Source organism: Streptomyces sp. NPDC003038, assembly GCF_040611115.1.
In the GTDB taxonomy this organism is placed as follows: domain Bacteria; phylum Actinomycetota; class Actinomycetes; order Streptomycetales; family Streptomycetaceae; genus Streptomyces.
Map to the genome: position 1 here is coordinate 57,359 of NZ_JBEXNN010000015.1, position 54,264 is coordinate 111,622.

General features: G+C 71.5%; 53 protein-coding genes, 1 tRNA gene, 1 pseudogene and 1 riboswitch (2 of these 56 only partly in view). Of the genes and pseudogenes, 29 read left to right on the forward strand and 26 right to left on the reverse strand.

What is annotated here, in order from left to right:
* A protein-coding gene (locus tag ABZX75_RS20010) for a tetratricopeptide repeat protein (RefSeq protein WP_355412245.1) crosses the window boundary here: on the forward strand, positions 1 to 1,051 show its 3' portion. The gene continues 806 nt to the left of window position 1, outside the view; the window shows 1,051 of its 1,857 coding nt (coding positions 807–1,857); its start codon lies beyond the left edge, outside the window; its stop codon occupies positions 1,049 to 1,051.
* Between the two features lie 79 nt (positions 1,052 to 1,130).
* Positions 1,131 to 1,204 (forward strand) — tRNA-Met (locus ABZX75_RS20015).
* 230 nt (positions 1,205 to 1,434) lie between these two features.
* Here ABZX75_RS20015 and ABZX75_RS20020 read toward each other — a convergent pair.
* Positions 1,435 to 1,851, reverse strand: coding sequence for a Fur family transcriptional regulator (locus ABZX75_RS20020; RefSeq protein ID WP_355412247.1), 417 nt, complete (start codon positions 1,849 to 1,851; stop codon positions 1,435 to 1,437).
* A gap of 130 nt (positions 1,852 to 1,981) precedes the next feature.
* On the opposite strand from ABZX75_RS20020, the gene ABZX75_RS20025 reads away from it, so the two are divergent.
* Complete coding sequence (locus ABZX75_RS20025; protein ID WP_355412249.1) at positions 1,982 to 3,451, forward strand: catalase; 1,470 nt, start codon at positions 1,982 to 1,984, stop codon at positions 3,449 to 3,451.
* Positions 3,452 to 3,754: 303 nt separating this feature from the next.
* On the opposite strand, the gene ABZX75_RS20030 is transcribed toward ABZX75_RS20025, so the two are convergent.
* Positions 3,755 to 4,150, reverse strand: coding sequence for a CBS domain-containing protein (locus ABZX75_RS20030; RefSeq protein ID WP_355412251.1), 396 nt, complete (start codon positions 4,148 to 4,150; stop codon positions 3,755 to 3,757).
* Positions 4,151 to 4,336: 186 nt separating this feature from the next.
* The gene (gene hisN, locus ABZX75_RS20035) at positions 4,337 to 5,140 is read right to left on the reverse strand and encodes a histidinol-phosphatase (RefSeq protein ID WP_355412253.1); all 804 of its coding nucleotides are present in this window, start codon (positions 5,138 to 5,140) and stop codon (positions 4,337 to 4,339) included.
* A 152-nt stretch (positions 5,141 to 5,292) separates the two neighbouring features.
* Here hisN and ABZX75_RS20040 point away from each other — a divergent pair, with 152 nt between their 5' ends.
* Positions 5,293 to 5,862, forward strand: a complete 570-nt coding sequence (locus tag ABZX75_RS20040) for a TetR/AcrR family transcriptional regulator (RefSeq protein ID WP_355412451.1) — start codon at positions 5,293 to 5,295, stop codon at positions 5,860 to 5,862.
* On the opposite strand, the gene ABZX75_RS20045 is transcribed toward ABZX75_RS20040, so the two are convergent.
* From ABZX75_RS20045 to ABZX75_RS20060, 4 genes are all read right to left on the reverse strand, one after another.
* Positions 5,828 to 6,151 carry a multidrug efflux SMR transporter gene (locus ABZX75_RS20045; protein ID WP_355412255.1) on the reverse strand — a complete coding sequence of 108 codons (324 nt, stop codon included), beginning with the start codon at positions 6,149 to 6,151 and terminating at the stop codon, positions 5,828 to 5,830. The genes ABZX75_RS20040 and ABZX75_RS20045 overlap by 35 nt on opposite strands.
* 132 nt (positions 6,152 to 6,283) lie before the next feature.
* Positions 6,284 to 7,294 carry a ribosome small subunit-dependent GTPase A gene (rsgA, locus tag ABZX75_RS20050; RefSeq protein ID WP_355412453.1) on the reverse strand — a complete coding sequence of 337 codons (1,011 nt, stop codon included), beginning with the start codon at positions 7,292 to 7,294 and terminating at the stop codon, positions 6,284 to 6,286.
* A 7-nt stretch (positions 7,295 to 7,301) separates the two neighbouring features.
* Entirely contained in the window at positions 7,302 to 8,690 is a 1,389-nt protein-coding gene (gene aroA, locus ABZX75_RS20055; RefSeq protein ID WP_355412257.1) for a 3-phosphoshikimate 1-carboxyvinyltransferase, read from the reverse strand.
* Positions 8,691 to 8,744: 54 nt separating this feature from the next.
* Entirely contained in the window at positions 8,745 to 9,458 is a 714-nt protein-coding gene (locus ABZX75_RS20060) for a M50 family metallopeptidase (protein WP_355412259.1), read from the reverse strand.
* Positions 9,459 to 9,538: 80 nt separating this feature from the next.
* On the opposite strand from ABZX75_RS20060, the gene ABZX75_RS20065 reads away from it, so the two are divergent.
* From ABZX75_RS20065 to def, 8 genes are all read left to right on the forward strand, one after another.
* A complete protein-coding gene (locus tag ABZX75_RS20065) occupies positions 9,539 to 10,357 on the forward strand; it encodes an SOS response-associated peptidase (RefSeq protein ID WP_355412455.1) in 819 nt (272 codons plus the stop codon).
* A 76-nt stretch (positions 10,358 to 10,433) separates the two neighbouring features.
* The gene (locus tag ABZX75_RS20070) at positions 10,434 to 11,084 is read left to right on the forward strand and encodes an alpha/beta family hydrolase (RefSeq protein ID WP_355412261.1); all 651 of its coding nucleotides are present in this window, start codon (positions 10,434 to 10,436) and stop codon (positions 11,082 to 11,084) included.
* A 423-nt stretch (positions 11,085 to 11,507) separates the two neighbouring features.
* Positions 11,508 to 12,152, forward strand: a complete 645-nt coding sequence (locus tag ABZX75_RS20075) for a sigma-70 family RNA polymerase sigma factor (RefSeq protein ID WP_030709911.1) — start codon at positions 11,508 to 11,510, stop codon at positions 12,150 to 12,152.
* The gene (gene rsrA, locus ABZX75_RS20080; protein WP_355412263.1) at positions 12,149 to 12,454 is read left to right on the forward strand and encodes a mycothiol system anti-sigma-R factor; all 306 of its coding nucleotides are present in this window, start codon (positions 12,149 to 12,151) and stop codon (positions 12,452 to 12,454) included. The genes ABZX75_RS20075 and rsrA overlap by 4 nt, the downstream gene beginning before the upstream one ends.
* 191 nt (positions 12,455 to 12,645) lie before the next feature.
* Positions 12,646 to 14,175, forward strand: a complete 1,530-nt coding sequence (locus ABZX75_RS20085; RefSeq protein ID WP_355412265.1) for an HD-GYP domain-containing protein — start codon at positions 12,646 to 12,648, stop codon at positions 14,173 to 14,175.
* The gene (locus ABZX75_RS20090) at positions 14,172 to 15,449 is read left to right on the forward strand and encodes an HD domain-containing protein (RefSeq protein ID WP_355412266.1); all 1,278 of its coding nucleotides are present in this window, start codon (positions 14,172 to 14,174) and stop codon (positions 15,447 to 15,449) included. Before ABZX75_RS20085 ends, ABZX75_RS20090 begins: the two co-directional genes overlap by 4 nt.
* A 119-nt stretch (positions 15,450 to 15,568) precedes the next feature.
* Positions 15,569 to 16,576 (forward strand): hypothetical protein, encoded by a 1,008-nt coding sequence (locus ABZX75_RS20095; RefSeq protein ID WP_355412268.1) that lies wholly within the window; start codon positions 15,569 to 15,571, stop codon positions 16,574 to 16,576.
* An 83-nt stretch (positions 16,577 to 16,659) separates the two neighbouring features.
* Positions 16,660 to 17,316 carry a peptide deformylase gene (gene def / locus ABZX75_RS20100; protein WP_355412458.1) on the forward strand — a complete coding sequence of 219 codons (657 nt, stop codon included), beginning with the start codon at positions 16,660 to 16,662 and terminating at the stop codon, positions 17,314 to 17,316.
* A 101-nt stretch (positions 17,317 to 17,417) separates the two neighbouring features.
* Here the strand turns inward: def and ABZX75_RS20105 are convergent, their stop codons facing one another.
* The 5 genes from ABZX75_RS20105 to ABZX75_RS20125 all read right to left on the reverse strand — a co-directional run bounded on the left by ABZX75_RS20105 (position 17,418) and on the right by ABZX75_RS20125 (position 22,633).
* Entirely contained in the window at positions 17,418 to 17,612 is a 195-nt protein-coding gene (locus ABZX75_RS20105; protein ID WP_355412270.1) for a hypothetical protein, read from the reverse strand.
* Positions 17,613 to 17,785: 173 nt separating this feature from the next.
* Entirely contained in the window at positions 17,786 to 18,769 is a 984-nt protein-coding gene (locus tag ABZX75_RS20110) for a helix-turn-helix domain-containing protein (protein WP_355412272.1), read from the reverse strand.
* 189 nt (positions 18,770 to 18,958) lie between these two features.
* A complete protein-coding gene (locus ABZX75_RS20115) occupies positions 18,959 to 19,081 on the reverse strand; it encodes a DUF3703 domain-containing protein (protein WP_355412274.1) in 123 nt (40 codons plus the stop codon).
* Positions 19,082 to 19,193: 112 nt separating this feature from the next.
* Positions 19,194 to 20,225, reverse strand: coding sequence for a ribonucleotide-diphosphate reductase subunit beta (locus tag ABZX75_RS20120; RefSeq protein WP_355412276.1), 1,032 nt, complete (start codon positions 20,223 to 20,225; stop codon positions 19,194 to 19,196).
* Complete coding sequence (locus ABZX75_RS20125) at positions 20,225 to 22,633, reverse strand: ribonucleoside-diphosphate reductase subunit alpha (RefSeq protein ID WP_355412278.1); 2,409 nt, start codon at positions 22,631 to 22,633, stop codon at positions 20,225 to 20,227. The genes ABZX75_RS20120 and ABZX75_RS20125 overlap by 1 nt, the downstream gene beginning before the upstream one ends.
* 142 nt (positions 22,634 to 22,775) lie before the next feature.
* Positions 22,776 to 22,910: riboswitch (cobalamin riboswitch) on the reverse strand.
* A 110-nt stretch (positions 22,911 to 23,020) separates the two neighbouring features.
* Here ABZX75_RS20125 and ABZX75_RS20130 point away from each other — a divergent pair.
* A pseudogene (locus tag ABZX75_RS20130) lies at positions 23,021 to 23,641 on the forward strand (Uma2 family endonuclease).
* A 55-nt stretch (positions 23,642 to 23,696) separates the two neighbouring features.
* Here the strand turns inward: ABZX75_RS20130 and ABZX75_RS20135 are convergent.
* The 3 genes from ABZX75_RS20135 to ABZX75_RS20145 all read right to left on the reverse strand — a co-directional run bounded on the left by ABZX75_RS20135 (position 23,697) and on the right by ABZX75_RS20145 (position 27,097).
* Complete coding sequence (locus tag ABZX75_RS20135) at positions 23,697 to 23,891, reverse strand: YbdD/YjiX family protein (protein WP_355412280.1); 195 nt, start codon at positions 23,889 to 23,891, stop codon at positions 23,697 to 23,699.
* On the reverse strand, positions 23,888 to 26,134 hold the full coding sequence (locus ABZX75_RS20140) for a carbon starvation CstA family protein (protein WP_355412460.1): 2,247 nt from the start codon (positions 26,132 to 26,134) through the stop codon (positions 23,888 to 23,890). The genes ABZX75_RS20135 and ABZX75_RS20140 overlap by 4 nt, the downstream gene beginning before the upstream one ends.
* A gap of 198 nt (positions 26,135 to 26,332) precedes the next feature.
* Positions 26,333 to 27,097, reverse strand: coding sequence for a GntR family transcriptional regulator (locus tag ABZX75_RS20145; RefSeq protein WP_355412462.1), 765 nt, complete (start codon positions 27,095 to 27,097; stop codon positions 26,333 to 26,335).
* A gap of 291 nt (positions 27,098 to 27,388) precedes the next feature.
* Here ABZX75_RS20145 and ABZX75_RS20150 point away from each other — a divergent pair, with 291 nt between their 5' ends.
* From ABZX75_RS20150 to ABZX75_RS20165, 4 genes are all read left to right on the forward strand, one after another.
* Positions 27,389 to 28,672 (forward strand): extracellular solute-binding protein, encoded by a 1,284-nt coding sequence (locus ABZX75_RS20150; protein ID WP_355412282.1) that lies wholly within the window; start codon positions 27,389 to 27,391, stop codon positions 28,670 to 28,672.
* A gap of 127 nt (positions 28,673 to 28,799) precedes the next feature.
* Positions 28,800 to 29,828 (forward strand): sugar ABC transporter permease, encoded by a 1,029-nt coding sequence (locus tag ABZX75_RS20155; protein ID WP_355412284.1) that lies wholly within the window; start codon positions 28,800 to 28,802, stop codon positions 29,826 to 29,828.
* Positions 29,829 to 29,953: 125 nt separating this feature from the next.
* Complete coding sequence (locus ABZX75_RS20160; RefSeq protein ID WP_355412464.1) at positions 29,954 to 30,733, forward strand: carbohydrate ABC transporter permease; 780 nt, start codon at positions 29,954 to 29,956, stop codon at positions 30,731 to 30,733.
* Positions 30,734 to 30,740: 7 nt separating this feature from the next.
* On the forward strand, positions 30,741 to 32,240 hold the full coding sequence (locus ABZX75_RS20165) for a glycoside hydrolase family 3 protein (protein ID WP_355412286.1): 1,500 nt from the start codon (positions 30,741 to 30,743) through the stop codon (positions 32,238 to 32,240).
* A gap of 131 nt (positions 32,241 to 32,371) precedes the next feature.
* Here the strand turns inward: ABZX75_RS20165 and nagB are convergent, their stop codons facing one another.
* On the reverse strand, positions 32,372 to 33,157 hold the full coding sequence (nagB, locus tag ABZX75_RS20170; protein WP_355412288.1) for a glucosamine-6-phosphate deaminase: 786 nt from the start codon (positions 33,155 to 33,157) through the stop codon (positions 32,372 to 32,374).
* 345 nt (positions 33,158 to 33,502) lie between these two features.
* Here nagB and ABZX75_RS20175 point away from each other — a divergent pair, with 345 nt between their 5' ends.
* The gene (locus ABZX75_RS20175; RefSeq protein ID WP_355412290.1) at positions 33,503 to 34,564 is read left to right on the forward strand and encodes an SIS domain-containing protein; all 1,062 of its coding nucleotides are present in this window, start codon (positions 33,503 to 33,505) and stop codon (positions 34,562 to 34,564) included.
* Between the two features lie 25 nt (positions 34,565 to 34,589).
* Here the strand turns inward: ABZX75_RS20175 and ABZX75_RS20180 are convergent, their stop codons facing one another.
* The gene (locus tag ABZX75_RS20180) at positions 34,590 to 35,351 is read right to left on the reverse strand and encodes an SDR family oxidoreductase (protein WP_355412292.1); all 762 of its coding nucleotides are present in this window, start codon (positions 35,349 to 35,351) and stop codon (positions 34,590 to 34,592) included.
* A gap of 84 nt (positions 35,352 to 35,435) precedes the next feature.
* Between ABZX75_RS20180 and ABZX75_RS20185 the strand changes: the two genes are divergently transcribed.
* Together ABZX75_RS20185 and ABZX75_RS20190 are read left to right on the forward strand one after the other, a co-directional pair.
* Complete coding sequence (locus tag ABZX75_RS20185) at positions 35,436 to 36,029, forward strand: TetR/AcrR family transcriptional regulator (protein ID WP_355412294.1); 594 nt, start codon at positions 35,436 to 35,438, stop codon at positions 36,027 to 36,029.
* A 445-nt stretch (positions 36,030 to 36,474) separates the two neighbouring features.
* The gene (locus tag ABZX75_RS20190) at positions 36,475 to 37,944 is read left to right on the forward strand and encodes a PAS domain-containing sensor histidine kinase (protein ID WP_355412466.1); all 1,470 of its coding nucleotides are present in this window, start codon (positions 36,475 to 36,477) and stop codon (positions 37,942 to 37,944) included.
* 186 nt (positions 37,945 to 38,130) lie between these two features.
* On the opposite strand, the gene ABZX75_RS20195 is transcribed toward ABZX75_RS20190, so the two are convergent.
* Positions 38,131 to 38,388, reverse strand: a complete 258-nt coding sequence (locus tag ABZX75_RS20195) for a WhiB family transcriptional regulator (RefSeq protein WP_003953983.1) — start codon at positions 38,386 to 38,388, stop codon at positions 38,131 to 38,133.
* A 320-nt stretch (positions 38,389 to 38,708) separates the two neighbouring features.
* Complete coding sequence (locus ABZX75_RS20200; RefSeq protein ID WP_355412296.1) at positions 38,709 to 39,674, reverse strand: diacylglycerol kinase family protein; 966 nt, start codon at positions 39,672 to 39,674, stop codon at positions 38,709 to 38,711.
* An 84-nt stretch (positions 39,675 to 39,758) separates the two neighbouring features.
* On the opposite strand from ABZX75_RS20200, the gene ABZX75_RS20205 reads away from it, so the two are divergent.
* On the forward strand, positions 39,759 to 40,208 hold the full coding sequence (locus ABZX75_RS20205; RefSeq protein ID WP_355412298.1) for a hypothetical protein: 450 nt from the start codon (positions 39,759 to 39,761) through the stop codon (positions 40,206 to 40,208).
* A 52-nt stretch (positions 40,209 to 40,260) separates the two neighbouring features.
* Here the strand turns inward: ABZX75_RS20205 and ABZX75_RS20210 are convergent, their stop codons facing one another.
* The 3 genes from ABZX75_RS20210 to ABZX75_RS20220 form a co-directional block, all read right to left on the reverse strand.
* Complete coding sequence (locus ABZX75_RS20210; protein WP_355412300.1) at positions 40,261 to 41,289, reverse strand: RNA polymerase sigma factor SigF; 1,029 nt, start codon at positions 41,287 to 41,289, stop codon at positions 40,261 to 40,263.
* Positions 41,286 to 41,699 carry an anti-sigma regulatory factor gene (locus ABZX75_RS20215; protein WP_355412302.1) on the reverse strand — a complete coding sequence of 138 codons (414 nt, stop codon included), beginning with the start codon at positions 41,697 to 41,699 and terminating at the stop codon, positions 41,286 to 41,288. The genes ABZX75_RS20210 and ABZX75_RS20215 overlap by 4 nt, the downstream gene beginning before the upstream one ends.
* Positions 41,700 to 41,911: 212 nt before the next feature.
* Positions 41,912 to 42,172 (reverse strand): UBP-type zinc finger domain-containing protein, encoded by a 261-nt coding sequence (locus ABZX75_RS20220; protein ID WP_355412304.1) that lies wholly within the window; start codon positions 42,170 to 42,172, stop codon positions 41,912 to 41,914.
* A 55-nt stretch (positions 42,173 to 42,227) separates the two neighbouring features.
* Here ABZX75_RS20220 and ABZX75_RS20225 point away from each other — a divergent pair, with 55 nt between their 5' ends.
* The gene (locus ABZX75_RS20225) at positions 42,228 to 43,808 is read left to right on the forward strand and encodes a Na+/H+ antiporter (RefSeq protein WP_355412306.1); all 1,581 of its coding nucleotides are present in this window, start codon (positions 42,228 to 42,230) and stop codon (positions 43,806 to 43,808) included.
* 62 nt (positions 43,809 to 43,870) lie between these two features.
* Here ABZX75_RS20225 and ABZX75_RS20230 read toward each other — a convergent pair whose 3' ends face one another.
* The 3 genes from ABZX75_RS20230 to ABZX75_RS20240 form a co-directional block, all read right to left on the reverse strand.
* Positions 43,871 to 44,779: a pyridoxal-phosphate dependent enzyme gene (locus ABZX75_RS20230; RefSeq protein WP_355412308.1), complete on the reverse strand. Its 909-nt coding sequence runs from the start codon at positions 44,777 to 44,779 to the stop codon at positions 43,871 to 43,873.
* Positions 44,780 to 44,885: 106 nt separating this feature from the next.
* Positions 44,886 to 45,476 carry an N-acetylmuramoyl-L-alanine amidase gene (locus tag ABZX75_RS20235; RefSeq protein ID WP_355412310.1) on the reverse strand — a complete coding sequence of 197 codons (591 nt, stop codon included), beginning with the start codon at positions 45,474 to 45,476 and terminating at the stop codon, positions 44,886 to 44,888.
* Between the two features lie 176 nt (positions 45,477 to 45,652).
* The gene (locus ABZX75_RS20240) at positions 45,653 to 46,849 is read right to left on the reverse strand and encodes a globin domain-containing protein (protein ID WP_355412312.1); all 1,197 of its coding nucleotides are present in this window, start codon (positions 46,847 to 46,849) and stop codon (positions 45,653 to 45,655) included.
* 548 nt (positions 46,850 to 47,397) lie between these two features.
* Here ABZX75_RS20240 and ABZX75_RS20245 point away from each other — a divergent pair.
* The 5 genes from ABZX75_RS20245 (at position 47,398) to ABZX75_RS20265 (ending at position 51,670) form a co-directional block, all read left to right on the forward strand.
* Positions 47,398 to 48,804 carry a family 2B encapsulin nanocompartment shell protein gene (locus tag ABZX75_RS20245; RefSeq protein WP_355412314.1) on the forward strand — a complete coding sequence of 469 codons (1,407 nt, stop codon included), beginning with the start codon at positions 47,398 to 47,400 and terminating at the stop codon, positions 48,802 to 48,804.
* Between the two features lie 51 nt (positions 48,805 to 48,855).
* Positions 48,856 to 49,896, forward strand: coding sequence for a family 2 encapsulin nanocompartment cargo protein polyprenyl transferase (locus tag ABZX75_RS20250; RefSeq protein WP_355412316.1), 1,041 nt, complete (start codon positions 48,856 to 48,858; stop codon positions 49,894 to 49,896).
* Between the two features lie 150 nt (positions 49,897 to 50,046).
* Positions 50,047 to 50,640 carry a GNAT family N-acetyltransferase gene (locus tag ABZX75_RS20255; RefSeq protein WP_355412318.1) on the forward strand — a complete coding sequence of 198 codons (594 nt, stop codon included), beginning with the start codon at positions 50,047 to 50,049 and terminating at the stop codon, positions 50,638 to 50,640.
* An 87-nt stretch (positions 50,641 to 50,727) separates the two neighbouring features.
* Positions 50,728 to 51,309, forward strand: a complete 582-nt coding sequence (locus ABZX75_RS20260; protein WP_355412320.1) for a dihydrofolate reductase family protein — start codon at positions 50,728 to 50,730, stop codon at positions 51,307 to 51,309.
* A 145-nt stretch (positions 51,310 to 51,454) separates the two neighbouring features.
* Positions 51,455 to 51,670 carry a hypothetical protein gene (locus ABZX75_RS20265; RefSeq protein ID WP_355412321.1) on the forward strand — a complete coding sequence of 72 codons (216 nt, stop codon included), beginning with the start codon at positions 51,455 to 51,457 and terminating at the stop codon, positions 51,668 to 51,670.
* Between the two features lie 6 nt (positions 51,671 to 51,676).
* Here the strand turns inward: ABZX75_RS20265 and snpA are convergent, their stop codons facing one another.
* The gene (gene snpA, locus ABZX75_RS20270; RefSeq protein ID WP_355412323.1) at positions 51,677 to 52,327 is read right to left on the reverse strand and encodes a snapalysin; all 651 of its coding nucleotides are present in this window, start codon (positions 52,325 to 52,327) and stop codon (positions 51,677 to 51,679) included.
* 207 nt (positions 52,328 to 52,534) lie between these two features.
* On the opposite strand from snpA, the gene ABZX75_RS20275 reads away from it, so the two are divergent.
* Together ABZX75_RS20275 and ABZX75_RS20280 are read left to right on the forward strand one after the other, a co-directional pair.
* The gene (locus ABZX75_RS20275) at positions 52,535 to 53,482 is read left to right on the forward strand and encodes a LysR family transcriptional regulator (RefSeq protein WP_355412325.1); all 948 of its coding nucleotides are present in this window, start codon (positions 52,535 to 52,537) and stop codon (positions 53,480 to 53,482) included.
* A 342-nt stretch (positions 53,483 to 53,824) separates the two neighbouring features.
* Positions 53,825 to 54,264: the start of a hypothetical protein gene (locus ABZX75_RS20280; RefSeq protein WP_355412327.1), read on the forward strand. The gene runs 586 nt beyond the window's last position; the window shows 440 of its 1,026 coding nt (coding positions 1–440); the start codon lies at positions 53,825 to 53,827; its stop codon lies off the right edge, out of view.

The window sequence follows — 54,264 nt, forward strand, 5'->3', positions numbered from 1 at the left end:
GCTGGGCTTCCTGCTGCGCGACGCCGGGGACGAGGACAGCGCGGCCGCGTGGTGGCACCGGGCCGCGCAGGACGGCGACGGCAACGCCGCGAACGCGCTGGGTGCGCTGCACGCCGCGCGGGGCGAGACCCAGACCGCGGAGCGCTGGTACCGGGCCGCCATGGACGCGGGCGATCAGAACGGGGCGTACAACCTCGCCCTGCTGTGCGTCGCACAGGACCGGACCGCGCAGGCCGAGCAGTGGTACCGCCGGGCGGCCTACGCCGGGCACCGCGAGGCGGCCAACGCCCTCGCCATCCTGCTGCTGCAGGGCGGCGACGCGGAGGGCGCCGAGCCGTGGTTCTCGAAGGCGGCGGAAGCGGGGAGCGTGGACGCCGCCTTCAACCTCGGGATCCTCTTCGCAAGCCGCGACGAGGACCGCACCGCACTGAAGTGGTACGAGCGGGCGGCCGCGGCCGGGCACACGGACGCGGCGCTCCAGGTCGGCATCGCCCTGGTGCGGGACGGCGAGGAGCGGGCAGCCGAGCGTCACCTGCGCTGCGCGGCAGGAGGCGGCAGCGCGGAGGCGGCGTTCCGGCTGGCCTCGCTGCTGGAGTCGCTGGCTCCGCCGCCGGAGCCGGTGGCGCTGGGCGAGCCGCTGGGCGGCGCCGAGCGGACCGAGAGCGAGGAGTGGTACGAACGGGCCGCCGAGCTGGGTCACCGGCGGGCGCAGGTGCGGGTCGGCATGCTGGCCGCGGCCCGCGGTGACATGGAGGTCGCCGCGCGGTGGTACCGGGAGGCGGCGGAGGCCGGGTCCCGCAACGGGGCCTTCAACCTCGGGCTGCTGCTGGCCCGCGAGGGCAGCGAGCCCGAGGCGGCGCTGTGGTGGACGCGGGCGGCGGTGGCCGGCCACGGTCGTGCGGCGCTGCGGCTGGGGCTGCTGGCGGCGCGCCACGGTGATCTCGCGGAGGGCCAGAAGTGGTGCGTGCGGGCCATGGAGCTGGGCCCGGCGGAGGTCTCCGAGCGGGCGGCCCGCCTGCGTGAGGCCCTGGCCGAGGAACTCTCGGCCTGAGGCCTCGGCGGGGCGGGCACCGGGTCGGTTAACGGATTTGCATCTGCCGGGCGCCTTCACGTAAAGTCAGGTTTACCGACGCGGGGTGGAGCAGCTCGGTAGCTCGCTGGGCTCATAACCCAGAGGTCGCAGGTTCAAATCCTGTCCCCGCTACTGAAGCCTCAGGGCCCGGATCTGATGGATTATCCATCGGTTCCGGGCCCTGAGTCGTTTCCAGCTGCCAAGCTGGCGCAATGGCACGAGCGGCGGACATGGCAGAAGGCCCGGGAGCGGGGCTCCCGGGCCTTCAAGCTGTCCGTATTCGTATTCGTATTCGTGTCCGTGTCCGTGTCCGCGGTATCCGGGTCCGCGCGCGTCTCCGCGTCCCCTTTCACCTCCGCCCGTCAGGCGCCGGCGCAGTTGGGGCACACGCCGCGGTACGTCACCTCGACCGCCGACACCTCGAAGCCGAAGCGCTCCGTGTCCGGCAGGTCGGCCAGCGGGTTGCCCGCCGGGTGGACGTCGCGGATCGCGCCGCACTGGGCGCAGACCAGGTGGTGGTGGGGACGGTGGGCGTTCGGGTCGTACCGCTTGGCGCGGCGGTCCGTCGAGACTTCCAGGATTTCGCCGAGCGTGACGAGCTCGCCCAGCGTGTTGTAGACGGTCGCCCGGGAAATCTCCGGCAGCTTGGCCACAGCACGCGCGTGCACCTCGTCGGCCGTCAGGTGAACGTGGTCACCGTCGAGCACCTCGGCCACGACACGCCGCTGCGCCGTCATGCGCCAGCCGCGTCCGCGAAGTCGTTCCAGCAGGTCACTCATAGACGCCAGCCTAACAGCGAGGGGATTCGGTGTAACTCCCGAATCAGTGTCGACTTGGATGCTTACTTGACTTAGACAAAGTCCATTGTAGGATCGAGTACGGCAAACGCCAAGGACAGGACATGCAGGAATGACGCAGGAGGCGCACGTGACGCAGGGACCGCTCACCACGGAGGCCGGGGCTCCGGTCGCCGACAACCAGAACAGCGAGACCGCTGGCGCCGGCGGTCCCGTGCTGGTCCAGGACCAGCTGCTCCTGGAGAAGCTCGCGCACTTCAACCGCGAGCGCATCCCGGAGCGCGTGGTCCACGCCCGCGGCGCCGGCGCGTACGGCACCTTCACGCTCACCCGTGACGTCTCTCAGTGGACCCGGGCCAAGTTCCTGTCCGAGGTCGGCAAGCAGACCGAGACCTTCCTGCGCTTCTCCACCGTGGCCGGCAACCTCGGCTCGGCGGACGCGGTCCGAGACCCCCGTGGCTGGGCGCTGAAGTTCTACACCGAAGAGGGCAACTACGACCTCGTCGGCAACAACACCCCGGTGTTCTTCATCAAGGACGCCATCAAGTTCCCCGACTTCATCCACACCCAGAAGCGCGACCCGTACACGGGCTCGCAGGAGGCGGACAACGTCTGGGACTTCTGGGGTCTGTCGCCCGAGTCGACCCACCAGGTGACCTGGCTGTTCGGTGACCGCGGTATCCCGGCGTCCTACCGCCACATGAACGGATACGGCTCCCACACGTTCCAGTGGAACAACGAGGCCGGCGAGGTCTTCTGGGTCAAGTACCACTTCAAGACCGACCAGGGGATCAAGAACCTCACCCAGGCCGAGGCCAACAAGCTCGCCGGTGAGGACCCCGACTCCCACCAGCGCGACCTGCGCGAGGCCATCGAGCGCGGCGACTTCCCGAGCTGGACCGTCCAGGTCCAGATCATGCCGGCGGCCGAGGCGGCCGAGTACCGCTTCAACCCGTTCGACCTCACCAAGGTGTGGCCGCACGACGACTACCCGCCGATCGAGATCGGCAAGCTGGAGCTCAACCGGAACCCGGAGAACGTCTTCGCGGAGGTTGAGCAGAGCATCTTCAGCCCGGCCCATTTCGTCCCCGGTATCGGTCCGTCCCCGGACAAGATGCTCCAGGGCCGTCTCTTCGGCTACGGCGACGCCCACCGCTACCGCGTCGGCATCAACGCCGACCACCTGCCGGTGAACCGCCCGCGCGCCACCGAGGCACGCACCAACTCCCGTGACGGCTACCTGTACGACGGCCGCCACAAGGGCGCGAAGAACTACGAGCCGAACAGCTTCGGCGGCCCGCACCAGACGGACCGCCCGCTGTGGCAGTCCACCCCGGTGACCGGGGGCACGGGCAACCACGCCGCGCCGATCCACCGCGAGGACAACGACTTCGTCCAGGCGGGCAACCTCTACCGCCTGTACTCCGAGGACGAGAAGGCCCGTCTGATCGAGAACCTGTCCGGCTTCATCGCCAAGGTCTCCCGTGACGACATCGTCGAGCGGGCGATCAACAACTTCCGCCAGGCGGACGGCGACTTCGGCAAGCGGCTGGAAGCCGCGGTCCAGGCCCTTCGCGGCTGACGGATCGCTTGTCGTGGCAAGACGACGGGCCGGCACCCCCACGGGGGCGCCGGCCCGTCGGCGTCGCGTGCCGCCGCGGGTGTTAGGCCCTGTCGTCAAAGTCCCGCCTGGCCCGCGCCGTCTGGCACCGCACCTCGCCGCACTGCGTTCGCTGCGCTCACTGCGTCTCGGCTCCTCTTCGAGGACCTTGGCGGCCGAGCTGTCGGAGCGCCCAAGTACGTCCAGTACTCGTGCGCTCCTCCGCCTTGCGATGCACGGCGCCAGACGACGCGGGCCTTACCGGCGCTACTTTGACGACAGGACCTAGGCCGGAACGGCGCTGCGCCGCGCCGGCACCCAGCAGCGGATGATGTCGCGTACGGAGACGATGCCCACCGGGCCGCCGTGCTCCAGCACGATCAGATGCCGGAACCCGCCGTTGGCCATGGCCTCGGCGGCTTCCTGCAAGGTGGCGTCCGGGGTGCAGAACACCACGTTGTTCGTGGTGTGCGCGCCCACGGACTCGCGGTCGGGATCCTGGCCCGCGCCGATCGCGTTGAGGATGTCGCGCTCGGTCAGGATGCCGATTCCGCTGTGGTCGGGGTCGAGGACGACGGCCGCGCCGATGCGCCGGGCGGACATCAGGCAGGCCGCCTGCCGCAAGGTGTGCGCGGGTCCGAGGGTGAGGATCACGGTGCTCATGGCGTCACGGACGAGCATGAAGAGAGCCACCTCCTGGGTGAGTCCCTCCGCTGGGCGGGTGCGCGCGCGGCCGGGCATTAGAGAACGGCTTCACAAGCGCACAAGCGGAGGAGTCTCAGATTCCCACGGGCACCCCGGGTGAGCAAGAGGGTACGCAGCGGCGCGATCCGCACGCGCCGCGCCGGGACGCGCCCGGGCCGGGCGTCAGGCGCGCGGGCGCAACCGGCCCAGCATCTCCTCGTGCAGCAGCCCGTTCGACGCCGCCGCGTTCCCGCCGTGCACCCCGTCGACCCCGTCCAGGCTGGTGAAGCGGCCGCCCGCCTCCTCGACCACGACGGCGATCGCCGCCATGTCCCAGAGGTTCAGCTCCGGCTCGGCGCACAGGTCCAGCGAGCCCTCCGCGACCATCATGTACGGCCAGAAGTCGCCGTAGCCCCGGGTACGCCAGCACGCGCGGGTCAGGTCCAGGAACCCGGGCAGGCGGCCCTGCTCCTCCCAGCCGCTCAGTGAGGAGTACGCGAAGGAGGCGTCGCCCAGCGCGCTCACCTTCGACACGCCGATCCGGGTGGTCTCGCCCAGCGCGCCGCCCGCGTACGCGCCACCGCCGCGCACCGCCCACCAGCGCCGGCCCAGCGCCGGCGCGGAGACCACGCCCACCACGGGCCGGAAGACGCCGTCCGCGTCCTGCGCCATCAGCGAGATCAGCGTCGCCCAGACGGGAACGCCGCGTACGTAGTTCTTCGTGCCGTCGATCGGGTCCACGACCCAGCGGCGCGGCCCGCTGCCCTTGAGCCCGTACTCCTCGCCCAGGATGGCGTCATCGGGCCGGGCGGCCTCGATGCCCGCCCGGATGATCTCCTCGGCGGCCTTGTCCGCCTCGCTCACCGGCGTCATGTCCGGCTTGGTCTCGACCACCAGGTCGAGGGCGCGGAACCGCTGCATGGTGGCGGCGTCCGCGGCGTCGGCGAGTTCGAGGGCAAGGCGCAGGTCATCGTCATACTCGGGCATGGCCGAACAGTATCGAGACTCCCGCACCCCGGCCAACGAGGTCCACAGTGCGGCCGGACGTGCCCTTGACCGAAGACGTGCCCTTGACAGGACCTGTCGGCCCGTCAACTCTGGCGGGGAAGCCCAGCCGGGACCCACAGGGGGAGGCGATGATGCCGGCAGCCCGGGAATCATTGCTGGAAGCGGCGGGAGCGGCGCTCGCGACGCGCCCCTGGCCCGCCGTGCGGATGGTCGAGGTGGCGGCCACCGCCGGAGTGTCCCGCCAGACCCTCTACAACGAGTTCGGCGGCAAGGAGGGGCTGGGCCACGCCCTGGTCCGGCGCGAGGCCGACTGGTACCTCGACGGCGTGGACCGGGCTCTGGGTCATCCGGCCGCGAGTGCCGAGCGCCTCGCCGCGGTCGCCGAGTGGACCGTACGGGCGGCCCGCGCGCACCCCCTCGTACGCGCCCTGCTCACCGGGTGCTGGGACGCGGCCCTGCCCGCTCCGGGGCCCACGCGGGGGCCGGGTTCCGGGCCGCCCGGGCCCGGCGCGCTGGCCCGAGCCGTCAGCGAGCGGGCGGCCGCCGCGCTCGCGCCGGACGAGGGCGCGCAACGGTGCGAGCTCGCCGTACGGCTCGCGCTCTCCTACGTGATCGCCCCGGCGGAAGGTCCGGCGCAGCCCGCACTCGCCGAGCTGCTGCGGCTGCTCAGTGCGCCGATCCGGACAGCTGCAGCCCGATGACCCCCAGGATCACCAGCGAGATCGAGACCAATTTGAGGGTGGAGACCAGGTCGCCGAGGAAGAGCATGCCGTAGATCGCCGTCCCGGCCGCCCCGATCCCCGTCCACACCGCATACGCCGGGCCCACGTCCAGCTTCTTGAGCGCCAGCGTCAGCAGACCGAAGCTGCCGAGCGCGAAGCACGCGAAGGCGACCGTCGGCCACAGCCGGGTGAACCCGTGGGACAGCTTCAGACAGACCGCGAAACCGGTCTCCAGTAGTCCCGCGACCACGACCAGCAGCCACGCCATCTCGAATGCCTCCCCGCGTCACGTGACACGGTCTGGGCCTGAGTCCCGGCCTGAACCTGCGCGCCACTCGGTGCGAGTATGCATTTATCCAGACAGGTCCCGCGGCAAACGCGGCCCGACGCGGCCGGACGATCAGTCTCCTTCGCGGCGCTCCCGCGTTTCCAGCAGGCGCCGCAGCGAATACAGGCGCGCCGGGTCCGCGTGACCGTCCTCCACCCACTTGTCGAGCGCGCAGTCCGGCTCGTCGTGGCTGCACGCGCGCGGGCACCCCTCGGTCCCGGGCACCAGGTCCGGGAAGGCCAGGATCACCCGGGACGGGTCCACGTGGTGCAGACCGAAGGAGCGCACGCCCGGGGTGTCGATGACCCAGCCGTCGCCCGAGGGCAGCGGTAGCGCGAGCGCCGAGGTGGTGGTGTGGCGGCCGCGGCCGGTGACCGCGTTGACATGCCCCACCGCACGCTGGCGGCCCTCCGCCACCAGCGAGTTCACCAGAGTGGTCTTGCCGACGCCGGAGTGGCCGACGAACGCGGTGATCCGGCCGTTCAGCCGCTCGCGCACCCGGTCGGCGGCGTCGCCCGTCGCCAGTTCCTCGCGGTTGGTCACGACGTAGTTCACGCCGAGCGTGGAGTAGATCTCCAGGATCTGGTCGGGCGAGGTGAGGTCGGACTTGGTGAGCACCAGCAGCGGCTCCAGCCCCGCGTCGTACGCGGCCACCAGGCAGCGGTCGATCATCCGGGGGCGGGGCTCCGGGTCGGCCAGGGCCGTGACGATGGCCAGTTGGTCGGCATTGGCGACGACCACGCGCTCGTACGGATCGTCGTCGTCGGCGGTGCGCCGCAGGACGGACTTGCGCTCCTCGATCCGCACGATCCGGGCGAGGGTGTCCTTCTTGCCGGACAGGTCGCCCACGATCCAGACCCGGTCGCCGACCACCGCCGCCTTGCGGCCCAGCTCCCTGGACTTCATGGCGTGCACCGAGCGGTCCCCGACCAGGCAGGTCAGCCGGCCGCGGTCGACCGTGAGGACGAAGCCCTCGGAGGCGTCCTCGTGCTTGGGCCGGATGTTCGTCCGCGGCCGGTTGCCCTTGGGGTTGGGGCGGGAGCGGATGTCGTCCTCATCGGTGTGCTTGCCGTACCTGCGCATGACGGCCCTACGCTCCCGCACCCGCTTCGGCTCCCGGAGTTCCGGAGCCCCCGGAGCCGCCCGATGCCCCGGAGAGCATGTCCGCCCACATCTTGGGGAAGTCCGGCAGGGTCTTCGCGGTCGTCGCCACGTTCTCGATCCGCACGCCCTCGACCGCCAGGCCGATCACCGCGCCCGCGGTGGCCATCCGGTGGTCGTCGTACGTGTGGAACACACCGCCGTGCAGCGGGCGCGGCCGGATGTGCAGGCCGTCCGCGGTCTCGGTGACGTCGCCGCCGAGGGCGTTGATCTCCGTGGTCAGCGCGGCCAGCCGGTCCGTCTCGTGCATCCGCAGGTGCTGGACGCCGCGCAGCACCGACTCGGAATCGGCCAGGGCCGCCACCGCGGCGATGCCCGGGGTCAGTTCGCCGACCTCGCCCAGGTCCACGTCGATGCCGTGGATCTTGCCGGTGCCGGTGAAGACCAGCCCCGCGTCGGTCAGTTCGCAGGAACCGCCCATCTCGGTGAAGATCCGCCGCAGCGCGTCACCGGGCTGCGTGGTGCGGCGCGGCCAGTCCGGGATGGTGACCGTGCCGCCGGTGATCAGGGCCGCGGCCAGGAAGGGCTGGGCGTTGGAGAGGTCCGGCTCCACGACCATGTCGCGGCCGAGCAGCGCGCCGGGGGAGACCCGCCACACGTTCTTCTCGCCGCCCGCCTCGGGGGTGTCGACCTGGGCGCCCGCCGCGCGCAGCATCTCCACGGTCATCCGGATGTGCGGCATCGACGGCAGGTTCGTGCCCACGTGCCGCACCTCGACACCCTGGTTGAAGCGGGGGGCGGAGAGCAGCAGCGCGGAGACGAACTGCGAGGAGTTCGTGGCGTCGATCTCGACGACGCCGCCCTCCAGCGCCCCGCCGCCCTGAACGGTCATGGGCAGCGCGCCCCGGCCGTCGTCGTCGATGCGGGCGCCGAGGGTGCGCAGGGCGCTGATGACCTGGCCGAGCGGGCGCTCGTAGGAGCGCGGATCGCCGTCGAAGCGGATGTCGCCGTCGGCGAGGGTCGCGACGGGCGGCAGGAAGCGCATGACCGTGCCCGCGTTGCCGACGTCGACGGTGGCCGGGCCGTGCAGGGCGGCCGGGATGATCCGCCAGGCCTCTCCGCTCTCGCCCTGCCCGGCGGAGCTGGAGGAGACGGTCTCCTCGATGCCCACGCCCAGTGCGCGCAGGGCGTCGGACATCAGCTGGGAGTCGCGCGAGCGCAGGGGGCGGCGTACCCAGCCCGGCTCGGCGGCGATCGCGGCGAGCACGAGGGCACGGTTGGTGACCGACTTGGACCCCGGCACGGTGACGGTGGCGTGGACGGTGCCGTCGGCGATCGGGGCGGGCCAGAGGGCGGGGAGCGCGGGGGTCTCGGTCATGGCCCCCACTTTAATGGCTTCCACCGGCCTCAGATCTTGATCGCGGCCCCAGTCTCAGAGGTCGAGCAGCCAGCGCGCGCCACCGGTGAGGGAGCACAGCGCGACCACGTGGAAGAGGACCAGCCACACCACCGGATGGACGTGGGTCAGCCGGCCCAGCTGGTCCGCGTCGGAATCCGGCGCCGCTCCGTGCCTGCGCTTGGCCCCCAGCTCGAAGACGGGCCGGACCCCGCCGAGGAGGAGGAACCACACCACGCCGTACGCGAAGACCGCCTGCACGTCGGCCGGGGACAGCCACGACACCAGCACGAACGTTCCGCCGGTCAGCACGACCGTCAGGGCCCCGTACGCGTTCCGGATCATCACCAGCATCGCCAGCAGCAGGGCGGTGGCCACCCACAGCAGGAGGGTGATCCGGTGCGCCGACAGCAGCACCGCCCCGCCGAGCCCGAGCAGCGAGGGCGCCGTGTATCCGGCGGCGGCGGTCAGGATCATCCCGAGGCCGGTCGGCCGGCCCCGGCTGACGGTCACGCCGCTGGTGTCGGAGTGCAGTCGTATCCCGTCGAGGCGCCGGCCGGTGAGCAGCGCCAGCAGGCCGTGACCGCCCTCGTGCGCGATGGTGACGGCGTTGCGCGACAGCCGCCACAGCGGGCGGGGCCCGACGGCGGCCAGCGCGACCAGGCCGGTCGCGATCACCAGCCACCGCTCGGGCGCGGTCTGTATGCCGGTGAGCCGGTCCCACAGGTCGGCCGTGGTGCTGCTGTCCATGAAGTGACGAACTCCTTGCGGTGATGGTCCGGGGGTACCTCCCAGCGGCAGCCGGGGGGAGCCATGGCAGTGTGGCAGCCATGTGCGGAAGGTATGCAGCGAGCCGTAGACCAGAGGACCTGGTGGAGGCGTTCGGGATCGAGAAGTGGGAGCCGGAGGAGTCCCTGGCACCCGACTGGAACGTCGCACCGACGAAGGAGGTCCACGTCGTCCTCGACCGTCCTCTGAAAGACGCCGCCCACCCGCGTCCGGTTCGCCAGCTGCGCGTCCTGAAGTGGGGCCTCGTCCCGTCCTGGGCCCAGAACCCCGACGGCGCCGCCCGGATGATCAACGCCCGGTCCGAGACCCTGCACGAGAAGCCGTCCTTCCGGCGGCCCTTCGCGCAGCGCCGCTGCATCATCCCCGCCGACGGCTACTACGAGTGGGTCACCGCCCACGACGAGCGGCAGCTGGAGGTCGAGGGGAAGAAGAAGCGGGCACGCAAGCAGCCGTACTTCGTTCTCCCCGCCGACGGCTCCTTCATGGCCATGGCCGGGATCTACGAGTTCTGGCGCGACCGGACGCTGCCCGACGGGCACCCGCTCGCCTGGTGGGCCACCTGCTCGGTGATCACCACGGAGGCCGAGGCCGGGCCGCTGGGCGTGGCTCCGGACGAGGGCCCGCGCTCGCTCGCCGACATCCATCCCCGGATGCCGCTCATGCTCACCCCGGACCGCTGGGACGCCTGGCTCGACCCGGCCCAGACCGATACCGAGGGCTCGCTGAGGGACCTGCTGGCGCCGCCGCCGGGCGGGCTGATGCGCGCCTACGCCGTGTCCACCGCGGTGAGCAGCGTGCGCAACAACGGGCCGGAGCTGCTGGAGGAGCTCGCCGCGCCGGAGGAGGCGACCCTCTTCTAGGCCGCGCCGGTCCTCCCCGGGCGCCCGGCCCGCCGCGCCCCGCGTGCGCTGCGTGCCCCGCGTGCACGATGGGGTCATGACCACGCGTACCGAGAGTGTCGACACCCCGGCGGGCGAGGCCCGCATCACCTGGCACCCCGCCCGCAAGGCGAAGCTCGTGCTGGCCCTCGGCCACGGCGCGGGCGGCGGCATCGAGGCCCGGGACCTCCAGGCGCTGGCCGCCGCCCTGCCCGCCCGCGGGACCACCGTGGCGCTGGTCGAACAGCCCTGGCGGGTCGCCGGGAAGAAGGTCGCCGCCGCGCCGAAGGTGCTGGACGAGGGCTGGCGCGGGCTCTGGCCGGCGCTCGCGAAGCCCGGGCTGCCGGTGGTCGCCGGCGGGCGCAGCGCCGGGGCCCGCGTGGCCTGCCGGACCGCGGCCGGGCTGGACGCCGCCGGGGTGCTCGCGCTGGCGTTCCCGCTGCACCCGCCGGGCCGACCGGAGAAGTCCCGCGCCGAGGAGCTCACCGGGGCCGGGCGGCCCACCCTGGTGGTGCAGGGCGCCCGGGACCCCTTCGGGCGTCCGGAGGAGTTCCCGCCGCCGGGCGCGGGGGACCCGTACGAGCTCGTGGAGGTCGCGTACGGGGATCACGGCTTCGCGGTGCCGAAGAAGGCGGGGCCGAGTCAGGACGAGACCCTCGTGCTGATCACGCGGGCGGTGGAGGAGTGGCTGGCGCGGCTCGCCGTATGACGGGCCGTACGGCATGACGGGCCGTACGGGTCCCCCCGTACGGCTCCCCGTACAGAGCTGCACGCGAGCGCGACCTGACAGAGTCCGCACGTGTTCCGGGGCCGGTCGCGAGCCCTGCTCCGCGGGAGCCGGGCCGCCGGGGGCCGCGCCCGGCCGGCCGGAGCCGAAAACCCCTCCCCGCCGGGGAATGTGCCGCACGGCCCTTCTGTTGTCCCGGATGTCGGAACGCACGGAACTTCGTCGGAGGAGAGGGAGCGCATGACCCAGGTCATCAGCCAGAACCGCCCGCAGGCCGCTGACCTGGAGTGGACGGTGCTGCCCGGGCCCAAGCGCGGCTCGCTTCGGGCGGCGGAGGGCCGGGAGGGTCGACTATTCTCCGATTCGAGCGGGTCCGCTTTCGGAGTCGCCACGCAGTCGGAGGAGGTGGGTCCTGTCGCTGGGACCGACGAAGGCCACGCGGAAGAGACGACCCCGGAGCGCAACGCGCGCTTCGAGAGGGACGCCCTCGGCTACCTCGACCAGATGTACTCGGCCGCGCTGCGCATGACGCGCAACCCGGCCGATGCCGAGGACCTGGTCCAGGAGACGTACGCGAAGGCATACGCGTCCTTCCACCAGTTCCGCGAGGGCACCAACCTGAAGGCGTGGCTGTACCGCATCCTGACCAACACCTTCATCAACTCCTACCGCAAGAAGCAGCGCGAGCCCCAGCGCAGCGCCGCGGAGGAGATCGAGGACTGGCAGCTGGCGCGCGCCGAGTCGCACATGTCGACCGGACTGCGGTCGGCCGAGTCGCAGGCGCTCGACCACCTGCCCGACTCGGATGTGAAGGAAGCGCTGCAGGCCATTCCGGAGGAGTTCCGCATCGCGGTCTACCTTGCCGACGTAGAGGGCTTTGCGTACAAGGAGATCGCGGACATCATGGGTACACCCATCGGTACGGTCATGTCGCGACTGCACCGTGGCCGCCGTCAACTCCGCGGAATGCTGGAGGACTATGCCCGTGAGCGCGGGCTGGTTCCCGCCGGCGCGGGAGAGTCGAACGACCGGAAAGGCTCGGGCTCATGAGTTGCGGAGAGCCGCACGAGACGGAGTGCTCTGAGGTCCTGGACCACCTTTACGAGTTCCTCGACCATGAGATGCCCGACAGTGACTGCACGAAGTTCGAGACCCACTTCGGCGAGTGCAGCCCCTGTCTGGAGAAGTACGGTCTGGAGCAGGCCGTGAAGAAGCTGGTGAAGCGGTGCTGCGGGTCGGACGACGTGCCGAGCGACCTGCGGTCGAAGGTGATGGGGCGGATCGAGCTGATCCGGTCGGGTCAGGCCGTGCCCGACCACGACGTCACCGCCGACAACCCGGCCCCCGGCTGACTCCCGGCGGAAACCGTTTGAACAGCCGCCCCCGGAAGGGCACTTCGTTCACCCGAAGGTGCTAATCCGGGGGCGTCGGCATGCCGCGATGTGAAAATGCGGCCCGCGTCGCCCGGGACCCCACTTATTCTCCCCCTTCGGTACTGGTTTCATTTGGTACCCGGCTTGCACAGCACAGGGAGGAGAGCGCCATGCGGGCACTTCCGCCGGTGGCGCGCGGATACATCCTGTGCGCCGTCCTCGCGGCCTTCGCGTGCGCCGCTCCGGCCTTCCGGGACCCGCACACGCCCTGGGCGGCCGTGGCGGTGCTCGCCCTCCTCTACCTCGGCTGCGAACTCCTGAAGACGTGCCCGCTGCTGGGCAGCCGGGTGCCCGAGGGCATCGGATCCTTCTTCCCCGTGCTGCTCGCCGCCGTGTTCCTGCTGCCTCCCGCCGCCGCCGCGCTCGTGGCGGTGCCCGGGGGGCTCGCCGGCACCGTGGTGCAGCGGCCCGCCGGGGTCCGCCGGGTCTGGCACGGCGCGCAGCAGGCGATAGCCGCCTGGGCCGCCGGGCAGGCGTACGCGGCTCTGCGCGGCCCGGCCGCCCTCGGCGGAGGAACCTCCGCGGGATCCGGGCCCCCCGGATGGGTGGCCGACTTCCCGTACGCACTGCTCCCCGCGGCCGTCGCGGCCACCGTCTTCTGCCTGGTGCTCACCGCCCTCGACGGGGGCGTCCTGGCCGCCGCCGAACGCCGGCCCGCCGCCACCGCCTGGCGCGGCCTGCTCACCCGGTCCCTCGCCCCGCACTGCCTGCACGGCCTCGCAGGCCTGATGATGGCCGTCATGTGGCGCAGCCCCTACGGGCTCCCGGCCGCAACTCTCGTCCTGCTGCCGATGTACATCTCCTGCTGGGTCTTCGCCCAGTACCACCGCGAGCGCGCCGCCCACCGGGCCACCATCCGCGCCCTCGTCCAGGCCGTCGACATCAAGGACCGCTACACGCGCGGCCACAGCGAACGCGTCGGACAGGCCTCCGCGATGATCGCCCGCGAGCTCGGCATGGCCGAGGACCGGCTGGAAGTCGTCCGCATCGCCGGGATCCTCCACGACGTGGGCAAACTCGGCGTCCCCACCCGGCTGCTGCGCAAGGACGGGCCGCTCACCCCCGAGGAGCGCCGGATCATCGAACTGCACCCCGAGTACGGGCACGAGATGGTCCGCGGCATCGGCTTCCTCGGGGAGGCCCGCTCCGCGATCCTGCACCACCACGAGCGGGTCGACGGCTTGGGCTACCCGTACGGGCTGACCGGCGAGCAGATCCCGGTACTGGCCCGGGTGGTGGCGGTGGCCGACGCCTTCGACGCGATGACCTCGACCCGCTCGTACAGCCGGGCGCGGCCGGTGGGGACGGCTCTCGCCGAGCTGGAGCGCTGCGCCGGGGCCCAGTTCGACCCGGGCATGGTCGACGCGCTGGTCCGGGCCATCGGACGGCACGGCTGGCACCCCGTGGTCACCTCCGACGAGGACCTCCAGGTGATCAGCGGTTCCGCTCCCGCCGGGGACGGGCCGAGGCCGCCCTCCCCGGCCGCGCTGCCGACGCAGGGCTCACGCCCGGCGGGGGCCGGCGCGGGTCCGCCGGCCGGGACGGCCGTACCGGCGCCCGGGCAGGCCCGGCCCGGCGGGGGCGCCACGGCATCGCCCGGCAACAGGGCGCCGAAGACCAGGGCGGAGGGAGGCGCGTGAGGGGCTGGGCCGTGTGGACGGTGCGGGGGGCCGCCGGGGTGATCACCGCGGCCGGGCTCGGGCACACCCTGTGGAACGGCCTCGTCGCGCCCGGCACCGCCCTGGTCTTCGGCGCCCTGATCGCCATCGGCGAGCTCGCCCGCCGCGACCACCGGGACGCCGCCGGCCACCTCCCGGCCGAGGACCGCCAGCCCGCGCCGCTGGGCTCCGCCGGAGCCCTCGCCTACGCCCTCCTCGGCCAGGACGCCGGACAGCCCACCCAGCACGGGGTGCTCCAGATCGTCGCCGTCGTCGTCGCGGCCGCCCTCGCCGGGATCGTCCCGCACATCGCTCGCGGCCGCGGGCCCGCCCTGGACCACCTCGCCCGCCGGGTCCTCACCGTCGCCTTCGCCGCCGTCTGCTTCCAGCCGCTCTACAACTCCGGCCGCCTGGAGCACTGGGTCGGCCAGGGCCCGTACCTCGTGCTCTTCCTGCTCTTCCTGCTCGGCCTGACCGCCCTGTGCGACGCCGTGCTCGCGGCCGCGCTCGCCGGGGCCCGGACCGGCTGGCCGTACGGTCCCCTGCTGCGCGACGAGCTGCGCGCCCAGGCCGGGATCGGCTCGGCGATCTGCGCCACCGGCGTCGTGATGGCCCTGGGCGTGGCCGTCGCCGGCCTGTGGGCCCTGCCCGTCTTCAGCGTGCCCCTGCTGCTGACCCAGATGTCCTTCCACCGGATCACCGCGATCCGCACCACCTACCGCCAGACCATCACCTCACTGGCCCGGGCCACGGAGATCGCCGGCTACACCCCGCCGGGCCACTCCCGCCGGGTGGCCGCCCTCAGCTGTTCGGTGGGGCGGGAGCTGGGTCTGTCGGAGCGGGAGCTCGCGGTGCTGGAGTACGCCGCCCTGATGCACGACATCGGCCAGCTCTCCCTGGTCGACCCGGTCCCGGCCGGGGCCACCGCCGAGCTGCCCGCCGCCGAAGCCCGCCGGATCGCCGAGCTGGGCGGGGAGGTGGCCCGGCAGACGGGGGTGCCCGCCGAGGTCGCCGTGGTGGTGGAGCGGCAGGCGGACCCGTACCGGGAGCAGCCCGTCGCCGCCCGCATCGTGCGCGCGGTGAACGCGTACGAGGACCTCGTCGGCGGGAGCCGTCACCCGGGCGGCTCACTGGCCGCTCTGGAACAGCTGCGCCTGGGAACCGGGCACGACTACCAGCCGGAGGTGGTGGAGTGCCTCGCGAGGGTTCTGGCCAGGGGCGGACGTGACAGAGTTGTTACCGCCCCACGTGGGTAACCCATGGGTAATGAGCGGCCGTCCGAGTGGACATGGTTGGATGCCAGTAAGAGTGTCCGCAAGGCTGCACCGTTGTCCCCCAGCTACCGCTGGGAGGTGCCCCCAGGCAGGCGGGAATCGTGAGGATCTTCGGGAAGGTACGGCATCGGCCCTCCGCCTCGTGGCGGCAGGCCACCGACCGCGCGTTCACGCTGATCGGCGACGGTCGGTACGAGGACGCGGGCGCGCTCCTGACCAGAGCCGCGGACCTGGAGCCATGGCTGTCCGAGTCCTGGTTCAACCTGGCCCTGCTGCACAAGTTCCGGCACGACTGGGAGCAGGCACGGGCCGCCGGGCTGCGTGCGGTGGCCCTGCTGGACCGGGAGACCGGCGCCCCGGACTGGTGGAACGTCGGGATCGCCGCCACCGCGCTGCAGGACTGGCCGCTGGCCCGGCGCGCCTGGCAGGCGTACGGGCTGAAGGTGCCCGGAGACCCCCACGGCGCGGGCGCCAACGGGAAGTCCAGCGGCGAGCCGGTCGGTATGGAACTCGGCAGCGCCGCCGTCCGGCTGTCGCCCGAGGGCGAGGCCGAGGTGGTCTGGGGCCGCCGGCTCGACCCGGCCCGCATGGAGGTCCTGTCCATCCCGCTGCCCTCCTCGGGGCGGCGCTGGGGCGAGGTCGTCCTGCACGACGGGGTTCCGCACGGCGAGCGGGTCACCGCGGCCGGGCCCTCGTACCCCGTCTTCGACGAGATCGAGCTGTGGGCGCCGTCGCCGGTGCCGACCTGGGTGGTGCTGCTGGAAGCGGCCACCGAGGCGGACCGCAACGCGCTGGAGCAGCTGGCCTCGGACGCGGGCTTCGCCGCCGAGGACTGGTCCTCTTCCGTGCGGCTGCTGTGCCGGACCTGCTCGGAGAGCGAAATGCCGAGCGACGAGGGCGACGGGGAGCACCTGGATCCGCACGACCACAGCGAACCGGGCCACCCGGGCCCGCTGGGGCACCGTACGGCCGGTTCCGGTTCCCTGTGGGTGCCCGAGCGTGAATGCGGCATCGCGGCGCCGGCGGGACTGGTGCGCGGGCTGCTCGACGGCTGGGTCGCCGACAGTCCGGACAGCCGCGAGTGGCGGGATCTCGAAGAAGTCTGCTGAGCCCGGGCCGTAGGCTGTACGGGCACATCGGTGGCCGTCGGCAGTCATCGGTGACCAGGACTTACGGAAGGCGTACGGCGGACATGGCGCAGCAGGAGAACGAGGTGGTCGAGGTCGAGGCCCGGACCGGGGTGACCGACGACGACGGGTACGTCGTGGACACCGAGGACTGTGCGGAGCGCGAGCTCGCCCACCGCGAGCGCGGCACCGCCCGCCCCATCACGGTGGTCGGCAACCCGGTCCTGCACCGGGAGTGCAAGGACGTCACCGAGTTCGGCGAAGAGCTGGCGCAGCTGATCGACGACATGTTCGCCAGCCAGAAGGCCGCCGAGGGCGTGGGCCTGGCCGCGAACCAGATCGGCGTGGACGCCAAGGTCTTCGTCTACGACTGCCCGGACGACGACGGCAAGCGGCACACGGGTGTCGTGGTCAATCCGAAGCTCGTGGAGCTGCCGGCGGCCGCGCGGGTGCTGGACGACTCGAACGAGGGCTGCCTGTCGGTCCCGACGGCGTACGCGTCACTCGCCCGCCCGGACTACGCCGAGGTCGAGGGCCAGGACGCGCAGGGCAACCCGATCAAGGTGCGCGGCACCGGCTACTTCGCGCGTTGCCTCCAGCACGAGACGGACCACCTGTACGGATACCTGTACATCGACCGGCTCTCGAAGCGGGACCGCAAGGACGCCCTGCGCCAGATGGAAGAGGGCACCCCGCGCTACGAGACGGTCCCGAACGCCTGACCCGGCCGGCCCCGCTCGACGCGGCGGCCCGGCCGGTCTCGCGCACCACGCGCACAGGCCCCGCTCCGGAACCGGAGCGGGGCCTGTCGTGTGCGCGGACGCTACGCCCGGCTGCCGTCGGCGTCGGCCGTAGCGGTGTCCCACTCGTTGCCGTCGATGGTGGCAGGAGCGGTGTTCCAGCCGTTGTCGGCCGGAGGGGCACCCCATCCGCTGTCCGCGGAAGCGGTGGCGGAGGCGCCGCCGACGAGCAGCGCGGCGAACGCGGCGGCGGTGATGATGCGGACGGTACGGGACATACAGGCTCCCCTGGGCTGGTGAGAGGTGCGCGGCCCGAGCGCTGTGCGGTGCGGCCGGGTCGGGCCCCATCACGGTACGACACCATCCGGTTACGCAGGTGGTTGGTTTGGGACAAGAGTTCTATGGTTCTCGGCCAACGACGGCACGGCCGGCCCGCGGGCCGGCTCACAGGTCAGGCCGCTGCCCGCGGCCCCCGGAACGCACGCCGGAACGCATTCGGCGTGGTGCCGAGCGTCCGCAGGAAGTGGTGGCGCAGGGCGGCCGCGTTGCCGAAGCCGCAGCGGCCCGCGATCGCGTCGACCGTGTCGTCGGTGCTCTCCAGTAGCTCCTGCGCCAGCAGGACCCGCTGGCGCAGCACCCACTGGTACGGGGTGGTGCCGGTCTCCTGGAGGAAGCGGCGGGCGAAGGTGCGCGGTGACATGTGCGCGCGCTCGGCCAGCTGCTCGACGGTGATCTCGTCCTCCAGATGGCGGGCCATCCACCCGATCACCTCGCCCACCGTGTCGCAGGCCGTGCGGGGCAGCGGCCGCCGGATGAACTGGGCCTGCCCGCCGTCCCGGTGCGGCGGTACGACCATCCGGCGCGCGATGATGTTGGCCACCTCCGCGCCCTGCTCCTGCCGGACGACGTGCAGGCAGGCGTCGATCCCGGAGGCGGTTCCGGCGGCGGTGATCACCGGGCCCTCGTCCACGTACAGCACGTCGGGGTCGACCAGCGCCCGCGGGAACCGCCGCGTCAGCGCTGGGGCGTGCAACCAGTGGGTGGTGCAGCGCCGGCCGTCGAGCAGCCCGGCCGCACCGAGCACGAACGCGCCGCTGCACACGCTCAGCACCCGCGCGCCACGGTCCACGGCCCGGCGCAGGGCGGCCAGCAGCGGCTCGGGGTAGTCGCGGTAAGGGGCCTCACGGTCGGCCGGCAGGCAGATCAGATCGGCCTCTTCCAGCCGTTGCGGGCCGTGGGGGAGCGAGAGGCCGAACAGGCCGCCGCCGGCCACCAGCGGGCCGTCCTCCGCCGCGCACACGGCGAACTCGTACCGCGGCACGCCCATATCACTGCGGTCGATCCCGAAGACCTCGCAGAAGATGCCGAGTTCGAAGGGGGCGACCCCGTTCACCACGGCCACGGCCACATTCTTCACAGGGCGCACGGTCAGCATGGCCCCAGTGTGGCAGTAATTCGGTGATCTGCGACAGTCCTGCCACTGGCCGGCTTTCGCCGCCCTGGCCAGAGTGGACGCATGAACATCAACACGCTCCTCGACTACCTGGTCGTCCTCGCCATCGCCGCCCTGCTGCTCGGCCCCTCCCTCCACGGCATCGCCCGCGACCGCCGCATCGACCGGCAGCTACGCCGCGCCCAGCACCGCGCGCGGATCATCCGGGACGGGCACCCGCGTGAACGGGCCCACTCGGGCCCGGCCCGCATCGCCCTGCGGAACGCGCCCTGTGAATGAGCCGGCCCCCGCCACCAGGATCCGTACGACCTGACCGGCCGACCTGGGCGTCCGCCGCCGGAGCCGCGGCGCAGCCGTGCGGTCCCCGCCCAGGTGGGTCTCCCCCGGGCGGGGACCGTGGCCGGACTTAGAAGTCCTCGTCCAGGTCGACCGTGCCCTCGACCGCGACCTGGTAGGCCGACGGGCGGCGCTCGAAGAAGTTGGTCAGCTCCTGGACACCCTGCAACTCCATGAAGGAGAACGGGTTCTGCGAGCCGTACACCGGCGGGAAGCCGAGGCGAACGAGGCGCTGGTCCGCGACGCACTCCAGGTACTCGCGCATCGACTCCGTGTTCATGCCGGGCAGGCCGTCACCGCACAGGTCGCGGCCGAACTGCAGCTCCGCCTCGACGGCCTCCTTCAGCATGTCCGTGACCTGCTGCTGCAGGGCGTCGTCGAAGAGCTCCGGCTCCTCCTTGCGGACCGTGTCCACGACCTCGAAGGCGAAGTTCATGTGCATGGTCTCGTCGCGGAAGACCCAGTTGGTGCCGGTGGCCAGGCCGTGCAGCAGGCCGCGGGAGCGGAACCAGTACACGTAGGCGAAGGCGCCGTAGAAGAACAGGCCCTCGATGCACGCGGCGAAGCAGATCAGGTTCAGCAGGAAGCGGCGGCGGTCGGCGGCCGTCTCCAGCCGGTCGATCTTCTCGACCCCCTCTCCGTCCAATGCGGCCATCCACTTGAAGCAGAACTGCGCCTTCTCACGGATGGAGGGGATCTCCTCGACGGCGTCGAAGGCGGCCGTGCGGTCGGCCGGGTCCGGCAGGTAGGTGTCGAGCAGCGTCAGATAGAACTGGACGTGCACGGCCTCCTCGAACAGCTGGCGCGACAGGTACAGGCGCGCCTCCGGGGAGTTGATGTGCTTGTAGAGGGTCAGCACCAGGTTGTTCGCGACGATCGAGTCGCCCGTCGCGAAGAACGCGACCAGCCGGCCGATCATGTGCTGCTCGGAGGGCGTCAGCTTCGCGAGGTCGGCCACGTCCGAGTGGAGGTCGACCTCCTCCACCGTCCAGGTGTTCTTGATCGCGTCCCGGTAGCGCTCGTAGAAGTCCGGGTAGCGCATGGGGCGGAGCGTGAGCTCGAAGCCCGGGTCCAGGAGGTTCTTGTTTTCGTTGGAGCTCATTACTGGCAGGCCTCGCAGGACTCGGGGTTCTCAAGGGAACAGGCGAGCGCGTCCGCGTCGGCGACAGCCTGCGGGAGCGCTACGGGGGTGGCGGTGGTGGCGCTGGCCTGCGCGGCGCGGGCGATCTTCGTCGCCGGGCGGGAGCGCAGGTAGTAGGTGGTCTTCAGGCCCTGCTTCCAGGCGTACGCGTACATCGAGCTCAGCTTGCCGATGGTGGGCGTCTCCAGGAACAGGTTCAGCGACTGCGACTGGTCGAGGTACGGCGTACGGGCAGCCGCCATGTCGATCAGTCCGCGCTGCGGGATCTCCCATGCCGTGCGGTACAGCTCGCGGACCTCGGCCGGGATCCAGCCGAAGCCCTGGACCGAGCCGCTGGCGTCGCGCAGCGCCTCGCGGGTCTGGGCGTCCCACACGCCGAGCTTCTTCAGCTCGTCCACCAGGTAGGCGTTGACCTGGAGGAACTCACCGCTCAGCGTCTCGCGCTTGAAGAGGTTGGAGACCTGCGGCTCGATGCACTCGTACACGCCCGCGATCGAGGCGATCGTCGCGGTCGGGGCGATGGCGAGGAGCAGCGAGTTGCGCATGCCGGTCTTCGCGATGCGGGCGCGCAGCGCGTCCCAGCGCTCGGGCCAGTGCTGCTCGACGCCCTCGTAGTGGTCGGGGTGCAGGACGCCGCGCGCTGTACGGGTCTCGGCCCAGGCCGGGAGCGGGCCGCTGCGCTCGGCGAGGTCCGCGGAGGCCTCGTAGGCGGCGAGCATGATGCGCTCGGCGATCTTCGTGGACAGGGCCTTCGCCTCGGCGGAGTCGAAGGGCAGCCGCAGCTTGAAGAAGACGTCCTGGAGGCCCATCGCGCCCAGGCCCACCGGGCGCCAGCGGGAGTTGGAGCGCCCGGCCTGCTCGGTCGGGTAGAAGTTGATGTCCACGACCCGGTCGAGGAAGGTCACGGCGGTACGGACGGTCTCGTCGAGGCGCTCCCAGTCCATCCCCTCCCGCCCGTCCCCGGCCCCTGTCAGCACGAAGGCCCCGAGGTTGACCGAGCCGAGGTTGCAGACGGCGGTCTCGCCGTCGTTGGTGACCTCCAGGATCTCGGTGCACAGGTTCGAGGAGTGCACGACCGTGCCCGGCTCGGCGGTCTGGTTAGCCGTGCGGTTGGAGGCGTCCTTGAAGGTCATCCAGCCCTGGCCGGTCTGCGCGAGGGTGCGCATCATCCGGCCGTACAGCTCGCGGGCGGGCATGGACTTGCGGGCCAGCCCGGCGGCCTCGGCCTTGCGGTAGGCGGCGTCGAACTCGTCGCCCCACAGGTCGACCAGCTCGGGCACGTCGGCCGGGGAGAACAGCGACCAGTCGGCGTCGGCGTTCACGCGGCGCATGAACTCGTCCGGCACCCAGTGGGCCAGGTTCAGGTTGTGCGTACGGCGCTGGTCCTCACCGGTGTTGTCGCGCAGTTCCAGGAACTCCTCGATGTCCGCGTGCCAGGTCTCCAGGTAGACGGCGGCGGCGCCCTTGCGGCGGCCGCCCTGGTTCACCGCGGCGACGGAGGCGTCGAGGGTCTTCAGGAACGGGACGATGCCGTTGGAGTGGCCGTTGGTGCCGCGGATCAGGGAACCGCGGGCGCGGATGCGGGAGTACGAGAGGCCGATGCCGCCGGCGTGCTTGGAGAGGCGTGCGACCTGGTGGTAGCGGTCGTAGATCGAGTCGAGCTCGTCCAGCGGGGAGTCCAGCAGGTAGCAGGAGGACATCTGCGGGTGCCGGGTGCCGGAGTTGAAGAGGGTGGGGGAGGAGGGCAGGTAGTCGAGGCGGCTCATCAGCCGGTACAGCGAGGCCACTTCCTCCACGGCGGCCACGCCGTCGTCCGCGGCGAGGCCACAGGCCACGCGCAGCATGAAGTACTGCGGGGTCTCGATGACCTGGCGGGTGAGGGGGTGGCGCAGCAGGTAGCGGCTGTGCAGGGTGCGCAGGCCGAAGAAGCCGAAGCGGTCGTCGGCGCCCTCGGCGAGCGTGTGCTCGACCAGCGCGTCGAGGCGGCCGGCGTGGGTCCGTACGAACGCGGCCGTGCGGTCGGCGATGAGCCCCTCGCGGTGGCCGACCTCCACGGAGGCGGAGAAGGAGGTGGCGCCCTGGCCGACGGCCTCGTCGGCGACGGCCAGCGTCAGCAGGCGGGCGGCGAGCCGGGAGTACGCCGGGTCCTCGGAGATCAGGCCGGCGGCCGCCTCGGTGGCCAGGCCGCGCAGTTCGGCCTCGTCGGCGACGGAGCTGCGGCCGCGCAGCGCGGCGGCGGCGACCCGGCCCGGGTCGGTGTCGGGGAGGTCGGCGGTCAGCTCGGTGAGGGTGCGCAGCAGCGAGGCCCCGGGACCTTGCGTTTCGGACGGGTCGGACGCGGCGCGCGGTGCGGTGGGCGCGATGGTCACGGGGGGAGCTCTCCCTCACTCGGCCCGGTCATCGGCGGGGCGGGGCGCGAGGCAGCGCATGCGGGCGTGGCAGGTACGCGTACACCGCATGGCGTCCACCGGCCCAACCGCGAGGCCCGGACGTATCGGCACCCGGTTCGGTCGAGCCGGGTGCGCTGTCGGCAGGTCCTCGGACTTGCGGATACACCCGTGGGTGCACTTCATACCGTTGCGGGACAGTTCCGGATTCGCACCGGATTCCCCTGCGGCGACAGCAGCCCTGAGCATACATGTGGGGGCGGCCCCCGGCGGTAGCCCCCACATGTTGTGTCGTGCGCGACGCGCCGTCCCTGTGGCGTACCTCTCCGCTATGTCGGAGACAGCACCGTCGAGGAAGGCGAGCGAGGCATGACCGCGATGACCGACCGGCCCCACATGACGATCGAAGAGTTCGAGCACCTGGCCCGCATAGCGGCCCGCGAGGCGGAGGGGCGCGAGGGGCGGGGCGAGGGACGGCGCGCGGGGCGGGCCGCGACTGGAATTCATCGGTGGGGTGCTGAGGAGCAAGGCCATGCCAGACGGGGACCACGGACGGATCATTCTGTGGCTGACGCGGATCTGCATGCAGCACCGCCCGGAGTTCTGGCTGCACCCAGGCCAGGGGATCAAGGCGGAACGGTACCGGGAGGGTCGCGCCATTCCGGACGGGTTCTGGCGCACGAGGACGCGTTCGTGGGGCAGGGCGACTGGGTGGATCCGAGCCCGATCCTGATGGCCGTCGAGGTGACCCCGTGGGACTCCGACACCGAGCGGCGCGACCGGATCGAGAAGCCGCGCGCTTATGCGCAGACCGGTATCCCCGTGTACCTGCTCATCGACCGGCTCAAGTGCCAGGTTCTCGTCCACAGCGACCCGGATGGCGAGCGCTACGAGACTGTGCGTACCGTCCCCTTCGGCAAGGAAGTCAAGCTTCCCGACCCCGTCGGCATCACGCTCCAGACCGAGGTCCTCAAGGACTGGGTGCGCTGAGCGCAGCGGAGGGACCCGCCGGATGTGGCGGGGCCCTCCGTGCAGGCAGGCGGGCTCAGCAGCAGCGGAAGCCCTTGCGGGGGTCCGCCTCGCGGGCGTCCGTACGCTCGCGTTCGAAGGCGCGGCGGGTCATGACCTCCGCGTCCGGGTCGTGGGAGCGGGCGTGGGCGACGTAGCGGTCGTAGGCCGCCTCGCCCGAGAACTCCCGTACGTAGAACCGGGCCCTCGCCAGCGCGCTGCGCAGGCTCATGACGCCGCGGGCTCCTTGACGCGGCCGCCGTTCGAGTCGAGCCCCGCGGCGGCGAGTTCCGCCTTCTCCTCGGCGGTCGGGATCAGCCCCGCCGGGGCCATGATCTTCGACTCGGTCCACGGGACCTCGGAGAGCTTCACGGACTCCGGAGCGCTGATGGCCTTGAAGCAGGTCCGGGCCGCCTCCACCAGCACGATGATGATCAGGACCGCGAACAGCACCGACAGCACACCGTCCACCGTGGCGTTGGTGACCACGGTGTGCATCTCGTCCATCGTCTTCGCCGGCGGCAGGACCTTGTCCGCCTCGATGCCCGCCTGGTACTTGTCGCGCTGCGCGAAGAAGCCGACCCGTACGTCCTGCGAGAAGATCTTCTGGTAGCTGGCGGTGAGGGTGACGGCCACGTCCCACGCCAGCGGAACACCGGTCACCCAGGCCCACTTCAGGCGCCCCGACTTGATCAGCAGGGTGGTGCAGACGGCCAGGGCGACCGCCGCGAGCAGCTGGTTCGCGATGCCGAACAGCGGGAAGAGCTGGTTGATGCCGCCCAGCGGGTCCTTGACGCCGACCCACAGGAAGTAGCCCCAGCCGCCGACGACTATGGCGCTCGCGAGCCACACGCCCGGCTTCCAGCTGACGTCCTTGAAGGACTTGTGCACGTTGCCCAGGGTGTCCTGGAGCATGAACCGGCCGACCCGGGTGCCCGCGTCGACCGTCGTCAGGATGAACAGGGCCTCGAACATGATGGCGAAGTGGTACCAGAAGGCCTTCATCCCGGCGCCGCCGATCACGGCCGAGAAGATCTCCGCCATTCCGAGTGCGAAGGTCGGCGCGCCGCCCGTACGGGAGAGCAGGCTGGTCTCCTCGACGTCCTTCGCGGCCTGTGCGAGGGCCTCCGGGCTGATGGCGAAGCCGAAGTTCGTCACCGCTTGCGAGGCGGTCTCGACGGTGGTGCCGATGACGCCGCCGGGGGAGTTGATCGCGAAGAACAGGCCGGGCTCGATGATGCAGGCCGCGATCATCGCCATGACGGCGACGAAGGACTCGGTCAGCATCGCGCCGTAGCCGATGACCCGGACCTGGGTCTCCTTCTGGATCATCTTCGGGGTGGTGCCCGAGGAGACCAGCGAGTGGAAGCCGGACAGGGCCCCGCACGCGATGGTGATGAAGACGAAGGGGAACATCGAGCCGGCGAAGACGGGACCGTCGCCGCGGGTCGCGAAGTCGGTGACCGCGGGCATCTTCAGCGTCGGCATCGCGACGACCACGCCCACCGCGAGCAGTGCGATGGTGCCGACCTTCATGAAGGTGGAGAGGTAGTCGCGGGGCGCGAGCAGCATCCACACCGGCAGCACCGACGCGACGAAGCCGTACACGATCATCCAGATGACCAGCGTCTCCTTCTCCAGGGTGAAGGTGTCGGCCAGTGAGGACTCGGCGACCCAGCCGCCCGCGACGATCGCGAAGAGCAGCAGCGCGACGCCGATGGCGGAGACCTCGGTGACTCGGCCGGGACGCAGCACGCGCAGGTAGACGCCCATGAAGAGGGCGATCGGGATGGTCATCGCGATGGAGAAGACACCCCAGGGGGAGTGCGCCAGCGCGTTGACGATGACCAGCGCCAGCACCGCCAGCAGGATGATCATGATGGCGAACACGGCGATCAGAGCGGCGGCTCCGCCGACGGGGCCGATCTCGTCACGGGCCATCTGGCCGAGCGAACGCCCGTCGCGGCGGGTGGAGAAGAAGAGCGTGACCATGTCCTGGACGGCGCCCGCGAAGATGACGCCCACGACGATCCAGATGGTGCCCGGCAGGTAGCCCATCTGCGCGGCGAGCACGGGACCGACGAGCGGGCCGGCGCCGGCGACGGCGGCGAAGTGGTGGCCGAAGAGCACTCGCCGGTCGGTCGGGTGGAAGTCGACACCGTTGTCGAGGCGTTCCGCGGGGGTGGCCCGGGTGCGGTCCACCTTCAGTACGCGGTGCGCGATGAAGCGCGCGTAGAAGCGGTAGCCGATCGCGTACGAGCCCAGCGCGGCGGCGAGCAGCCAGGCGGCCGAGACCTCCTCACCGCGCGAGAGGGCCAGCACGCCCCAGCCGACGGCGCCGATGAGCCCCACGAGCACCCACACGGCGATCGACTTCGGGGAGAGCTTTCCCGACGGGTGCGGGGAGGGCGAGTCCGGTGCCGTACCCGGACTCGCCGCGCCCCGTTCTGTTCCAGTTGCTTCCGGTTCCGGCATGATCCTCGTCCCCTCGTCGATCATCTGCGTAAGCGCAGGGAATCTACGGGGGGTTGCCCGCTGAACGTAAGCCCCCGTCCGTATACCGGTATGCGATTGCGATACGAGGTTCCGGTACGCGGACCGGCTACGGCCGGGGCGGGACGGGGCGGGGGCGTGGGCGGGGCCAGCCGGGGCGGGGCGAAGGCCGGGATCGGCTCAGACCGCGGGGCGCTTGAGGCGGGCGACGAACTTGTAGCGGTCCCCCCGGTACACCGAACGCACCCACTCGACCGGCTCCCCGTCGGCGTCCAGGGAGTGCCGCGAGAGCATCAGCATCGGCAGTCCGACGTCGGTGCCGAGCAGGCCGGCCTCGCGCGGTGTCGCCAGCGAGGTCTCGATGGTCTCCTCGGCCTCCGCGAGGTGGACGTTGTACACCTCGGCGAGAGCGGTGTAGAGAGAGGTGTACTTGACGAGCGAACGCCGCAGCGCCGGGAAGCGCTTAGCCGAGAGGTGGGTGGTCTCGATGGCCATCGGTTCACCGCTGGCCAGCCGCAGCCGTTCGATGCGCAGGACGCGCCCGCCCGTGGTGATCTTGAGCAGTCCGGCGAGGGTGTCGTCGGCCGTCACGTACCCGATGTCCAGGAGCTGGGACGTCGGTTCCAGTCCTTGGGCACGCATGTCCTCGGTGTAGGAGGTCAGTTGGAGCGCTTGGGAGACCTTGGGCTTGGCGACGAAGGTGCCTTTGCCCTGGATCCGTTCCAGCCGGCCCTCGACGACGAGTTCCTGGAGTGCCTGGCGGACGGTGGTCCGAGAGGTGTCGAATTCGGCCGCGAGCGTGCGCTCCGGGGGAACCGGCGTGCCGGGCGGCAGTGTCTCGGTCATGTCGAGCAAGTGCCGCTTGAGTCGGTAGTACTTGGGTACACGTGCCGTGCGGGTGGCTGGCCCGCCTTCCGGCTCCGTGATCGCCCCTTCGGTGGCCATCGCCGCCCGCCTTCCCGACTCCAGTTTCGCTGCCGTCACCGGCTCCTCCGATATGTGCGGTCACATCGTGACACGTATGGGGGGACAGGCCTTCTCTCTCCCCAGGTGTCGGTCCGATAACGGACCGATCACCCGCTCATTAGACCCTTGACACCCCTAAAGGTCTAGGCCAAGCTCCCGTTACTGGTCTAAACCAATATGGATCAGATCCCGGCCCACGGGCAGTACTTGGTACGTACGTCACCGCGGTGGGCGAGGGAAGTTGCAGGCAGCATCCCTGAGGAGGGTGGCGTGAAGCGCAAGCTCATCGCGGCGGTCAGTGTCGCGGGCATGATGGCCGGAGTCGCGGCATGCGGCAACGGCGGCGACGACAAGGGCAAGACCGACGCTGGCGGCGCCAAGGAGATCACCGTCTGGGTGATGGACGGTTCCGCCCCCAAGGCCTGGATCGACGAGGTCAACAAGGAGTTCTCGGCCAAGCACCCCGGTGTCACGGTCAAGGTCGAGGAGCAGAAGTGGACCGGCATCCAGGAGAAGGTCACCACGGCCCTCTCCGAGAACACTCCTCCGGACGTCCTTGAGCTCGGCAACACCCAGACCGCCGGTTACGCGGTCACCGGTGGTCTCGCCGACCTGACCGGCGACAAGGCCAAGCTCGGCGCCGACGCCTGGCAGAAGAGCATGCTCGCCTCGGCCGAGGTCGACGGCAAGCTCTACTCCGCCCCCTGGTACGCCGCCAACCGCGTCGTCATCTACGACAAGAAGGCCTTCGAGAAGGCCGGCGTCACCCCGCCGAAGACCCGCGACGAGTGGGTCGCCGGTCTGGAGAAGCTGAAGGCGGCCGACCCGGCCACGCAGCCGATCTACCTGCCCGGCCAGAGCTGGTACGTCCTGGCCGGTCTCATCTGGGACGAGGGCGGCGACCTGGCCGTCAAGGACGGCGGCAAGTGGAAGGGCGGGCTGGGCACGCCGCAGGCCGCCTCCGCGATGGAGTTCTACAAGAAGCTCCAGTCCTTCTCCACCGCCCCGAAGGACAAGGACGAGGCCAACCCGCAGCAGTCCACCGACATCGTCCCCAAGGGCGGCGTCGCCTCCTGGATCGGTCTCGGCTGGGAGGCCGGCGGTGCGGAGAAGGCTCTGAAGGACGCGGGCAAGGAAGCCGACTTCGGCTACTTCCCGATCCCGGGCAAGACCGCCGACAAGACCAGCACCGTCTTCCTCGGCGGCTCGAACCTCGCGGTCGCCGAGCGCTCCAAGAACAAGGAGCTCGCCAAGGAGTGGCTGGCCCTCGCCGCCGGCAAGGACCAGATGACCAAGTACGCCGCCGAGACCAAGGGCGCGCTGCTCCCGAACCAGGCGGGTGCCAACTTCACCCCCGCCGCGGGCTCCTTCGCCGAGGCCATGGGCAAGGCCGGCGTCAACGGCAGGATCACCCCCGTCACCGCGGGCTGGGCGAACGTCGAGACCGAGCCGAACCCCATCAAGGAGTTCATGACCAAGGTCCTGAAGGGTGAGGACGCCGCCAAGGCGGGCGCGGACGCGGACAAGGAAATCGCGAACCGCATCAACAAGTAACCGCACCCCGCAGTACCCGCACGACCCAGCAGTGTGAACGCACCGGGGGGTGCGGCAGGCGCCCGGACGCCTGCCGCGCCCCCGGTCGCGCATTTGACTCCACAGTCAACCGCGAGGAAGCCAAGCCATGACCGTGCACTCCCAGGGAGCGACGACCCGCGCTCCACAGGACGCACCACAGAAGTCCGCCGGACGACCCCCGGAGGTGCCCACCTCCGCAGCCGGTCCCGGCCGGGGCCGTACGTCTCCTCGCGGCGGCAGGAGGCCGCTCCCGTCGGGGTGGCTGCCCTACCTGCTGGTCGGGCCCGCGGTGCTCAGCCTCGCGGCCCTGCTGCTGTACCCGCTGATCAAGAACGTGATCCTGTCCTTCCAGGACATCAACAAGATCGAGTTCATCCAGCGGAAGTACCCCTTCGCGGGATTCGGCAACTACACCCAGCTGCTCGGTGACTCGAACTTCTGGACCGTCGTCGTCCGGAGCTTCGCCTTCACCTTGGCCAACGTCGCGCTGATCATGGTGCTCGGCAGCCTGATCGGCATCCTCCTGAACAAGCTCGGCAGGTGGATGCGCCTGGTCCTGTCGATGGCGCTGGTGATGGCCTGGGCCATGCCGATCGTCGCCTCCGTGCAGGTCTTCCACTGGCTGTTCGACGAGCAGTTCGGCGTCATGAACTGGGTGATGCGCACCGCCGGCTTCTCCGGCTACGACCAGCACAACTGGTTCGAGTCCGGCCTCTCCACCCTGACGATCGTCACGGTCCTGGTGACCTGGGGCTCCATCCCCTTCGTCGCCCTCAACATGTACGCCGGCCTGACCACGGTCAGTGCCGAGCTGTACGAGGCCGCCCGCATGGACGGGGCCAACGGCTGGCAGACCTTCTGGAAGGTCGTCTTCCCGAACCTCAAGCCCTTCTTCCTCATCACCACGTTCCTCGAGGTGATCTGGGTCTTCAAGGCCTTCACCCAGGTCTACGCGATGAACAAGGGCGGCCCGGACCGCGCCTCCGAGATCCTCCCGGTGTTCGCCTACGTCGAGGGCCAGAGCCAGGCCCACTACGGCCTCGCCGCCGCGATCTCCGTCCTGACGATCCTCATCCTCGTGATCGTCATGTCCTTCTACTTCCGCCTGATCCTGAAGCAGGAGGAGGAGCAGTGAGCACGAGCACCGCCCCGAAGCCCGCGCCGTCCGCGAAGGCCGCGCCGTCCGCGAAGCCCGCTCAGCGGCTCCGCACCCGCCGGCCCGTCCGCCCCGGAGCCGTCGCCAAGAACCTCGGCGCGCTCCTGCTGGCCGCCCTCTTCGTCTTCCCCGTGTACTGGATGTTCTCCTCGGCCCTCAAGCCGTCGAGCGAGATCCTCACCAAGGACCCCGTCTTCGTCTTCGCCCCGACGCTGGACAACTTCACCAAGGCCACCGGGGTCGACCACTTCTGGACGTACGTCACCAACAGCGTCCTGGTCACCGTCGGCGCCGTCCTGCTGGCCCTGCTCGTCGCCCTCGCCGCGAGCTTCGCCATCGCCCGCATGAAGTTCAAGGGCCGCAAGGGCCTCGTACTCGCCGTGATGATGGCCCAGATGGCCCCCTGGGAGGTCATGGTCATCGCGATGTACATGATCGCCCGCGACGGCGAGATGCTGAACAGTCTCCCGCTGCTCACCGCGATCTACTTCGCGATGGTCCTTCCCTTCACCATCTGGACCCTGCGCGGCTTCATCGCCGCCGTCCCGGTGACGCTGGAGGAGGCCGCACAGATCGACGGCTGCACCCGCGGCCAGGCCTTCCGCAAGGTGATCTTCCCCTTGCTGGCCCCCGGCCTGATGTCCACCTCGCTCTTCGGCTTCATCACCGCCTGGAACGAGTTCGCGATGGTCCTGATCCTGAACAAGGACAAGACCGCGCAGACCCTGCCGCTCTGGCTGACCGAGTTCATGTCGGCCTTCGGCAACGACTGGGGCGCCACCATGGCCGCGTCCTCGCTCTTCGCGCTCCCGGTCCTGCTGATCTTCATCTTCCTCCAGCGCAAGGCCGTCGGCGGCATGACCGCCGGCGCCGTGAAGGGATAACGGCCCCATGACTGTCCTTGCGCACCACACCGACACCCTCACCAGGGACGCCCTCGCGGTCCTCCAGCCCGGCTTCGAGGGCACCACCGCCCCCGCGTGGCTGCTCCGCCGGGTCGGCGAAGGCCTCACCGCGGTCGGCCTGTTCGGCCGCAACATCGCCTCGCCCGAGCAGCTCGCCGCGCTCACCGCGCAGCTGCGCGCCGAGCGGGACGACGTACTCGTCGCCATCGACGAGGAGGGCGGCGACGTCACCCGCCTGGAAGTACGGGGCGGCTCGTCCTTCCCCGGCAACCTCGCCCTGGGCGCCGTCGACGACACCGCCCTGACCCGGGACGTCGCCCGCGAGCTGGGCCGGCGCCTCGCCGAGTGCGGGGTCAACCTCAACTGGGCCCCGTCCGCGGACGTCAACTCCAACCCGGACAACCCGGTCATCGGCGTACGGTCCTTCGGCGCGGACACCCACCTCGCCGCCCGGCACACCGCCGCGTACGTCGAAGGCCTCCAGGCCGCCGGCGTCGCCGCGTGCACCAAGCACTTCCCGGGCCACGGCGACACCAACGTCGACTCGCACCACGCGATGCCGCGCATCGACGTGGACCTGGACACCCTCCAGGCCCGCGAGCTCGTCCCCTTCAAGGCGGCCATCGAGGCCGGCACGAAGGCCGTGATGAGCGCGCACATCCTGGTGCCCGCCCTCGACCCGACCCGGCCCGCCACACTCAGCCCGCAGATCCTGACCGGTCTGCTGCGCAAGGAGCTCGGCTACGAGGGACTGATCGTCACCGACGGCATGGAGATGAACGCCATCGCGGGGACGTACGGCATCGAGCGCGGCTCGGTCCTGGCCATCGCGGCCGGCGCCGACGCGATCTGCGTCGGCGGCGGACTCGCCGACGAGGCGACCGTGCTCCGGCTGCGCGACGCGCTCGTCGAGGCCGTACGGGAGGGGACGCTCCCGCAGGAGCGGCTCGCCGACGCCGCCGCCCGGGTGCGGGCGCTGGCCGATTGGACCCGGCAGACCCGTCAGGCCCGACGGCCGCTGCCGGACGCTTCGGCACAGGGGAGCGGCGCGTCCGGCATCGGGCTGGCGGCGGCCCGCCGCGCGGTGGTCGTCACCGGCACCGCCTCGCCGGTCTCCCACCCGTACGTGGCCACCCTGACCCCGGTCGCGAACATCGCGGTGGGCGACGAGACCCCCTGGGGCGTGGCCGGTGAACTGGCCGCGCTGGTACCGGGAACCACCGCGGGCGTCTACCCCGAGGGCGCCTCGGCGGGGGACATCCTGGCGGCCGCGGGGGACCGTACCGTCGTCGCCGTGGTACGCGACGCGCACCGGCACCCCTGGATGACGCGGGCCCTGGCGGCGCTGATCTCGGCCCGGCCGGACACGGTCGTGGTCGAGATGGGCCTGCCGCGCGCGGAGCCGCGCGGGGCGTTCCACGTCGCGACGCACGGGGCGTCCCGCGTGTGCGGTCGCGCGGCGGCGGAGGTCGTCGCGGGGGTGTGAACCTCCGCGGCCGCCGTCCACCGGCTCCGCCCGGAGTGGTCGCGGGCGGGCCGGGCGCGGCGGTCGGCGGGACATGCGAGAGGCCGGGCATCCCGTGACGGGAGCCCGGCCTCTCGCCGTACGGGTGGGGCCTACAGACCCTGCCAGGACGGCTTGTTCGCGTACGTGTGGCGGAAGTAGTCGGCCAGCTTCAGCTTCGAGGCGGCCGCCTCGTCCACGACCACGGTCGCGTGCCGGTGCAGCTGCAGCGCGGAAGCGGGGACCAGCGCGGACAGCGGACCCTCGACGGTCTGCGCGACGGCCTCGGCCTTGCCCTCGCCGGTGGCCAGCAGCACCAGGTGGCGGGCGTCGAGGATGGTGCCGATGCCCTGGGTGATGACGTGGTGCGGGACCTGGTCTATGTCGTTGTCGAAGAAGCGCGCGTTGTCCACGCGGGTCTGCTGCGTCAGCGTCTTGATGCGGGTGCGGGAGGCGAGGGAGGAGCACGGCTCGTTGAAGCCGATGTGACCGTCCGTGCCTATGCCCAGCAGCTGGAGGTCGACGCCGCCGGCCATGGCGAGGGCCTGGTCGTACGCCTCGCACGCGCCCACGATGTCCTCGGCGGAACCGTCGGGGCCGATGAAGGAGGCCTCCGACAGGCCGAGGGGCTCGACGACCTCGCGCAGCACGACGGCGCGGTAGGACTCGGGGTGGCCGGGCGGCAGGCCGACGTACTCGTCGAGCTGGCAGATGCGGGCCTTGGAGGCGTCCACCTGGCCGGACTTGACCTTGGCGGCGAGGGCCTCGTAGATGGGCAGCGGGGTAGAGCCGGTCGCCACGCCGAGCAGGGCGTCGGGCTTGCGGCGGACCAGGGCGGCCATGGCCTCCGCGATGAGCTCGCCGCCTGCCTTGGCGTCCGGGACGATGACAACTTCCACGCGGGGCCTGCCGATCTGAGAGAGGGGTCCGGGCATGTTGTGGTATAGACCAATCTAGCAGAGGCCCTTGCCTCCCGGCGGGGTCTCGCCGCTATCCATGGTGATCCGCATCCGGACGTCCGGCCTCTCGGGCCAACCCAGCCCCGCGCCGATGTGTGAGGCGGGGGGTCTGGGGCGGAGCCCCAGCAGCGGCGGCGCGGGACGGGCGGGGATTCCGGCCCCCGGCGGGGGCACGGCGGGACGGGCGCGGCCCCCCGGCCGGGGCACGGCGCGTGGGCGGGCGGGGAGCGCGGCCGCGGGGGAGACTGGAGGCGCGTCGCAGCCCTCGTCCGCGGAGGTATCGCCATGCCCGGCACGGAACGGCCCGGCAGCATCATGGCCGCCGAGATCGCGCAGCAGCCCGAGGTGTGGCGGCGGCTCCTGGCGGACGGCGCCGCGGCCATCGCCGAGACCGCCCGGGCCGTCGCCGCCCGGCGTCCCCGGTTCGTGCTGCTCGCCGCGCGCGGCAGCTCTGACCACGCCGCGCTCTACGCCAAGTACCTCCTGGAGGTCGGCCACGGCCTGCCCTGCGGGCTCAGCTCGATGTCCACGATCACCGCGTACGGCGCCAGGCCCCGCCTCGACGACGTCCTCGTCGTCACCGTCAGCCAGTCCGGCGGCTCGCCCGACCTCATCGCCTCCACCCTCGCCGCCCGCAGCGCGGGGGCGATCACCGTCGCCGTCACCAACAACCCCGACTCCGGGCTCGCCGCCGTCGCCGAGTACCACATCGACGTACTCGCGGGCCCGGAGAAGGCGCTGCCCGCCACCAAGACGTACACCGCCTCCCTGCTCGCGCTGTTCCTCTTCGCCGAGGCGCTGCGGGACGGCGACGGTACGGGTACGGCCGCCGCCGCGGCGCTGCCCGGCCTCGCCGAGGAGGTCCTCGACCGGCGCGCCGAGGTGCGCGGGCTGGCCGCGCGGTACCGGTTCGCCGAGCGGATGGTCGTCACCTCGCGCGGTTTCGGCTACCCCACCGCCCGCGAGGCGGCCCTCAAGTTCATGGAGACCAGCTACATCCCCGCGCTCGCCTACTCCGGCGCCGACCTGCTGCACGGCCCGCTGGCCATGGTCGACAACATCTCCCCGGTCATCGCCGTCGTCCCCGACGGCCGCGGCGGCGAGGCGCTCCAGCCCGTCCTCGACCGGCTCCGCGGCCGGGGCGCCGACCTGTGCATCGTCGGCTCCAGGGAGCGGGTCGAGACCGCCACGGCCGGTTTCGCCCTGCCCACGAGGGAGGTTCCCGAGGAGCTCCAGCCGCTGCTGGAGATCCTGCCGCTCCAGCTCCTCGCCTACGAGGTGACGGTCGCCCGGGGCCAGGACCCGGACGCGCCCCGCGCGCTCGCGAAGGTCACCGAGACCCACTGAAACCGCCCCGGACGGCCGGTACCGGCTACAGCAGCGCCAGCTGGAGGCCGCCCGTGGCGTCCAGGTGCTGGCCCGTCACCCAGCGGGAGTCCGCCGAGGCCAGGAAGGCCACCACGTCCGCGATCTCCTCCGTCGTGCCGATCCGGCCGAAGACGGAGCGGGAGGCCGCGTGGGCCCGCGCCGCCGGGTCGGACAGCCAGGCCGCGTTCAGGTCGGTCTCGGTGATGCCGGGGCCCACCGAGTTCACGGTGATCCCGCGCGGGGCGAGCGCGGCGGACAGCGACCGCGTCAGTGCGTTGACCGCGCCCTTCGCCATGATCGTGGCCAGGATCGCGGGCAGGGCGATGTCCGGGGTGCCGGTCACGTTCACGATCCGGCCGCCGTCGCGCAGCCGGGCCAGCCCGTGCTTGATCACGAAGAACGAGGCCTTCGCGTTGAGCGCGTGGATCTGGTCGTACGTCTCCTCGTCGGTCTCCTCGATGCCGGCGAAAGTGGCCGCCCCCGCGTTGTTGACGAGGATGTCGACGCCGTCCGTGTGCGCGGGATGGGCCTCGTACGCGGCCCAGAGGGCCTGCGCGTCACCCGGGACGCCGAGCCGCGCCCCGATGGCGAAGGCCTGCCCGCCCGCCGCCAGGATCCCGGCCACCGTCTCCCGCGCGGCCGCCTCGTGGTGCCCGTAATGCACGGCGACCAGCGCCCCGTCCCGTGCGAGCCGCTCCGCCACCGCCCGCCCGATGCCCCGGCTGCCGCCCGTGACCAGTGCCGTCTTCCCCTTGAGCACGCCCATGACGCGCCTCCCTCAGCAATTGCTAGTGGTCGCTACAGAAAGAGACCGTACCAGATTCACTAGCGACCGCTATAGAATGAGCGCATGGTGACCGGACAGCGCGGCAGGCCGCGCTCCTTCGACCGTGACGCCGCCCTCGACAAGGCCATGCTCGCCTTCTGGGAGCGCGGTTACGAGGCGACCTCGATCTCCGACCTGACCGCCTCCCTGGGGATCAGCGCGCCCAGCCTCTACGCGGCCTTCGGTGACAAGCGCACGCTCTTCGACGAGGTCGTGGTGGTGTACGGAAGCCGGTACGGGGACTTCGCGAGCGTGGCGCTCGCCGAGGAGCCCACCGCCCGCGCGGCCATGGAACGCATCCTGCGCGAGGCGGCCGAGGTCTACACCGATCCGGCCCACCCGCCGGGCTGCATGGTGATCAGTGCGGCCGTCAACACCACCTCGGAAGAGGTGGCGGAGGCTCTGCGCGAGCGGCGCAACGCCAATCTGGCGTTGCTCGAGAGCCGGATCCGGGCGGACGTCGCGACAGGCGTCCTGCCTGCGGACACGGATGCGCGGGCGCTCGCCCGCTACACCGGGGCCGTGCTTCAGGGGATGTCCCAGCAGTCGCGCGACGGGGCGACCCGGGAAGAGCTGGAGGCGGTGGCGGAACTGGCCGCACTGGCCTGGCCGGCATAACCGGACGGGAGGGCTCGCGCCCGGGAGGCGGCCACCCCGGGATCCGCCGGACGGCCCGCCCGCTTCCGGCCCGGAGGCTCCGCCCCAAAAATTCCGCCCCAAAAATTCCTCTGGGCCACGGTGCAGGACGGGACCCTCAGCCCGCCCGGCACCGTAGCCCGGAGTACTTACGGCCGACGGGTGTGCGGTTCCCGGCGGCCGGTGGGAGGGGCCTGCGCGGTCAGGGCAGAGCGCGCGGCTTCCTCGATCCGTCCTCCTGTGCGGGGAGGGCGGAAGCTTAATCCATTCTGGACTAGACCAATCTGTTCTGTCCATCCATGACGGGCACTGCGATCCCGTCACTTCCTCCAACAGTACGCGGCCTTCAGCCCTCCTGGATACTCCTGGGTATTCCGGCGGGGAAAGTGATGAGCCGTACCCGGGGTACGCTCGCCACGTGCCCTCCATGAACGACCTCGTACGCCAGCACACCGCTCTCAGTGAAACCGACCTGGAGTGGCTCCACCTGCTGGTCTCGGAGTGGCAGCTGCTCTCCGACCTGTCCTTCGCCGACCTCGTGCTGTGGGTGCCCACCCTCGACGGCTCCCGGTACGTCTCGGTCGCGCAGATGCGCCCCAACACCGGCCCCACCTCGTACCAGGACGACATGGTCGGCCACCTGATTCCGCGCGGTCGCCGCCCACTGCTCGACGCCGCCCTCGACGAGGGCCGGATCGTGCGCGAGGGCGACCCGGAGTGGCGCGAGGAAGTGCCGGTCCGCGTCGAGTCGATCCCCGTGCGCCGCGAGGGGCGGGTGCTGGGCGTCATCGCCCGCAACACCAATCTGCTCACCGTGCGCACACCGAGCCGGCTGGAGCTGACCTACCTCCAGTCCGCCTCCGACCTGGCCCAGATGATCGCGGCGGGCTCCTTCCCCTTCCCCGGCCAGCAGGTCGACATGGACGCCTCGCCCCGCGTCGGCGACGGCCTGATACGGCTCGACGCCGACGGCGTGGTGACGTACGCCTCGCCCAACGCGCTCTCCGCGTACCACCGCCTCGGCCTCGCCTCCGACCTGGTGGGCCAGCACCTGGGCGACACCACCACCGAACTCGCCCCCTCCCGCGGCCCGGTGGACGAGGCCCTGGTCAAACTCGCCAGCGGCTGGGCCCCGCGGGAGACCGAGGTCGAGGGTAACGGCGGGGTCATCCAGCTGCGCGCCATTCCCCTCAAGCCGAAGGGGACCCGGATCGGCTCCCTCGTGCTGTGCCGCGACGTCACCGAACTGCGCCGTCGTGAACGAGAGTTGATCACCAAGGACGCGACCATCCGGGAGATCCACCACCGGGTGAAGAACAACCTCCAGACCGTGGCCGCGCTCCTGCGGCTCCAGGCCCGCCGGATGGATTCCGAGAACGGCCGTGAGGCGCTCAACGAGGCCGTGCGCCGGGTCGGTTCGATCGCGATCGTGCACGAGACGCTGTCTCAGAACCTGGATGAGCGGGTCGAGTTCGACGAGATCGCCGACCGTGTGATCGCGATGGTCTCGGAGATCTCCCCGGGCAAGGTGGACTGCCGCCGCACCGGCCGGTTCGGAATCCTGGACGCGGAGGTCGCCACCCCGCTGTCGATGGTCCTGACCGAAGTCCTGCAGAACGCCCTGGAGCACGCTTTCACCCAGGGAGAGGGCGGCACGGTCGAGGTCTACGCCACGCGCACCGGCAGCGGCCGCGCCGACGCCCGCCTGCTGATCACGGTGCTGGACGACGGATGCGGACTGCCGGAGGGCTTCGATCCGCAGCGGGCCGGCAATCTCGGGCTGCAGATCGTACGGACCCTCGTGGAGGGCGAGCTCGGCGGCACCTTCGACATGGTCCGCAGGGAGCCGCGCGGCACCAAGGTCATCCTCGACGTTCCGTCCAGCCCCCAGAAATAGGCTGCCGGGCGCAGGCGCGGCGGGCACGAGCGAGACCCGTCACCGAGCGTGACCGGACAGCACTGAACCCCGGCCCGGGGCACCTCCAGCGGTAGCTGGGGGCGGTTCCCGGACCGGGGTTCAAGAGCATGTTGCCAAGCGCTTCTATGGGGTACTACGCGCTGCGTCGAGGCTCGAAAGTCGTTGTCAGGCGCTGGCGTTGCGCGCCCGGTTGCGAGCGGCGCGGCGCTTCATCGCGCGGCGCTCGTCCTCGCTGAGACCGCCCCAGACACCGGAGTCCTGGCCGGACTCGAGCGCCCACTGCAGGCACTGCTCCATGACGGGGCAGCGGCGGCAGACGGCCTTGGCTTCCTCGATCTGCAGCAGCGCAGGACCGGTGTTGCCGATGGGGAAGAAGAGTTCCGGGTCTTCCTCGCGGCAAACGGCGTTGTGACGCCAGTCCATGGCTGCTCCATCTCCTTGTATTACCAGCAGGTTGCTTGTGAATGTGAACGCTTTCACGAATCCCCCCGTGAGGGAAGGGCGAACGCCCAGTTTCCCGGGTGCGGTCCGTGATTCGTGGAGGGGTTCTGGCGGTCTGTGTGGGTGCCGGGTGCTGCGGGCTGTCCCGATCGCCATGTAGAGATTCGCAAACCTCGGACGGGGATACAACCCCTTCCGGAAAGTTTTTTTTGATTCGTCGGTGTCGACTAGGTCACAGCCCTAGTTCGTGGGGGTGGACCGGCGTGTAAACGTTCGAGTGAAAGGCCTTTAGGCCCTTCCACTCACACAATCACACGCAGTGCACGACGAACGCCTGTGAACTGAACGCTGGTCCGCAGGCCCAGGTGGTCTCCGTCCATCTGGAACGGGAGCGGAACCTTCGAATGCAAGGTGAAGTCGGTCAGATCGTGTAGAGACACTGCGTGCTTGCCGTGTGGACCACGCTCAGGAGTCGAGGTCAGGAGCTGTGTGGCATATCGGGCGACCGCCGAAGTTGACAAACGGTTGAGTGCCAGTACGTCAAGCGCGGTATCGAACGACGCCCGAGGGGACGCGTACAGCGGGCGATTGCCCAGATACGTCCAGGGCGAGGTGTTGCAGACTATGGACAGCACCAGGTTCGTCACCGGATCCGCGCCGGGCCGCTCCAGCGTCACCGTGCCGTGCCGGCGGTTCGGTTCCTCCAGGAACTGGCGCAGCAGCTGTCGTACATACAGCGCATGCGTCGAACGCTTGCCCCGCTCCCGCTGCTGCTCCACCCGCCCCACCACACCGGCGTCGAAACCGAAGCCCGCGCAGAAGGTGAACCAGCGCGCCGGAACCGACTCGTCCTCGGTGCCCGGGATGCCGGCCGCCAGGCCCAGGCCCACCGTCCGCTCGCGCCGCTCCCGCAGCGCGTCCAGCAGGGCGCCGGTCGCCTCGACCGCGTCATTGGGCAGCCCGAGGGCCCGCGCGAAGACATTGGTGGAGCCGCCGGGAACCACCGCCAGCCGCGGCAGCCGCTCCGGATCGGGCCCGTCGTGCAGCAGCCCGTTGACCACCTCGTTGACCGTGCCGTCGCCGCCCAGGGCCACGACGAGGTCCAGGCCCTCCCGCGCGGCCCGGCGCCCCAGGTCCCGGGCGTGCCCCCGGTACTCGGTGGTCACCGCTTCCAGCTTCATCTCGCTGGCCAGGGCGTGGGTCAGGACGTCACGCGTGCGCGCACTGGTGGTCGTCGCTGCTGGGTTGGCCACGAGAAGTGCACGCATGAGCGCCAGACTACCCACCCCTTCGCGGGCCGACCCTACTGCCCGTCCTCTACCGGTCGGCGGCCCCGCGGCTACCCTGCTGGGGTGAGTACGAAGCCGCCCTCGAATGCCCCCGCCCCCGACGCCGCCCCGCCCGCAGCGCTGCCCGGCCGGCTGACCGCCGCCGCCGCGCTCACCGCCCTGGAGGGCCTGGCGCTGGCCGGCCTCGGCGTCTACATGCTGTTCGTGGGCATCGCCGGCGACCCCGACTCCCCGCAGCAGGCCGAGACCGGGGGGATCACCCTGCTCGCGCTCGCCGCGCTGCCGCTGGTCGCCGCCCGCGGGCTGCGCCTGGGCCGCCGCTGGAGCCGCGGCCCAGCGGTGATCACCCAGCTGATGGCGATGCCGGTGGCCTGGACGTTCTGGACCGCGGGCGGCGCGATGACCGCCGCCGCGGTGGCCCTGGCGGTGGCCGCGGTGGCCGTCGTAGCCCTGGTCGTCAACCCGACGGCGACCGAAGCCCTGGGTATGGGGCCCGGCGGGCAGGCCCGATAACCCGATCGTCCTGTTTTTCCGTACGCCAGTACGCCCTGTTCCTCCGTAGGGCCTACTCCTCCACCAGGAGCTTCTCGCGGAGCTGGGCCAGGGTGCGGGCCAGCAGGCGGGAGACGTGCATCTGGGAGATGCCGACCTCCTGGGCGATCTGCGACTGCGTCATGTTGCCGAAGAAGCGAAGCAGCAGGATCCGCTTCTCCCGCGGCGGCAGGCCCTCCAGCAGCGGCTTGAGCGACTCCCGGTACTCGACGCCCTCCAGGGCCTCGTCCTCCGCGCCCAGGGTGTCCGCGACGGCCGGCGACTCGTCGTCGGTGTCGGGGACGTCCAGCGACAGCGTGCTGTAGGCATTGGCCGATTCCAGCCCCTCCAGGACCTCCTCCTCGGAGATCCCCAGCCGCTCGGCCAGTTCGTGGACCGTGGGCGAGCGGCCGTGCTGCTGGGACAGTTCCGCCGTGGCCGTCGTCAGGGAGAGCCGCAGCTCTTGGAGGCGCCGGGGCACCCGTACCGCCCAGCCCTTGTCCCGGAAGTGGCGCTTGATCTCGCCGACCACCGTGGGCGTGGCGTACGTGGAGAACTCGACCCCGCGGTCCGGGTCGAACCGGTCCACGGACTTGATCAGGCCGATCGTGGCGACCTGCGTCAAGTCGTCCAGCGGCTCTCCGCGGTTGCGGAACCGCCGCGCCAGGTGCTCGACCAGCGGCAGGTGCATCCGTACGAGGCGGTTGCGCAGCTCCGCCCGCTCCACCGAGCCGTCGGGCATCGCCCGCAGCTCGATGAAAAGGGCCCGCGCGCCACTGCGGTCACGCGGATCGGGCAGCGCCGCCGTCACCGGGAACACCGGTGCCGGCGGAACCATCGGGTCCGCAGGGGCCGCTGCCGCGGTCTCCAGTGGCTGTGGTCGGTCGTGCTGGTTGTCGCTCATAGGGCCCGCCCGTCGCTCCGCCGAGTCCAAAAAGCCGTCTTCCGCTTCCGCGTCAGCCGGGTGCGGCCGGGCCTGGTGCTGCTCCGGGATGCCGCCGTCGACCTCGTGCCGTACCCGGGGCCGATCCCCACCCCGCACCGGGATCTCCCCGCCGCTCACGCCGGGCCTGGCCCCACGCCGCGCTGTTTGTAAAGGCTGATGCTCACCGTCCGGTCCTCCTCGACCGTGGCCTCGACCTTGCCGGCCAGCGCCGAAAGGACGGTCCAGGCGAACGTGTCGCGCTCCGGCGCACGCCCGTCCGTGGTCGGCGCCGAGACGGTCACCTCCAGCGAATCGTCCACCAGCCGGAAGACGCAGCTGAGGACGGAGCCGGGCACGGCCTGCTGGAGCAGGATCGCGCAGGCCTCGTCCACCGCGATGCGGAGGTCCTCGATCTCGTCGAGAGTGAAGTCCAAACGTGCCGCGAGGCCGGCCGTGGCCGTCCGCAGCACCGACAGGTAGGCACCCGCAGCGGGCAGCCGGACTTCCACGAAGTCCTGGGTCCCGGGCTCGCCTGCGATCTGGGACACCCTCACCTCCAAGGTGGTACGAGCTCTGTTCGCCGGTGACGCTATCGCGATCCGGGCGATCGTGTCGCGGCACCCCCCTTGGCGACCACGGGAGCAGCCCGCCCGCCACCCCTCCGTCCCGTGACCGATGGTAAGCACACGGGTACGCACAGTGGCTAGAGGTCTGCAAGGGCCAAATCGGGGGAACCGGCGGAGGGTTGACCTACCCCGCCTCAGACGATCGAACCGTCGACAAAACACCACCGCCAGGTCTCGCCCGGTTCGAAGCTCCGCATCATCGGATGGCCGGTGGCGTGGTAATGCCCCGTGGCGTGGCGATGGGGTGAGGAGTCGCAGCACGCCACGTAACCGCACCACAGGCACATGCGCAACTGCACGGGATGGCTGCCGGTTGCCAGACATTCGGGGCAGCTCTCGGCCAGCGGGACCGGCTCGGGGCGCGGCAGTTCGGGAACGTGGACGCACTCGCTCATGATGGCCAGCGTACGACGCGGGTGCTGGCAGACGACGGATGAGGACGGATCTTCGATGGAGGTATTGCCGCTGGTGGCGCTGGTCGCGGGCAGCGCGGCCGTCGCGGGGCTGGCCCGCCGGACGCCCGTGCCCGCGCCCCTGCTGCTGGTCGCGGCCGGCCTGATCGCGGCGTACGTCCCGGGCGTGCCCTCCTACGCCCTCGACCCGCACATCGTGCTGCCGCTGCTGCTCCCGCCCCTGCTGCACACGGCCGCCGTGGACAGCTCGTACCTGGACCTGCGGGCGAACATCCGGCCGATCGCGATGCTGTCGGTGGGCTACGTGCTCTTCGCGACGCTCGCCGTCGGGTACGCGGCGTACCTGGTGGTGCCGGGACTGACCCTGCCCGTGGCGCTGGTGCTGGGCGCGGTGATCGCGCCGCCCGACGCGGTCGCGGCCACCGCCATCGCCCGCAAACTCGGGCTGCCGAGCCGGATGACCACCATCCTGCAGGGTGAGTCCCTGGTGAACGACGCCACCGCCATCACCGCGTACAAGGTGGCACTGGCGGCGGCGGTCGGGGTCGGCGCCGGCTGGGCGGGCGGGATCGCGGAGTTCCTGCTGGCCTCGGTGGGCGGGGTCGGAGTGGGCCTGCTGCTGATGGTCCCCATCCACCACCTCCGCAAGCGGCTGAAGGAACCCCTGCTCCAGAACACCCTGTCGCTGCTGATCCCCTTCGTGGCGTACGCGGCGGCCGAACGGGTCCACGCCTCCGGTGTGCTCGCCGTGGTCGTCGTCGCGCTGTACCTCGGGCACCGGAACTGGCAGGTCGACTTCGCCACCCGGCTCCAGGAGGAGGCGGTGTGGAAGATGGTCGCCTTCGTCCTGGAGTCGGTGGTCTTCGCCCTGATCGGACTTCAGCTGCCGGTCGTCCTCCGAGGTTTGGGCGAGTACGAGGGCATGCACGCGGCCTGGTACGCGACCGCCGTCTTCCTCGCGGTGGTGGTGGCCCGCTTCGTCTGGGTGTTCCCGGCGACCTTCGTACCGCGCCGGCTGTCGGCCCGGGTCCGCTCCAGGGAGCCCGACACCACCTGGAAGGCGCCGGTGGTCGTCGGCTGGGCGGGGATGCGCGGTGTGGTCTCGCTCGCCATCGCCTTCTCCGTGCCGATGTCCGTGCCGCACCGGAACCTGATCCTCTTCCTGACCTTCACCACGGTCATCGGGACCCTGGTGGTGCAGGGCCTGACGCTGCCACCGCTGATCCGGCTGCTGAAGCTGCCGCCGCGGGACCCGCACGCCGAGACCCTGGCGGAGGCGCAGGCGCAGAGCGAGGCCTCACGGGCGGCGGAGGAGCGGCTGACGGAGCTGCTGGAGGAGCCGGGCAATAGCCTGCCGCCGCCGCTGGCGGACCGGCTACGGACCGTGCTGGAGCGGCGCCGCAACGCGGTGTGGGAGCGGCTGGGCCAGGTCGACGCCGTTACCGGCGAGTCGGCGGACGACGTCTACCGGCGCCTGGCCCGAGAGATGATCGCGGCCGAGCGGGAGGTCTTCGTCTCCCTGCGCGACAGCCGCCGGATCGACGACGAGATGCTGCGGGCGCTGCTGCGCAGGCTGGACCTGGAGGAGGCGGCGGCGTACCGGGAGGAGGCGTCCTGACGCGGGGGCGGTGAGGCAGGTACCGCTCCTGGCGCGCTGCCGTCCGCCCCGTACGGGTGGGACTACGGCCGGCCGGTGATGACGGCGGCCACGGTGGTGCCCGGGGGGAAGGCGCCGGAGGCGGTGAGGCCGGTCAGGGCCCAGAGCAGCTTGGCGACGTAGACGCGCTCGACCGGGAGCCCGTGGCGTGCCTCGAAGTCGGCGGCGAAGGAGTCGAGGGCCGGGGGGACGCGGCCGTAGCCGCCGTGGTGGTAGCCCTCGGCCAGGGCCCAGTCGCCCGCCGGGCCACCGAAGGCGGCCAGCTGGAGGGAACGTATCTCCGCGGCCAGGAAACCGCCCGCCAGGACCGGTACGCCGAGCGCCCGCTGTCCCGGGGCCAGCCCGGCCGCCAGACCCGCCAGGGTGCCGCCCGTCCCGCAGGCCACCGCGACCACGTCGGCCGCGGCACGCAGCTCGCGGCCCAGCTCGGCGCAGCCCCGCAGCGCGAGGGGGTTGCTGCCGCCCTCCGGGACGACGTACGCCCCCTGCGCCCCGGCCCCCTCCAGCAGCCGGGCCAGCGTCGGCGGCTCGGCCTTGCGGCGGTAGTCGGCGCGGGAGACGAAGTGCAGCCGCATGCCGTCCGCGGCGCACCGGGCGAGGGGGTCGTTGAGCGGGCGGCCGGCCAGCTCGTCGCCGCGCACGAGGCCGATGGTTTCCAGCCCCAGCAGCCGCCCGGCCGCGGCGGTGGCGCGCAGGTGGTTCGAGTACGCCCCGCCGAAGGTGACCAGGCTCCGGTGCCCGGCCGCCACCGCGGCCCGCAGGTTCGGTGCGAGCTTGCGCCACTTGTTGCCGGGCAGCTCCGGATGGACGAGGTCGTCCCGCTTGAGCAGCAGCCGTACGCCGTGCGCGGCGAACCGCTCGTCGGCCGCCTCGGTCAGCGGGGACGCGGGGCGCGGCCGCAGGGGGTCGGCGGCGGGCTCGGGGTGGTTCACCTGGCCATTGTCCCCGGCGGGGGCGGCCGGGCCTCGGCCGCCCCGAGCGCCGCCGCTCCCGCAGACCCCTGGTTTCTCCGGGTGGCGCACTCCTCCGGGCGGCGCGCTACTTCAGACGCTCCGCGACGCGGTCGCGCAGCGAGGCCATCGTGAAACCCCTGGGGTCGACCTTGCCCGGCTGCCATTCGAGGTGGCCGATGACCGAGCGGGCGGTCCAGGCGTGGACCCGGCAGACGGCGGCCGCCGCGCGGGTGATCGCGTCGAGCTGGACCGCCGGCCAGGGGTCCTCGCCGTCGCCGAGGTTCTCGCACTCGAAGCCGTAGAAGTGCCGGTTGCCGTCCGTGTCCGTCTGGTTGTCCGGTGGGAGCCGCCTCTCGGCGATCACCGCCGCCAGGACGTCCGAGTCGCCGGAGCCCGCGTGGTTGGCGCGACCGTAGCCGACCAGGTGGACGCGGCCGTCCTTGGCGATGACCCCGTGGCAGAGGGGGCCGGGGAGGCGGTCGTGGCCGTCGCGGCAGAGCTGGACGGTGTGCGCGGTGCCGCGCGTGACGGTGTGGTGGATCATCACCCCGTGCACCGGGCCCCAGGGGCCCTTGTGGTTGCGGTTGTGGGTGCGCCAGGCGCCGACCTCCACGACGGTCAGCCCCTCGTTCCGCAAGGCGTCGATGAACCGGTTCGCGGACATGGGTGCGGCCATGACCGCCTCCTTCACGGTGCTCGGCGGTCACCTCGCGTGCCCGCCCCTTTCCTCAACGGGTCTAGCGGAGGCGGCCCTTCCGCGGCTAGTGCGTTCGTACAGCAAGCGAGCCGATCCGGACACCGTCCGGATCGGCTCAGCCGCAACAGCTGTCGCGTCACGTCACGTCACCTCCGTCACGCCGAGGCGAGCCACATGTCCGGGCCGAACGCCTCGTAGTGGATGTCGACGGGCGGCACGCCCTTGGCGATCAGCTGCTCGCGCACGGACTTCATGAAGGGGAGCGGCCCGCACAGGTACGCCGTGGTGCCGGGGACGACGGTGACGTCCGACAGGTCGAGCAGGCCCGCGCGGTCGTCCGGCTCCGCCGCCTCCTCGTACCAGAAGGCGGCCGAGGCGTCGGGGAGCTTGTAGGTCAGCGCCCGGTGGTCGCCCCGCAGGGCGTGGTCGCCGGGGGAGCGGTCGGCGTGCAGGACGGTCACGGGGGCGGTGTGCCCCGTGTCGGCCAGGTGCTCCAGCATCGCGAGCATCGGGGTGCAGCCGATGCCCGCCGAGGCGAGCAGGACCGGGGCGCCGGAGTCCCGCAGGACCAGGTCGCCGTAGGGAGCGGAGACCCGGATCCGGTCGCCCACCGCGACGTTGGCGTGGAGGTGGTGGGAGACCTCGCCGTCGGGTCCCGCGGCGGCCGGGCCGTGGACCCGCTTGACGGTGATCGCGCGGACCGGTGAGCCCGGAGAGGTGGAGAGGCTGTACTGGCGGATCTGGCGGGCGCCGTCCGGGAGTTCCACCTGGACCGAGACGTACTGGCCGGGCTTGAAGCCGGGTGCGGGGGCGCCGTCGGCGGGGGCGATCCGGAAGGTCGTGCAGTCGGGCGTCTCCTCGACCCGAGCCGTGACCGTCCACTCGCGCCACACGTCGCCGGCGATCACCCGCTGCTCGGCGTAGAGGCGCTCCTCGATGGTGATGAGGGCATGGGCCATCAGCCAGTAGACCTCGTCCCAGGCCTGCGCGACGTCGGGGGTGACGGCCTCGCCGAGCGTCTCGGCGATGGCCTCGAAGAGGTACTTGTGGACGACGGGGTACTGCTCGCGGGTCACGCCGAGCGAGGCGTGCTTGTGGGCGATGCGGCCGAGCATCACGTCGGGCCGGGTGTCCGGGTGGTCGAGGAGGTGGGTCGCGAAGGCCGCGATGGAGCCGGCGAGGGCCTGCTGCTGGAGTCCGGCGTTCTGGTTGCCCCGGTTGAAGAGGTCGCGGAGCAGCCCCGGGTGGGCCGCGAACAGCTTCGTGTAGAAGAGCTCCGTGATGTCGCCGATGGCCGCCCCGACGGCGGGCAGGGTGGCGCGTACGGTCGCGGTCGACTTCTCGGAGAGCATCGGGACTCCTCGCGTGATCGGCATCTGAGATGCGGGGGGTGAGGGACGGGGATCTTCAAGGACAGCAGAGAGCCGCCACGGTGCGCACTTCTGTTCGATCTTCCGTCAGGTCGAGCCCAGGCAGCCCGCTCGGCCGGTGGTAACCGGCCATCCGGCGCTCGGGTCAGGGCTTTTCGGGCCCCGCCCCGGCCTTGCCTGAAATGCCCGGCAGAGGCGGTCTCGCCGGGGCTGCGACCAGCGCGTTCATCGTCAGCGGGTCCAGCGGTCGCCCGCGCTCTCCCGTTCGCGGACCACCCCGCCCGGCCCGGGTTGACGTGGCCGCCGTGCCGTGCCGCGCCGTGCCGCGCCTCGGCCCGGCCGGGTCGGGCGCGCACCGTGCACCGGTGGCCGAAACGGGGGGTTCGAGGTGGTGCGTGTGGACGCGTGGAACCCCAGAGAGTGCCCCTTCCCCGGATGGAGTAGTCCCACCCTTTTGTGTAATGGTTCCGGCACGCTCCGTACTGGAAGGCTGGTCCCGCAGATCCATGGAGTGATCGAAAGGGAAATACATGTCGGTCCAGGCAGGTTCCGAACCCGAGGCCCAGACGCCGCAGCGCAGTCTTGGGACCTCGGCCGCGCGGAACTTGGCAACCACGACCAAGTCCGCGCCGCAGATGCAGGAGATCACCTCCCGGTGGCTCCTGAAGATGCTCCCGTGGGTGTCCGTGCAGGGCGGCACATACCGTGTGAACCGCCGCCTGAGCTACTCGGTCGGTGACGGCCGCGTGGAGTTCATCAAGACCGGGACGCAGGTCCAGGTCATCCCGGCCGAGCTCGGTGAGCTCCCGCTGCTGCGCGAGTACGAGGACCTGGAGGTCCTCGGGGAACTCTCCCAGCGCTGCCGGCAGATCGACTTCGAGCCCGGCCAGGAGCTGACCTCCTTCGGCAACGCCTCCGACGAGGTGTTCCTGCTCGCCCACGGCCGCATCGACCACGTCGGCCCGGGACCCTACGGCGACGACGCCGTCCTGCGGACCGTCGCCGACGGCGCCTACTTCGGCGAGGACTCCCTCGTCGACGAGGAGGCGATCTGGGAGTACACCGCCCGCGCCGCCACCTCCGGTACCGCGCTCGTCCTGTCGCGACAGGACTTCCAGCTGCTCGCGGACCGGGTCGAGTCGCTGCGCGAGCACGTGGAGCGCGTACGGGCGCTGCCCGCCCAGCGCACCAACAAGTACGGCGAAGCCGCGATCGACCTCTCCGCCGGCCACCACGGCGAGGCCGTCCTCCCGGGCACCTTCGTGGACTACGAGTCCCGCCCGCGCGAGTACGAGCTCTCCATTGCACAAACGGTCCTGCGGGTGCACACGCGCGTCGCCGACCTGTACAACCAGCCGATGAACCAGACCGAGCAGCAGTTGCGGCTCACGGTCGAGGCGCTGCGCGAGCGCCAGGAGCACGAGATGCTCAACAACCGCGAATTCGGCCTGCTCCACAACGCCGAATACGACCAGCGCATCCAGCCGCACGACGGTGTGCCCAGCCCCGACGACATGGACCAGCTGCTCAGCATGCGGCGCGGCTCCAAGTTCTTCCTCGCGCACCCCAAGGCGATCGCCGCCTTCGGCCGTGAGTGCAACAAGCGCGGGCTGTACCCGGAGTCGGTGGACTTCGGCGGCCACCGGGTGCCCTCCTGGCGCGGGGTGCCGATCTTCCCGAGCAACAAGATCCCGATCAGCGACGCCCGGACCACCTCGATCCTCTGCATGCGTACCGGTGAGGACGAGCAGGGCGTGATCGGGCTGCACCAGCCCGGCATCCCCGACGAGATCGAGCCGAGCCTGTCGGTCCGCTTCATGGGGATCAGCGAGCAGGCGATCATCTCGTACCTGGTCACCGCCTACTTCTCCGCCGCGGTACTGGTGCCGGACGCGCTCGGCGTACTGGAGAACGTCGAGATCGGCCGCTGGCCCTGAGCCGGCCGGCCGAAGGACATCGGGAACATGCGGGAGCATCGGGGAAACGTTATGGCGACCACTGAGGCGATCACGACCGGGGAGGGCCAGGAGGCCGCGGCCCTCCTGGAACGGACGAGAGAAACGGTTGACCCGGAGCTGCGCCGGACGGTGGAGAGCCTGCCCGGTTCGATGCGGCGCGTGGCGATGTACCACTTCGGCTGGGAGCAGGCGGACGGCACCCCGGCCGCGGGCCATGCCGGGAAGGCCATCCGGCCCGCCCTGGTGCTCGCCGCGGCCCAGGCCGTGGACGGCAGCGCCGAGGACGCGGTACGGGCGGCGGTGGCCGTGGAACTGGCGCACAACTTCACGCTGCTGCACGACGACGTCATCGACAAGGACGTCCGCAGGCGCGGCAGGGCCACGGCCTGGACGGTGTTCGGGATACCGGACGCGATCATCACGGGTGACGCCATGATGGCGCTCGCGCTGCGGCTGCTCGCGCAGGACCCGCATCCGGCCGCGGCGGCGGCATCCGCCCGGCTCGCGGCCTGTGTCATCGAGCTGTGCGCGGGCCAGCAGGCGGACTGCGCCTTCGAGCAGCGTGCGCACGTCTCGCTCGACGAGTGCCTGACCATGGCCACCGCCAAGACCGGGGCCCTCCTCGGCTGCGCGTGCGCGCTCGGCGCGCTGTACGCGGGGGCCGGGCCGGACGAGGTCGATGCGATGGACGCCTTCGGGCGGGAGGCCGGCCTGGCCTTCCAACTGATCGACGACCTGATCGGCATCTGGGGGGATCCGGGGCACACCGGCAAGCCCGCGGGAGCCGATCTGCTCGCCCGCAAGAAGTCCCTTCCGGTCGTGGCCGCCCTCACCTCGGGCACCACGGCGGGGGAGGAGCTGGCCGCTCTGTACGCGGGTCCCATGAGCGGGGACGACGTACGCCGGGCCGCCGACGCGGTGGACCGGGCCGGCGGGCGGGACTGGGCGCAGGCTCATGCCGCGGACCGCATGGGCCGGGCGGTGCAGCAGCTGTCCAGGGCCGTACCCGACCTCGGGGCGGCGGGCGGGCTGCTGACGCTGGCGGAGTTCGTCACGCGGCGTACGAGGTGAGCCCGTAGGGCCAGGCGGGGGAAAGGCGCGGGAAAGGCGGGGGAAAGGCCTGTTCCGGCATCGGATGGTGCCGGAACAGGCCTTTCCGCGTAGGGGGGCCAACCCTACGATCACTCAAGGTTGTTGACACGTGAGCGAAGGGTGTGACCAGTGGGGCTGGAGATACGTCAGGCGGATCAGTCGGACCGGGACGCGGTGGCGCGGCTGCTCGACGAGGCCTTCCGCACCGACCCCGTGAGCAGCTGGGTCTTCCCGGATCCCGAACACCGGGCCGCCGTGCACGGGAAGTTCCTGGGCGTCTTCGTGGACGTGGCGCTGGCCGAGGGCCGGATCGACTGCGCGGTGGACGGCTCGGCGGCCGCGCTGTGGCTGCGGATCCCCGCGGGCGAGTCGGAGGGGGAGGACGAGATCCCGGCGAAGATGCGCGCGGCGGCCGACCCGGACAACGAGCGGTGCGAGCTGGTCGGCCGGCTGACGGCCGCGGTGCACCCCACGGCGGAGGAGCACGAGTACCTGCTGATGATCGCGGTCGCCCCCGACCGGCAGGGGGAGGGGCTGGGCAGTGAGTTGATCCGGCCGGTGCTGGAGCGCTGCGACCGCGAGGGCGTGCCGGCGTACCTGGAGGCGAGCAGCGAGCGCAGCATGCGGCTGTACGAGCGGCTCGGCTGGGAGTTCACCGGTACGGCGGTGCGGCTGCCGGAGGGTCCGCTGATGTGGCCGATGTGGCGCAAGCCGCGGGGGTAACAGGAGGGTTCTTGCAAAACCACTACGGGCGAAGTACTTTACCTGACGTGCTCCGGTGTGGGGTGCTCCCGAACGGAAGAGGCCCGCTTGCGCAAGCTCACGTACTTCATCGCCACCTCGCTCGACGGCTACATCGCCGCCCCGGACGGTGACGGCGACTATTTCAACCAGTACCTGGACCCGGAGTTCATCGAGTACCTCACGACGGAGTGGGCGGAGACCATCCCCACCCACGGGCACGCGATGCTGGGTCTGGACACCTTCGAGGCCAAGCACTTCGACGCCGTCCTGATGGGCCGCGGGACCTACGACGTCGGGCAGAAACTGGGCGTGACCAGCCCCTACGCACACCTCAGGCAGTACGTGGCCACCCGCTCGCTCACCACTTCGCCGGACCCCGCGGTCGAGCTGATCTCCAGGGACGTCCTGGAGCGGGTGCGCGAGCTCAAGGCGCAGGACGGCCTCGGCATCTGGCTCTGCGGGGGCTCCGACCTGGTGGGTGCGCTGGTGGACGAGATCGACGAGTTCGTCGTCAAGACGTACCCCGTCCTCGCGGGCGCCGGCCTGCCGATGGCCCGGGCGGGCTTCGAGCCCCGGGCCTTGCGGCTGATCGACGTCAAGGGCTTCGGCGGCGGCCAGGTCGTGACCAGGTACGCCCGCAAGCGCTGACGCTGACCACTGACCACTGACCGCTGACGGCCGGCGCCCGCGGCTGACCGGCGCCGCCGCGCCGTGGCTGCCACGGCCCGCGCCCGCGGGGCTGAAAGCTGCGCCCGGCCCCGCACAACGCGAGAAACCGGCCTACCGTGGAGGCATGGCCGGTGAAGAGCAGCAGCACGCGCACGAGAGGGCCGCCCCACAGGCCGGGCACGGGCAGAAGACCTGCCCGGCCTGCGGGAGCCCCGTCGAGACGGTGGTCAAGCGGCGCAAGTCACTCGGGATCTTCGTACCCGAGTGGGGTCCGGGTCCCTGCCGAAACCCGAAGTGTCGTGCGTACGTCCCGGAGGATCACGTCCCTCCGCAGGGGTAGGCAGGGTCAGCCCTTCGTGCCCAGGCCGGACGCGACGAGGCCATTGGCCCACAGCTGGTTGACGCGCGCCCGCTCGGTGCTGTTCGGGGTGGCGTTCGTGCAGGAGGTGCCCGGCCCGCCGCCCGACATGAGCTCGCTGCACGGGCCCGAGTAGTGGTCCGGCAGGCCCAGCACGTGGCCGGTCTCGTGCGAGGTCACCCGGGTGGAGTTGTAGATCTGGTTCTGCCGGTAGTCGAGGAAGATGTAACCGCGGCCGTGCCCGTCCGTGCTGGCGTACGAACCGCGTGAGTCGTTGCCCTCGCGGTACGAGAAGTTCCCGCCGGAGGACACCTCCTGCAGCTTGACGTTGGTCACCGAGCTGTTCCAGATCCGGGTCGAGCTGGCTATCTGGGTGCGGAAGCTCGGCGCGTTGCGGGTGTTGTAGGTGACGGTCACGGCGAGGGCGCCCGGGTTCGCGGCGCGCTGCTCGGCGACCGCGCGCTTCACGGCCTCGAAGAAGGCGCGGTTGGCGGCCTCGTTCTCCTGCGAGCGCTCGTACGCGACGTAGCTGGCGGGGTTGCCGGCGGGGGCGGCGCTGGCGGCGGGGACGGTGCCCAGGGCGGTCGCGATGCCGATGCCGATGGTGGCGGCCAGCGTGACCTTACGGGAGTGGCGCATGTGGGGTGCTCCTGCTCATCCGGTGTGGGGGGTGGGTCGTTCGGTACCGGAGTCTGGGGGAGCGGATGGGCCGGGCGGATGATGTCACTCCCCGATAGCGCCGAGCTATCGGGCAGTTTTCGGCGAGTCAACTAGCCTGAAAATGGCGGGATTTGGGGTCCACTGGGCGGCTGGTGCGGTCCACCGGCCGCCGCCTACCCTCTGGGCATGGAGCTCGAGGTGAGGCACCTGCGCGCACTGTGCGCCATCGCCGACGCCGGCAGCCTGCACAAGGCCGCCCGGCAGCTCGGCGTGAGCCAGCCCTCACTGACGACCCAGCTGCGCCGCATCGAACGCGCCCTGGACGGCGAGCTGTTCCTGCGCGAGCGCACCGGCTGCCGGCCCACCCCCTTCGGCCGCACCGTGCTGGGCCGGGCCCGACCGCTGCTCGCGGAGATGGCCGCGCTGGTGGCCGAGGCCCGGGCGCTGGCCCACGGGCCGCGGCTGCGCATCGGCTCCACGGCCAGCCGCGCACTGCCGGGCTGGCTGCGGCGGCTGCACCGGCGGCTGCCCGACACCGAGACCTCGCTCATGGTGGACGTCTCCGCCAACGCGCTGCTGAGGATGGCGGCTTCGGGGCAGCTGGACGTGGCGTTCGTACACGAGGTGGAGGGCAGCCCGCTGCGGGTCCCGGCCGGGCTGCAACTGCACGTGCTGATGGAGCGGGAGCCGCAGTTCGTGTCCATGTCCCGGGACCATCCGGCGGCCGCGCAGGCGGTGGTGTCGCTCCGGGACCTCGCCGCCGACCGGTGGACGGTGGACCCCTCGGTGGACGGTGAATGGGACGGCCTGCGCCGGGTCTTCGCCCGGGCCGGGCTCGATCCGCCGGTGCTCCACGCCGACTACCACACGGCGGCCTCGCTGATCGTCTCCGGTGAGGCGGTCGCGCCCTGCCAGCCCACCTCCGGGCCGCGGGAGGACATGGCGATCCGGCCGCTGTCGGGCGACCCGCTGGCCGTACGGCTGCTGCTGGCCACCCGGCCGGGTGCGCACGCGGAGGTGTACGAGGACCTCCGCGCCGCCTATCGCGAAGCGGCCCTGCGCACACCCCCGTACCGGGCCTGGCTCCACCGCGCGGGGAGCCCCCTGCTCCGGACCCCGGCGGAGGCGGCCTGACGGGTCCCGCCGCGCGGTACCGGCGGGGCGGGTGGAGTGCCCGTTCCTCGGTCCAGTACGGCGTCCCGGCTCGCCGTCCGGACGGTGGCGGCCGTCCGCCTCCTCCGCGTAGGCCACTGCCGCCCCACGCCCGGCGACGGCGGGAAACCGGTCGTCCGGTGGCCGTGGTCCCGGAGACCGGTATGTCCACACGCCGGGGCAGGTGCCCCTCGATCACCCCGAACCGGAGCATTCCGCGACGCCTTGACTTCCTCCGGCCGCGATATATCGTGTTATTCAGAAGACGCGATATGTTGCGTGCGTCGAGGCCCGGTCCGTGTACGCACGAGGAGGATCAGCATCATGGAAGAGACGCCGCAGACGACGTGGTCGGTCGCCGAACCGCAGAAGCTCACCTTCGAGGAGCCGGTGACCGAGCTCCGCGTCCGTGTCGTGAGCGGCACGGTGAACGTGATCGCCGCCGACAGCGCCGACGCGGGTCCGGCCCGACTGGAGGTGGCCGCGGTCGACGGACCGCCCCTGCACGTGGTGCTGGAGGACGGCGTCCTCACCATCTCCTACGAGGACTTGCCGTGGAACGGCTCCCAGGGCTTCAAGAAGTGGTTCGAGGGCAAGCCCTGGAAGGCGTGGTCGCATTCCGGGCCGGGCCGCAAGGCCTGGGAGCGCAGCGCCACCGTCACGCTCGCCGTCCCCGCCGCCACCCGCGTCCAGCTGGCGACCGTCGACGCCACGGCCTTCGTCTCCGGCATCGCCGGCGGCACCGACGTCAACGGGATCTCCGG

What these genes read in the sequence shown, in the direction of transcription:
- ABZX75_RS20020 (WP_355412247.1), bottom strand. Translation starts at nt 1,851, where the DNA reads ATGAGTGACCTGCTGGAACGACTTCGCGGACGCGGCTGGCGCATGACG.
- ABZX75_RS20025 (WP_355412249.1), top strand. Translation starts at nt 1,982, where the DNA reads ATGACGCAGGAGGCGCACGTGACGCAGGGACCGCTCACCACGGAGGCC.
- ABZX75_RS20030 (WP_355412251.1), bottom strand. Translation starts at nt 4,150, where the DNA reads ATGCTCGTCCGTGACGCCATGAGCACCGTGATCCTCACCCTCGGACCC.
- hisN (WP_355412253.1), bottom strand. Translation starts at nt 5,140, where the DNA reads ATGCCCGAGTATGACGATGACCTGCGCCTTGCCCTCGAACTCGCCGAC.
- ABZX75_RS20040 (WP_355412451.1), top strand. Translation starts at nt 5,293, where the DNA reads ATGCCGGCAGCCCGGGAATCATTGCTGGAAGCGGCGGGAGCGGCGCTC.
- ABZX75_RS20045 (WP_355412255.1), bottom strand. Translation starts at nt 6,151, where the DNA reads ATGGCGTGGCTGCTGGTCGTGGTCGCGGGACTACTGGAGACCGGTTTC.
- rsgA (WP_355412453.1), bottom strand. Translation starts at nt 7,294, where the DNA reads ATGCGCAGGTACGGCAAGCACACCGATGAGGACGACATCCGCTCCCGC.
- aroA (WP_355412257.1), bottom strand. Translation starts at nt 8,690, where the DNA reads ATGACCGAGACCCCCGCGCTCCCCGCCCTCTGGCCCGCCCCGATCGCC.
- ABZX75_RS20060 (WP_355412259.1), bottom strand. Translation starts at nt 9,458, where the DNA reads ATGGACAGCAGCACCACGGCCGACCTGTGGGACCGGCTCACCGGCATA.
- ABZX75_RS20065 (WP_355412455.1), top strand. Translation starts at nt 9,539, where the DNA reads ATGTGCGGAAGGTATGCAGCGAGCCGTAGACCAGAGGACCTGGTGGAG.
- ABZX75_RS20070 (WP_355412261.1), top strand. Translation starts at nt 10,434, where the DNA reads ATGACCACGCGTACCGAGAGTGTCGACACCCCGGCGGGCGAGGCCCGC.
- rsrA (WP_355412263.1), top strand. Translation starts at nt 12,149, where the DNA reads ATGAGTTGCGGAGAGCCGCACGAGACGGAGTGCTCTGAGGTCCTGGAC.
- ABZX75_RS20085 (WP_355412265.1), top strand. Translation starts at nt 12,646, where the DNA reads ATGCGGGCACTTCCGCCGGTGGCGCGCGGATACATCCTGTGCGCCGTC.
- def (WP_355412458.1), top strand. Translation starts at nt 16,660, where the DNA reads ATGGCGCAGCAGGAGAACGAGGTGGTCGAGGTCGAGGCCCGGACCGGG.
- ABZX75_RS20105 (WP_355412270.1), bottom strand. Translation starts at nt 17,612, where the DNA reads ATGTCCCGTACCGTCCGCATCATCACCGCCGCCGCGTTCGCCGCGCTG.
- ABZX75_RS20110 (WP_355412272.1), bottom strand. Translation starts at nt 18,769, where the DNA reads ATGCTGACCGTGCGCCCTGTGAAGAATGTGGCCGTGGCCGTGGTGAAC.
- ABZX75_RS20120 (WP_355412276.1), bottom strand. Translation starts at nt 20,225, where the DNA reads ATGAGCTCCAACGAAAACAAGAACCTCCTGGACCCGGGCTTCGAGCTC.
- ABZX75_RS20135 (WP_355412280.1), bottom strand. Translation starts at nt 23,891, where the DNA reads ATGAGCCTGCGCAGCGCGCTGGCGAGGGCCCGGTTCTACGTACGGGAG.
- ABZX75_RS20140 (WP_355412460.1), bottom strand. Translation starts at nt 26,134, where the DNA reads ATGCCGGAACCGGAAGCAACTGGAACAGAACGGGGCGCGGCGAGTCCG.
- ABZX75_RS20145 (WP_355412462.1), bottom strand. Translation starts at nt 27,097, where the DNA reads ATGGCCACCGAAGGGGCGATCACGGAGCCGGAAGGCGGGCCAGCCACC.
- ABZX75_RS20155 (WP_355412284.1), top strand. Translation starts at nt 28,800, where the DNA reads ATGACCGTGCACTCCCAGGGAGCGACGACCCGCGCTCCACAGGACGCA.
- ABZX75_RS20165 (WP_355412286.1), top strand. Translation starts at nt 30,741, where the DNA reads ATGACTGTCCTTGCGCACCACACCGACACCCTCACCAGGGACGCCCTC.
- ABZX75_RS20175 (WP_355412290.1), top strand. Translation starts at nt 33,503, where the DNA reads ATGCCCGGCACGGAACGGCCCGGCAGCATCATGGCCGCCGAGATCGCG.
- ABZX75_RS20180 (WP_355412292.1), bottom strand. Translation starts at nt 35,351, where the DNA reads ATGGGCGTGCTCAAGGGGAAGACGGCACTGGTCACGGGCGGCAGCCGG.
- ABZX75_RS20185 (WP_355412294.1), top strand. Translation starts at nt 35,436, where the DNA reads ATGGTGACCGGACAGCGCGGCAGGCCGCGCTCCTTCGACCGTGACGCC.
- ABZX75_RS20190 (WP_355412466.1), top strand. Translation starts at nt 36,475, where the DNA reads ATGAACGACCTCGTACGCCAGCACACCGCTCTCAGTGAAACCGACCTG.
- ABZX75_RS20195 (WP_003953983.1), bottom strand. Translation starts at nt 38,388, where the DNA reads ATGGACTGGCGTCACAACGCCGTTTGCCGCGAGGAAGACCCGGAACTC.
- ABZX75_RS20200 (WP_355412296.1), bottom strand. Translation starts at nt 39,674, where the DNA reads ATGCGTGCACTTCTCGTGGCCAACCCAGCAGCGACGACCACCAGTGCG.
- ABZX75_RS20220 (WP_355412304.1), bottom strand. Translation starts at nt 42,172, where the DNA reads ATGAGCGAGTGCGTCCACGTTCCCGAACTGCCGCGCCCCGAGCCGGTC.
- ABZX75_RS20225 (WP_355412306.1), top strand. Translation starts at nt 42,228, where the DNA reads ATGGAGGTATTGCCGCTGGTGGCGCTGGTCGCGGGCAGCGCGGCCGTC.
- ABZX75_RS20235 (WP_355412310.1), bottom strand. Translation starts at nt 45,476, where the DNA reads ATGGCCGCACCCATGTCCGCGAACCGGTTCATCGACGCCTTGCGGAAC.
- ABZX75_RS20240 (WP_355412312.1), bottom strand. Translation starts at nt 46,849, where the DNA reads ATGCTCTCCGAGAAGTCGACCGCGACCGTACGCGCCACCCTGCCCGCC.
- ABZX75_RS20245 (WP_355412314.1), top strand. Translation starts at nt 47,398, where the DNA reads ATGTCGGTCCAGGCAGGTTCCGAACCCGAGGCCCAGACGCCGCAGCGC.
- ABZX75_RS20250 (WP_355412316.1), top strand. Translation starts at nt 48,856, where the DNA reads ATGGCGACCACTGAGGCGATCACGACCGGGGAGGGCCAGGAGGCCGCG.
- ABZX75_RS20265 (WP_355412321.1), top strand. Translation starts at nt 51,455, where the DNA reads ATGGCCGGTGAAGAGCAGCAGCACGCGCACGAGAGGGCCGCCCCACAG.
- snpA (WP_355412323.1), bottom strand. Translation starts at nt 52,327, where the DNA reads ATGCGCCACTCCCGTAAGGTCACGCTGGCCGCCACCATCGGCATCGGC.
- ABZX75_RS20275 (WP_355412325.1), top strand. Translation starts at nt 52,535, where the DNA reads ATGGAGCTCGAGGTGAGGCACCTGCGCGCACTGTGCGCCATCGCCGAC.